The organism is Saccharothrix sp. NPDC042600 (assembly GCF_040647305.1).
Taxonomy (GTDB): Bacteria; Actinomycetota; Actinomycetes; order Mycobacteriales; family Pseudonocardiaceae; genus Actinosynnema; species Actinosynnema mutabilis.
In genome coordinates this window covers 1-56064 of sequence record NZ_JBEZBW010000028.1, presented here as the reverse complement: position 1 = coordinate 56064, position 56064 = coordinate 1, and the positions used below count along the sequence as shown (strand labels likewise).

The 56064-nt window shown below is 72.5% G+C and carries 58 protein-coding genes (1 of these 58 only partly in view); 27 read left to right on the top strand and 31 right to left on the bottom strand.

The features are described 5' to 3' along the window. The 11 genes from AB0A74_RS19295 to AB0A74_RS19245 all read right to left on the bottom strand — a co-directional run. Positions 1–2094 carry the 5' portion of a S8 family serine peptidase gene (locus AB0A74_RS19295; RefSeq protein ID WP_358251152.1) on the bottom strand. Its footprint begins 1098 nt before the window's first position, so only the first 2094 of its 3192 coding nucleotides appear in the window; its start codon is at positions 2092–2094; its stop codon lies beyond the left edge, outside the window. A 253-nt stretch (positions 2095–2347) separates the two neighbouring features. Then, entirely contained in the window at positions 2348–2827 is a 480-nt protein-coding gene (locus AB0A74_RS19290; protein ID WP_358251151.1) for a hypothetical protein, read from the bottom strand. A gap of 26 nt (positions 2828–2853) precedes the next feature. Continuing rightward, complete coding sequence (locus tag AB0A74_RS19285; RefSeq protein WP_358251150.1) at positions 2854–3198, bottom strand: hypothetical protein; 345 nt, start codon at positions 3196–3198, stop codon at positions 2854–2856. Then, positions 3195–3989, bottom strand: a complete 795-nt coding sequence (locus AB0A74_RS19280; protein WP_358251194.1) for a DUF692 domain-containing protein — start codon at positions 3987–3989, stop codon at positions 3195–3197. Before AB0A74_RS19280 ends, AB0A74_RS19285 begins: the two co-directional genes overlap by 4 nt. After that, a complete protein-coding gene (locus tag AB0A74_RS19275) occupies positions 3941–4669 on the bottom strand; it encodes a hypothetical protein (RefSeq protein WP_358251149.1) in 729 nt (242 codons plus the stop codon). Before AB0A74_RS19275 ends, AB0A74_RS19280 begins: the two co-directional genes overlap by 49 nt. Beyond that, positions 4638–5465 (bottom strand): TIGR04222 domain-containing membrane protein, encoded by an 828-nt coding sequence (locus AB0A74_RS19270; protein WP_358251148.1) that lies wholly within the window; start codon positions 5463–5465, stop codon positions 4638–4640. Before AB0A74_RS19270 ends, AB0A74_RS19275 begins: the two co-directional genes overlap by 32 nt. Continuing rightward, positions 5419–6324, bottom strand: a complete 906-nt coding sequence (locus AB0A74_RS19265) for a TIGR04222 domain-containing membrane protein (protein ID WP_358251147.1) — start codon at positions 6322–6324, stop codon at positions 5419–5421. Before AB0A74_RS19265 ends, AB0A74_RS19270 begins: the two co-directional genes overlap by 47 nt. Before the next feature lie 9 nt (positions 6325–6333). Then, positions 6334–7296 carry a TIGR04222 domain-containing membrane protein gene (locus tag AB0A74_RS19260; RefSeq protein ID WP_358251145.1) on the bottom strand — a complete coding sequence of 321 codons (963 nt, stop codon included), beginning with the start codon at positions 7294–7296 and terminating at the stop codon, positions 6334–6336. Positions 7297–7529: 233 nt separating this feature from the next. After that, the gene (gene msrB, locus AB0A74_RS19255) at positions 7530–7967 is read right to left on the bottom strand and encodes a peptide-methionine (R)-S-oxide reductase MsrB (RefSeq protein ID WP_358251143.1); all 438 of its coding nucleotides are present in this window, start codon (positions 7965–7967) and stop codon (positions 7530–7532) included. A 9-nt stretch (positions 7968–7976) separates the two neighbouring features. Beyond that, complete coding sequence (locus AB0A74_RS19250; protein ID WP_358251141.1) at positions 7977–8309, bottom strand: hypothetical protein; 333 nt, start codon at positions 8307–8309, stop codon at positions 7977–7979. A 95-nt stretch (positions 8310–8404) separates the two neighbouring features. Continuing rightward, positions 8405–9346 (bottom strand): asparaginase, encoded by a 942-nt coding sequence (locus AB0A74_RS19245; protein ID WP_358251193.1) that lies wholly within the window; start codon positions 9344–9346, stop codon positions 8405–8407. A gap of 91 nt (positions 9347–9437) precedes the next feature. Between AB0A74_RS19245 and AB0A74_RS19240 the strand changes: the two genes are divergently transcribed. After that, complete coding sequence (locus AB0A74_RS19240; RefSeq protein WP_358251139.1) at positions 9438–10079, top strand: GntR family transcriptional regulator; 642 nt, start codon at positions 9438–9440, stop codon at positions 10077–10079. Positions 10080–10252: 173 nt separating this feature from the next. Further along, positions 10253–10669 carry a hypothetical protein gene (locus tag AB0A74_RS19235; protein WP_358251137.1) on the top strand — a complete coding sequence of 139 codons (417 nt, stop codon included), beginning with the start codon at positions 10253–10255 and terminating at the stop codon, positions 10667–10669. A gap of 126 nt (positions 10670–10795) precedes the next feature. Here AB0A74_RS19235 and AB0A74_RS19230 read toward each other — a convergent pair whose 3' ends face one another. Both AB0A74_RS19230 and AB0A74_RS19225 read right to left on the bottom strand, forming a co-directional pair. Then, positions 10796–11965: an acyl-CoA dehydrogenase family protein gene (locus tag AB0A74_RS19230; RefSeq protein ID WP_358251135.1), complete on the bottom strand. Its 1170-nt coding sequence runs from the start codon at positions 11963–11965 to the stop codon at positions 10796–10798. Between the two features lie 19 nt (positions 11966–11984). Then, on the bottom strand, positions 11985–13151 hold the full coding sequence (locus AB0A74_RS19225) for an acyl-CoA dehydrogenase family protein (protein WP_358251133.1): 1167 nt from the start codon (positions 13149–13151) through the stop codon (positions 11985–11987). 76 nt (positions 13152–13227) lie between these two features. On the opposite strand from AB0A74_RS19225, the gene AB0A74_RS19220 reads away from it, so the two are divergent. The 7 genes from AB0A74_RS19220 (at position 13228) to AB0A74_RS19190 (ending at position 21253) form a co-directional block, all read left to right on the top strand. Further along, positions 13228–13851 carry a TetR/AcrR family transcriptional regulator C-terminal domain-containing protein gene (locus tag AB0A74_RS19220; protein WP_358251131.1) on the top strand — a complete coding sequence of 208 codons (624 nt, stop codon included), beginning with the start codon at positions 13228–13230 and terminating at the stop codon, positions 13849–13851. Positions 13852–13882: 31 nt separating this feature from the next. Continuing rightward, entirely contained in the window at positions 13883–14884 is a 1002-nt protein-coding gene (ligD, locus tag AB0A74_RS19215; RefSeq protein ID WP_358251129.1) for a non-homologous end-joining DNA ligase, read from the top strand. 195 nt (positions 14885–15079) lie between these two features. Continuing rightward, positions 15080–15979: a phosphotransferase gene (locus AB0A74_RS19210; RefSeq protein WP_358251128.1), complete on the top strand. Its 900-nt coding sequence runs from the start codon at positions 15080–15082 to the stop codon at positions 15977–15979. Positions 15980–16057: 78 nt separating this feature from the next. After that, complete coding sequence (locus AB0A74_RS19205) at positions 16058–16258, top strand: hypothetical protein (protein ID WP_343939655.1); 201 nt, start codon at positions 16058–16060, stop codon at positions 16256–16258. Positions 16259–16347: 89 nt separating this feature from the next. After that, positions 16348–19098 carry a glycosyl hydrolase gene (locus tag AB0A74_RS19200; RefSeq protein ID WP_358251126.1) on the top strand — a complete coding sequence of 917 codons (2751 nt, stop codon included), beginning with the start codon at positions 16348–16350 and terminating at the stop codon, positions 19096–19098. 42 nt (positions 19099–19140) lie between these two features. Beyond that, positions 19141–20073 carry a DUF1996 domain-containing protein gene (locus AB0A74_RS19195; RefSeq protein ID WP_358251124.1) on the top strand — a complete coding sequence of 311 codons (933 nt, stop codon included), beginning with the start codon at positions 19141–19143 and terminating at the stop codon, positions 20071–20073. A 478-nt stretch (positions 20074–20551) separates the two neighbouring features. Next, on the top strand, positions 20552–21253 hold the full coding sequence (locus tag AB0A74_RS19190) for a DUF6319 family protein (protein WP_358251122.1): 702 nt from the start codon (positions 20552–20554) through the stop codon (positions 21251–21253). A 346-nt stretch (positions 21254–21599) separates the two neighbouring features. Here the strand turns inward: AB0A74_RS19190 and AB0A74_RS19185 are convergent, their stop codons facing one another. Then, positions 21600–23138: an alpha/beta hydrolase gene (locus AB0A74_RS19185; protein ID WP_358251120.1), complete on the bottom strand. Its 1539-nt coding sequence runs from the start codon at positions 23136–23138 to the stop codon at positions 21600–21602. 132 nt (positions 23139–23270) lie between these two features. Between AB0A74_RS19185 and AB0A74_RS19180 the strand changes: the two genes are divergently transcribed. Beyond that, positions 23271–24158 (top strand): EamA family transporter, encoded by an 888-nt coding sequence (locus tag AB0A74_RS19180; RefSeq protein WP_358251191.1) that lies wholly within the window; start codon positions 23271–23273, stop codon positions 24156–24158. A gap of 15 nt (positions 24159–24173) precedes the next feature. After that, on the top strand, positions 24174–24611 hold the full coding sequence (locus AB0A74_RS19175; protein ID WP_358251118.1) for a DUF1801 domain-containing protein: 438 nt from the start codon (positions 24174–24176) through the stop codon (positions 24609–24611). 10 nt (positions 24612–24621) lie between these two features. Here the strand turns inward: AB0A74_RS19175 and AB0A74_RS19170 are convergent, their stop codons facing one another. The 10 genes from AB0A74_RS19170 to AB0A74_RS19125 all read right to left on the bottom strand — a co-directional run bounded on the left by AB0A74_RS19170 (position 24622) and on the right by AB0A74_RS19125 (position 29511). Next, a complete protein-coding gene (locus AB0A74_RS19170) occupies positions 24622–25074 on the bottom strand; it encodes a hypothetical protein (RefSeq protein ID WP_358251116.1) in 453 nt (150 codons plus the stop codon). 43 nt (positions 25075–25117) lie between these two features. Beyond that, positions 25118–26200, bottom strand: a complete 1083-nt coding sequence (locus AB0A74_RS19165; RefSeq protein ID WP_358251114.1) for an ATP-dependent DNA ligase — start codon at positions 26198–26200, stop codon at positions 25118–25120. A 34-nt stretch (positions 26201–26234) separates the two neighbouring features. Continuing rightward, positions 26235–26762: an alkaline shock response membrane anchor protein AmaP gene (locus tag AB0A74_RS19160; RefSeq protein WP_358251112.1), complete on the bottom strand. Its 528-nt coding sequence runs from the start codon at positions 26760–26762 to the stop codon at positions 26235–26237. Beyond that, positions 26759–27319: a DUF6286 domain-containing protein gene (locus AB0A74_RS19155; RefSeq protein WP_358251111.1), complete on the bottom strand. Its 561-nt coding sequence runs from the start codon at positions 27317–27319 to the stop codon at positions 26759–26761. Before AB0A74_RS19155 ends, AB0A74_RS19160 begins: the two co-directional genes overlap by 4 nt. Before the next feature lie 3 nt (positions 27320–27322). Further along, the gene (locus AB0A74_RS19150; protein WP_358251109.1) at positions 27323–27604 is read right to left on the bottom strand and encodes an Asp23/Gls24 family envelope stress response protein; all 282 of its coding nucleotides are present in this window, start codon (positions 27602–27604) and stop codon (positions 27323–27325) included. Next, positions 27601–27777, bottom strand: a complete 177-nt coding sequence (locus AB0A74_RS19145; protein ID WP_358251107.1) for a hypothetical protein — start codon at positions 27775–27777, stop codon at positions 27601–27603. The genes AB0A74_RS19150 and AB0A74_RS19145 overlap by 4 nt, the downstream gene beginning before the upstream one ends. Before the next feature lie 11 nt (positions 27778–27788). Then, positions 27789–27998, bottom strand: coding sequence for a hypothetical protein (locus AB0A74_RS19140; protein WP_358251105.1), 210 nt, complete (start codon positions 27996–27998; stop codon positions 27789–27791). Then, positions 27995–28249, bottom strand: coding sequence for a hypothetical protein (locus AB0A74_RS19135; protein WP_358251103.1), 255 nt, complete (start codon positions 28247–28249; stop codon positions 27995–27997). Before AB0A74_RS19135 ends, AB0A74_RS19140 begins: the two co-directional genes overlap by 4 nt. Continuing rightward, positions 28249–28695, bottom strand: a complete 447-nt coding sequence (locus tag AB0A74_RS19130) for an Asp23/Gls24 family envelope stress response protein (protein ID WP_358251101.1) — start codon at positions 28693–28695, stop codon at positions 28249–28251. The genes AB0A74_RS19135 and AB0A74_RS19130 overlap by 1 nt, the downstream gene beginning before the upstream one ends. 78 nt (positions 28696–28773) lie before the next feature. Next, positions 28774–29511 carry a pyrimidine reductase family protein gene (locus AB0A74_RS19125; RefSeq protein WP_358251189.1) on the bottom strand — a complete coding sequence of 246 codons (738 nt, stop codon included), beginning with the start codon at positions 29509–29511 and terminating at the stop codon, positions 28774–28776. Positions 29512–29550: 39 nt separating this feature from the next. On the opposite strand from AB0A74_RS19125, the gene zapE reads away from it, so the two are divergent. Genes zapE through AB0A74_RS19110 form a run of 3 tightly spaced genes read left to right on the top strand, consistent with a single transcriptional unit; the run spans position 29551 to position 32503 of the window. After that, positions 29551–30558, top strand: a complete 1008-nt coding sequence (gene zapE / locus AB0A74_RS19120) for a cell division protein ZapE (RefSeq protein ID WP_358251099.1) — start codon at positions 29551–29553, stop codon at positions 30556–30558. Between the two features lie 36 nt (positions 30559–30594). Further along, positions 30595–30837: a DUF3040 domain-containing protein gene (locus tag AB0A74_RS19115; RefSeq protein ID WP_358251098.1), complete on the top strand. Its 243-nt coding sequence runs from the start codon at positions 30595–30597 to the stop codon at positions 30835–30837. A 37-nt stretch (positions 30838–30874) separates the two neighbouring features. Further along, positions 30875–32503 (top strand): ATP-binding cassette domain-containing protein, encoded by a 1629-nt coding sequence (locus AB0A74_RS19110; protein WP_358251096.1) that lies wholly within the window; start codon positions 30875–30877, stop codon positions 32501–32503. A 17-nt stretch (positions 32504–32520) separates the two neighbouring features. Here the strand turns inward: AB0A74_RS19110 and AB0A74_RS19105 are convergent, their stop codons facing one another. The 3 genes from AB0A74_RS19105 to rocD form a co-directional block, all read right to left on the bottom strand. Continuing rightward, positions 32521–33429: an alpha/beta hydrolase gene (locus tag AB0A74_RS19105; protein WP_358251094.1), complete on the bottom strand. Its 909-nt coding sequence runs from the start codon at positions 33427–33429 to the stop codon at positions 32521–32523. A gap of 10 nt (positions 33430–33439) precedes the next feature. Next, positions 33440–34813: a DUF2252 domain-containing protein gene (locus AB0A74_RS19100; protein WP_358251092.1), complete on the bottom strand. Its 1374-nt coding sequence runs from the start codon at positions 34811–34813 to the stop codon at positions 33440–33442. Between the two features lie 117 nt (positions 34814–34930). After that, positions 34931–36178 carry an ornithine--oxo-acid transaminase gene (rocD, locus tag AB0A74_RS19095; RefSeq protein WP_358251090.1) on the bottom strand — a complete coding sequence of 416 codons (1248 nt, stop codon included), beginning with the start codon at positions 36176–36178 and terminating at the stop codon, positions 34931–34933. 141 nt (positions 36179–36319) lie between these two features. Between rocD and AB0A74_RS19090 the strand changes: the two genes are divergently transcribed. From AB0A74_RS19090 to AB0A74_RS19060, 7 genes are all read left to right on the top strand, one after another. Beyond that, positions 36320–37189, top strand: coding sequence for a PPK2 family polyphosphate kinase (locus AB0A74_RS19090; protein WP_358251088.1), 870 nt, complete (start codon positions 36320–36322; stop codon positions 37187–37189). 88 nt (positions 37190–37277) lie between these two features. After that, on the top strand, positions 37278–38384 hold the full coding sequence (locus AB0A74_RS19085; RefSeq protein ID WP_358251086.1) for a lactonase family protein: 1107 nt from the start codon (positions 37278–37280) through the stop codon (positions 38382–38384). 55 nt (positions 38385–38439) lie between these two features. After that, positions 38440–39162, top strand: a complete 723-nt coding sequence (locus tag AB0A74_RS19080; protein WP_358251084.1) for an SGNH/GDSL hydrolase family protein — start codon at positions 38440–38442, stop codon at positions 39160–39162. Between the two features lie 66 nt (positions 39163–39228). Continuing rightward, the gene (locus AB0A74_RS19075) at positions 39229–39816 is read left to right on the top strand and encodes a hypothetical protein (protein ID WP_358251082.1); all 588 of its coding nucleotides are present in this window, start codon (positions 39229–39231) and stop codon (positions 39814–39816) included. Positions 39817–39858: 42 nt separating this feature from the next. Beyond that, the gene (locus tag AB0A74_RS19070; RefSeq protein WP_358251080.1) at positions 39859–40644 is read left to right on the top strand and encodes a HipA family kinase; all 786 of its coding nucleotides are present in this window, start codon (positions 39859–39861) and stop codon (positions 40642–40644) included. Beyond that, positions 40628–41017: a DUF3037 domain-containing protein gene (locus AB0A74_RS19065; RefSeq protein ID WP_358251078.1), complete on the top strand. Its 390-nt coding sequence runs from the start codon at positions 40628–40630 to the stop codon at positions 41015–41017. Before AB0A74_RS19070 ends, AB0A74_RS19065 begins: the two co-directional genes overlap by 17 nt. A 97-nt stretch (positions 41018–41114) precedes the next feature. Then, entirely contained in the window at positions 41115–42131 is a 1017-nt protein-coding gene (locus AB0A74_RS19060) for an LCP family protein (protein WP_358251076.1), read from the top strand. A gap of 136 nt (positions 42132–42267) precedes the next feature. Here the strand turns inward: AB0A74_RS19060 and AB0A74_RS19055 are convergent, their stop codons facing one another. Next, positions 42268–42393: a hypothetical protein gene (locus AB0A74_RS19055; RefSeq protein ID WP_358251074.1), complete on the bottom strand. Its 126-nt coding sequence runs from the start codon at positions 42391–42393 to the stop codon at positions 42268–42270. A 195-nt stretch (positions 42394–42588) separates the two neighbouring features. Between AB0A74_RS19055 and AB0A74_RS19050 the strand changes: the two genes are divergently transcribed. The 3 genes from AB0A74_RS19050 to AB0A74_RS19040 all read left to right on the top strand — a co-directional run bounded on the left by AB0A74_RS19050 (position 42589) and on the right by AB0A74_RS19040 (position 46622). Next, a complete protein-coding gene (locus AB0A74_RS19050) occupies positions 42589–43371 on the top strand; it encodes a 3-hydroxybutyrate dehydrogenase (RefSeq protein WP_358251072.1) in 783 nt (260 codons plus the stop codon). A 63-nt stretch (positions 43372–43434) separates the two neighbouring features. Continuing rightward, positions 43435–44775 carry an MFS transporter gene (locus AB0A74_RS19045; RefSeq protein ID WP_358251070.1) on the top strand — a complete coding sequence of 447 codons (1341 nt, stop codon included), beginning with the start codon at positions 43435–43437 and terminating at the stop codon, positions 44773–44775. Beyond that, a complete protein-coding gene (locus tag AB0A74_RS19040; RefSeq protein ID WP_358251068.1) occupies positions 44772–46622 on the top strand; it encodes a GAF domain-containing protein in 1851 nt (616 codons plus the stop codon). The genes AB0A74_RS19045 and AB0A74_RS19040 overlap by 4 nt, the downstream gene beginning before the upstream one ends. Positions 46623–46708: 86 nt before the next feature. Here the strand turns inward: AB0A74_RS19040 and AB0A74_RS19035 are convergent, their stop codons facing one another. Next, on the bottom strand, positions 46709–48001 hold the full coding sequence (locus tag AB0A74_RS19035) for a tannase/feruloyl esterase family alpha/beta hydrolase (protein ID WP_358251187.1): 1293 nt from the start codon (positions 47999–48001) through the stop codon (positions 46709–46711). A 378-nt stretch (positions 48002–48379) separates the two neighbouring features. Here AB0A74_RS19035 and AB0A74_RS19030 point away from each other — a divergent pair, with 378 nt between their 5' ends. After that, on the top strand, positions 48380–48649 hold the full coding sequence (locus tag AB0A74_RS19030; protein WP_358251066.1) for a hypothetical protein: 270 nt from the start codon (positions 48380–48382) through the stop codon (positions 48647–48649). A 294-nt stretch (positions 48650–48943) separates the two neighbouring features. Here AB0A74_RS19030 and secA2 read toward each other — a convergent pair whose 3' ends face one another. Together secA2 and AB0A74_RS19020 are read right to left on the bottom strand one after the other, a co-directional pair. After that, positions 48944–51262: an accessory Sec system translocase SecA2 gene (gene secA2 / locus AB0A74_RS19025; protein WP_358251064.1), complete on the bottom strand. Its 2319-nt coding sequence runs from the start codon at positions 51260–51262 to the stop codon at positions 48944–48946. Between the two features lie 85 nt (positions 51263–51347). Beyond that, the gene (locus tag AB0A74_RS19020; RefSeq protein WP_358251062.1) at positions 51348–54320 is read right to left on the bottom strand and encodes a carboxyl transferase domain-containing protein; all 2973 of its coding nucleotides are present in this window, start codon (positions 54318–54320) and stop codon (positions 51348–51350) included. 185 nt (positions 54321–54505) lie between these two features. On the opposite strand from AB0A74_RS19020, the gene AB0A74_RS19015 reads away from it, so the two are divergent. Next, the gene (locus AB0A74_RS19015; protein WP_358251185.1) at positions 54506–55474 is read left to right on the top strand and encodes a sporulation protein; all 969 of its coding nucleotides are present in this window, start codon (positions 54506–54508) and stop codon (positions 55472–55474) included. Positions 55475–55489: 15 nt separating this feature from the next. Further along, on the top strand, positions 55490–55762 hold the full coding sequence (locus AB0A74_RS19010; RefSeq protein WP_343939582.1) for a GlsB/YeaQ/YmgE family stress response membrane protein: 273 nt from the start codon (positions 55490–55492) through the stop codon (positions 55760–55762). Positions 55763–56064: the final 302 nt, after the last annotated feature.

Genomic DNA, 56064 nt, shown 5'->3' with positions numbered 1-56064 from the left:
GTCGCCGAAGCCGCCGAGGAACGCGAAGCCGAAGCCGATCCGGCTGCCCTCGTAGGTCCGGGTGATGCCGATGTCACCGATCAGCTCCTCGGCCGCCGGGTCCGGCGTGGTGATCTTCACCGGCTTGGCCGTGCGGGCGTCCACCGCGATCTGCGCCGGTCCGGACACGGTCAGCTTGGACTGCGGCAGGACCGCGGTCTTCGTCTTGTCGGTCAGCACGTCGTTGAACGCGAAGTACTCGCCCTTGGGCAGCCGCACCTTGGCCACGCCGTCCACGATCCGCGGGAACGCGAACGCGTTGTTGCTCAGGCCCACCACGAGCGAGCTTGCCTCGATGGTCGGGTTGCCGTTGGCGTCGGTGTAGGTGAACGTCAGGTCGTAGCTCTCGACCTCGCGGTTCACGCCCAGCGGGGTGCGCTGGCCGTTGGACGCGACGACCGCGCCCGAGTAGGACCCGTCGACGCCGCCGACGCGGGTGTCGGACGTGACCGACACCGTGGCGGTGCCGCCCGCCGGGACGGTGACCTTGGTGGCGCTCAACGTGAACAGGCCGGCCGGGGCGGGCTTGCCGTCGGGGCCGCGGGTGTCCAGCGCCAGGTCCAGGGTGACCGGCTCGGCGCCGTTGTTGCGGTAGGTCAGCTCCCTGGTGACCGGCTTGTCGTCGTCGTGCGGCCACAGCTGGAGGCCGAAGCCGAGGCTCACCGGGTCCGTGGTGACGGTGTTGGTGATCGCCTTGGCCAGGTCCACCCGACCCGCACCCTGGTCGAACGCGGTCAGGTCCGGGTTGTGCTTGGCCGACGCGGTGAGCGCGGCCTTGATCTGCGCGCCGGTCCAGTCCGGGTGCTGCTGGGCGAGCAGCGCCGCCGCGCCCGCGACGTGCGGGGTGGCCATGGACGTGCCGGACAGCGACACGTGGGTCGGGTCCACCGGGGTGCCGATGACACCGGCGGAGGACTTGGCGGCCACGATGTCCACGCCGGGCGCGGTGACGTCGGGCTTGACCGCGCCGTCGCCGACGCGGGGGCCGCGGCTGGAGAACGGGGCGATCTTGTCGGCCCGGTCGACCGCGCCGACGGTGAGCGCGGCGTCCGCGCTGCCCGGCGAGCCGACGGTCTCGGGACCGCCGGAGTTGCCCGCGGCGATCACGAACAGCGTGCCCTTCTCGGCGGAGAGCCGGTTGACGGCCTCCTCCAAGGGGTCGATCTCCGGCGTGTCACCGCCGCCCAGGCTCAGGTTGACCACGTCCGCGCCCTGGTCGGCGGCCCACTGCATGCCGTCCAGGATCCAGGACTCGGCGCACCCGTTGAGCATGCACACCTTGCCGTCGAGCAGTTGCGCGTCCGGCGCGACGCCGCGGTACTTGGCGTCCTTGCTCGCGATGGTGGCGGCGACGTGCGTGCCGTGGCCGACGCCGTCGGTGGCGTCGGGTTCCTCGGTGAAGTTGCGCTCGGCGACCTCCTGGCCGGCGAGGTCGGCGTGCTTCTCGTCCACACCGGTGTCCAGCACGGCCACCTTGACGCCCTTGCCGGTGAACCCGGCCTGCCACGCGGCGGGCGCGCCGATCTGGGCGGTGCTGCGGTCCAGCACCGGCTGCCGCATGCCGTCCAGCCAGATCTTGCCGACGTTAGGGTCCGCGACCAGCGACTGGAACGCGGTCGCGGCCTCGGCCTTGGCGGCACGGGCGGCGACGGCGCCCACGGCGGGCAGGTCCCGCGTCACCCGCACGCCCGACGCGGCGCGCACGGTGCCCGGGTCGCCCGTGACGATCAGCGGCACGTGGTCGCGGCGGGCGTCGTCGTAGCCGGCCTCGACCAGCCCGGTGACGTCGAACAGCCGCAGGTCCAGCCGGCCCTCGGCGAGCGGGCGCAGCGCGTCGCGCGGCACCACGTGCAGCCGGCCCTCGTGCTCGAAGGTCTGGAAGACCATCTTCTCCCGGCCCGGACCGCCGGCCAGCGCGCCGACGCGGTCGCCGTTGAGCACGACGCGGTCGCCGGTGACCAGGGTGACGGACTTCGGTTCCCCTTCAACGGTGTCGCGGCCCGCCACGGCGGGCGCGGCCCCGGCAACTCCCGTGCCGCCCGCCAGCAGTCCCATCGACAGCGCGGCGGCTCCCCACGAAACGCCACGCTTTCCGGATCTCAACACAGATACCTCCCAGAATCTGGTTGCGGCGCGCCTGTGGACGCGCGTCGGGAGGCACACCTGTCCAGCGGTGGCGGCGGTGACCGAATGGTGATGAAACCCCCCAACGCCATCGACGCTATCCACCCTTGCGGGTGAGATCAGCGTCTCATTGAGGGACATGCGGCCACCCGATCAGGTCACTGACTGGTCACGGATCGTGGCGCTATCGCTCGCGCACCGCACCGTCGGGAGCGACCACGACACCCGCTTGGGGGCCGCCCGTTCCGCAGCCCGGACCATTGGGCTCGACCATCTTCGGCGTAACGGTGAGCCGTTCATCCACCACGGTCGCACCCGCTTCGTCCACCAGCTTGAGCGCGACCGTCACGGGCTTCGCCGGGAGGTCGGGCACGGGTACGTAGGCGTGCTTGCCACCGGTCGGCACGGCGCTCGCGCCGCACATGCTGTCCGGCGCGTCGCCCGTGCAGGTCTCGCCGACGGTCTTGGACGACGGCGACAGGTGCAGCTCGGGCGTGACGCACTTGTCGTCCCAGCAGACCTCGATCCCGCCGGTCGCCACGGTGGTCAGCTCGACGTCCACACCGAGCCCGACCAGTGCGCCGATCGCGGTGCACTGGCGGCCCGCGCCGACGTCCCCGCAGGCGACGGTGAGCAGCAAGGCGCCGAGCACGAGTGTCCGCATGGTCCTGGGACGGAACGAGGGCGTGATCAGGTTGCCCGCCGCCACCAGCGCCGTGTGCGCGGCGGGGCCAGTTCCCCTCGCGCCACCGCCCATTCGGCGAACGCGGCGGCGTCCTCGCGCGCACGGCTGCCCGCTCGGCGGGGGTGCGCGCGGGCGTAGGCGTCGAACAGCGGCCGGAACCTCTCGCCCAACGCGTCGGCTACGTCCGGGCGCAGCACCGCCACGATCCCGCGCCGCTTGTTCAGCAGCGCCCGCGCCTCCACGCGCAGCCGGTCGGCGTCGAACCCGGGCGGCGGCGCGCCGTCGCCCAGCAGCGCGCGCAACAGCTCGGCTTGTCGCGCGGCAAGCCTTTCCCGCTGCGGCTGGGTCACGCCAGCACCGCCCGGATCGCCGCCAACTCACCCGCCAGCTCGGCGTCGGACGGGTAGTCGTCGTCCCGTTCCAGCAGCACGCCCGGCGGGTGCACGCGTTCCTTGAGCCGCCGCAGCACGTCCAGCACCTCCGGCAGCACGGCGTGCGCGTGGGTGTCGTGGTAGACGCCCTGGTGCTCCTGCCCGCCCGCGACGTGCACGTAAGCCAAGCGCTCCAACGGGATCTCGTCCAGGAACCGGTCGACGTCGGTGCCGAGGTTGCGGGCGTTGGCGTAGAGGTTGGCCACGTCCACCAGCAGCAGGCAGTCGGTGCGCTCGACCAGTTCGGCCAGGAACCGGCCCTCGGACAGCTCGGCGTCGGGCCACTCCAGCAGGGCGGCGACGTTCTCCAGCGCCAGCGGCACCGGCAGGTCGGCCTGCGCGGCCTTCACGTTGGCCACCAACACGTCCAGCGCCTCCCGCGTGCGCGGCACCGGCATGAGGTGCCCGGAGTCCAAGCCGCCCGCGCGCACGAAGCACACGTGGTCGCTGACGAACGGGGCGTCCAACGCCTCCGCCAGCGCGCCCAGGTGCGCCACGCGGTGCGCGTCCACGGGGTCCGCGCCGCCCAGGCTCAACGAGACCGCGTGCGGCAGCACCGGCACGCCGCGCTCGCGCAGCACCCGCACCGACTCGGGGAGCCGGTCCGCGTGCAGGTTCTCCGCGACCACCTCGACGAAGTCGACGTCGAGCCGTTCGACGGTCAGGTCGATCTCGGGCCGCCACCCGATGCCGACACCCAGCGCTTCCACCACCCACCCACTCTCCCCCGCTCGGGCGGGGCCAGCGAGGCGAGGGCGGCCTCCGGCACGCCCACCGCCGTTCCGACCGGCTTGCGGTCCTTCGTCAGCGCCGCGCCGCCCTGGAGACCGGCCCAGGCGACGCGGGTCAGCGGCGGCACGGACTCCAGCGCGGTGTGCCGCATCGTGCCGGGCAGACCGCGCGCCCGGCCGGCGAACGGGCCTCTCAGGTACGCCGTGATGCCCGCGACCAGCAACGACGCGACCAGGGCGGGCAGCACTACCCCGGACAGCGCGCCGAACGCCGCCGACACCACCACCCCGATCGCGGCGAGGTTGCCGACCCAGTACAGCGGGGTCAACAACCTCCACCGCTGCGGCGGCACCAGCACACCCCGTTCCACGAACGGCTCCACGCGCACCCGTGCCGCCACGGCCTCCACCAGCGCCCCCAGCGGACCGGGCCGCTGGGCGTGCGCCAGCACGTCGGCCTGGGCGGACGTCTCCGCGCCACTCGTGCGGACGGCGTGCACCAGCCCGTCCGGCGTGAACCGCAGGGCACCCGCCTCGACCAGAGCGGCCACCGCCACCTCCGCGACCCGGCGCGGCCCGGCGACGGCCATCCCCTCGTCCTCCGGCGTCAGCACCGGCGTCCCCCGATCAGTCCCCGCCGCCACCACCACCGCAGCCACCGCCACCACCGCAGGACGACCCGCTGTCCGAAGACGACGACCCGCTGTCGGAGGACGACGAACTGCCGCAGCTACTGCTCGAACAGCTCCCGCACCCGCTGCCGCACGAAGCGCTGCCGCTGGACCCGTCCGCCTTGCGCCGCCGCCGCAGCGTGCTCGACGCGACCGGGTCGATGCCCAGGACCTGCCACACGAACTGCTTGCCGACCTTGCCCAACAGCCCGTAGTACGCCACCAGCGGCACCGCCTGCGACGTCACCACCGCCGCACCCAGCGCCCGCACCGCCGACCGGCCGCGCCGGGTCAGCGGGCGCACGAACGGCGAGGTCAGCATCGTTGACACGACCAGGGCGACGAAGGCGATCGCGACCGCGCCGAACGTCAGGTCCCCGAGGATCGACCCGAGCACCACGCCGAGCCAGCCCAGGAAGAGCAGCCGCCGCACCCAGCGCACCGCCCGCACCGACCCGGCCGTGCGCACATACCCGCCGTCGATCAGGTTCTGCCGCAACGCCTGCGCCTCGGGGCTGCGCGCGGCGGTCGTGACCAGGTCGCCCAGCGGGCGCGGCACCGACCGCAGGACGAACGCCTGCAACGGCGTCCACGACCGCGGCGGCAGCCCCTGCACGGCGCTCACCAGCCCGTTGCGCGCGATGCGCACGGCGCCGGCCTCGACCAGCGACACCACCGCCACCTCGGCGGCGCGCCCCGGCCCACCGGCCAGGAAGCCCTGCTGCTCGGGCCACAGCTCAGCCGAAACTCCCGAAGTCGACGTCCAGGAAGTCGCCACCGTCATCCTCCAACCACTGCGAGGCCAACCAGCCACCCGCCAGCCAGCCGCCCGCGACCAACCAGCCGTTGCGCTGTCGCCAGCGCCGCGGCTCGACGACCACGACCCGCTGCCCCCGTCGGGGGATCGGTGCATCCGACGTCTCGGCCGACCCGATCGGTTCCGCCTGCTCACCGTCGAAAACCGCTGTCTGCGCCCGTGCCGACCCCTTGCGCGGCACGGGCGCGACAGCCGTGCGGACCAGGCCGTAGCGGGCGGTCACCTCGGCCGGGTCGACCGGCGCGAGACCCGCGGTGGCCTCCTCGAACGCCCGCGCGCCGCACCTGGTCAGGACCGGCGGCGGACCCAACAGCAACACCGCGGCGGCCACGGCGGTGACCGACAGCGCGGTCGCGGTCACCCAGCCACCCGGCGCCGTCAGGACGCCGACGACACCCACCACCAGCAACGGCAGCACCGCGAGCACGGCCCGCCACAGCCGCCGCCGGGGCGCCACCAGCAGACCGGCGGCGACCAGGCCGTGGCCCAGCTTGCGCGCCGGAGTGCTGGTGGCCGCCGCGACGACCAGTTCGTCCAGGTCCCGCGGCTGCGCGAGCCGCGCCAGCAGGACCTTCTGCAACTCCGAGACCGGACCGGGTTCCTGCCCCGGCACCGCGGCCACGGCGTACCCGGACGCCTTCGCCCGGTTGTCCGCGACCAGCCCCGCCACGGCCACCTCCGCCGCCCGCACCGGGCCGCCGCCGAGGTAGCCGACCTCCTCGAAGGTCAGCGGCCGGGTCGGCGGCGACCCGGTGACCCGCTTGAGCAGGAGGCCGAACAGGAACGCCGCCACGAGCGCCGGGCCGTACCACCACAGGAACCCCATGCCGCCAGCCTAGGAGCCGCCACCGCCGCAGCCGCCGCCTCCGCCGCAACTGCTCGCGCTCGACCCGCCGTCGTACCCGCCGCTCGCGCCGTCGTAGACGCCCGCCGCGCCACCCTGGTAGCTCGCGGCCCGGCCCATGCCGAGCAGCGTGCGACCGCCCGTGCCGTGCAGTCGGCGACTCGACCTGCGCGGCGGCTTGCCGGTGGTCAGCGCGGCGTAGCGCTGCCCGGCCGCCGCCAGGGGCGAGTCCGGGTGGTGGGCGAACCCGTCGAGGGCGACCAGCCCGGCGGCGCCCGCCGAGCTGATCACCCCCGAACCCCCGGTGCCCTCGCCTGCGCGAGCCTGTGCCACCGCGCGGGAACCCCGGGCGGTGCGCTTGAAGCCGTCGACCCGCAGCAGCAGGCCGACCAGGATGCCGGTGAGCACGAGTTGCAGCGTCAGCCAGCCCACCGGCGCGCCGATCAGCAGGCCGTTCACCCAACGGACCGCACCCACGGCCATGAGCAGCGACAACGGCACCACGGCGAGCCGGTAGCGGCGCTTGAGCACCTCCGGCGGGACCAGGTAGCCCCGGTCGGCCAGCACGCGCCCGAACCCCCTCGGGGCGTCGTGCTCCGACACGGCCGTGAACAGCAGCGACAGCGTGCGGTTGCGGTAACGCGCGGCGTCGGTCAGCACCGCCTGGTCGACGGTGTCGTCCGCGACCGGGTTGCCGACCACCCGCACCGCGCCGTCCCGGGACGGGCGCAGCGCGCCCGACCCGATCAGGACGGCGACCGACGTCTCGACCACGCGCCGCGGTCCGCCGGTCAGGTAGGCGATGTCGTAGAGGCCGAGCGGGCCTGCGGGGGCGCCGTCGCGCTTCCCCCGCAGGCGCACTCGGACGACGATCGCGAAGGCCAGCGACGCGGCCAGCGCGATCCAGTACAGCTCAAGGAATTCCGGGCCTGACAGTCCCCACGGTCGCTCCACGGTCCACCCCCTGTGGGCCTCGGCGGACCGGTGGTCCGCCGACACTGGAGACGCAATCGTGTGCTTCAGGCCACACCCCGGCAAGGGTGCTTGAGCAAGCCTTAGGGTTGCTCTTCCCGCACGTCAGGACGACGAAGCGCCGTCCACGCCGCCCGAGCCCTCGCCGTCGGTGCCCTTGAGAACGCGCATCATTCCTCCCAGGTTGGAAATCGACTTCCTTCGGAGTAACGCCCTCAGTCTGTCCGACCGCCCGGCGCTTCGACCAGACGCAAGCTGATCGAGTTGATGCAGTAGCGCTGGTCGGTGGGCGTCGCGTAGCCCTCACCCTCGAAAACGTGCCCGAGGTGGCTGTGGCATGTGGCGCAGAGCACTTCCGTGCGCACCATCCCGTGGGTCCGGTCCTCGCGCAGGATGACCGAGTCCGCGGCGAGCGGCGAGAAGAACGAGGGCCAGCCGCAGTGCGAGTCGAACTTCGTGTCGCTGCGGAACAACTCGGCGCCGCACGCGCGGCAGGAGTAGACGCCCTCGGTCCTGGTGTCGGTGTACTCGCCCGTCCAGGCGGGTTCGGTGCCCGCCTCGCGCAGCACCGCGTACTCCTTGGGGGTCAGGATCTCCCGCCACTCCAGTTCGGAGTGGACCACCTTCGGGGTGGCGCCGACGACAGGTTCCATACCTCCACGTTAATCGAAGAACGTGGCCAGGATCTCGCCCAAGCCGAACCACACGCTCACGGCCACGCCGAGCAGGATCAGCAGCACGATGACGACCGCCGACAACCTGCGCAGACCCCCGGCGCGGTTGGCCGAGTCGGCGAAGTCCTCGACCCCGGCGAGGTACCCCTCGACGGTGAAGGCGGGCTTCTCGCGCCGCATGCGCTCCAGGTGCTCGGCGAACGCCTTGGTCTCGGGGTCGTCGGGGTCGAGGCCGATCAGCTCGTCGTCGAGGGGACGCTGCTCGTCACCGAGCCGGTTCGGCCGTTCGTCCGGGAAGTCGGCGGCGCGGGAACTGCCCATGGGGGCCAGGGTAGTGGCCGCAACAACCACCACCCAGCGCCCGCGAGACCGCACGCGCCCCCCGCCAGACCGACCCGCCGCTCGGCCCCCGCCGCTCAGACCAGCGCGGGGGAGGGGCGCACCGCGCCCACCGGCCGGCCGTGGCCCAGGATCGGGAACGTCGCCAGGTCGGCCGGGGCCTCGACGCCCAGCTTGCGCAGGGCCGCCACCAGCACCACCGCCCGCGCCCGGCTCGACCCGTCCGCGATCTTGCACGCCACCGCCTCGCCCGTCGGCAGCCCGATCGCGTACACGCCCTCCGCCCCGTCCTTCGCCACCGCGCCCGGCAGCGCCCGCATCAGCCGCGTCACGTCCCGGTCCGTCCCGCCGACCCACTCCGGGTGGCCGCTCATCGCCGCCGCGATGCGCCGCTCGAACGCCTCCTCCGAGGTCGTCAGCCGCGCGAACGCCCGCGCCAGCCCCACCAGGCTGATCCCGAACAGCGGCGCGCCGCAGCCGTCCACGCCCTCCGCGCCGATCCGCTCGCCCGCCAGCTCCTCCAGCGTCTCGCGGATGGCGACCTGCAGCGGGTGCGCCGGGTCGAGGTAGGTGGCGGTCGGCCAGTCGTTGTGGACGCAGGTGGCGAGCATGGCCGCGTGCTTGCCCGAGCAGTTCATGTACTTGGGCTCCTTGCCGCGCCCGGCCCGCAGGTGCTCGCGCAGCGCCGCCTCGCCGATGGGCAGGTCGGGGGTGCACTGGAGGTCCGCCTCGGTCAGCCCGGCGCCGGCCAGGATGCGGTGCACGCCCTCGACGTGGAAGTCCTCGCCGGAGTGGCTCGCGCACGCCAGCGCGAGCAGCTCGCCGTCCAGGTCCAGGCCGTGGCGCAGCATCGCCAGCGCCTGGACGGGCTTGTTGGACGAGCGCGGGTAGGTGACCTCGTCCGGCCGTCCGACGCTCAGCGCCGCGTCGCCCGAACGGTCCAACGCGACGACCGAACCGTGGTGCACGGACTCCAGGAAGTCGCCCCGCCACACCTCGGCCACCAGCTCGTGCGCCATCGAACGCCTCCCGATCAGACCCACCGGAACTGCCAACTGCAAACTGTAGACAGTTAACACATGCACCCTGATCTGTGCTAGGGAGACGTTCGTGACACTTCCCGTGCACCACAGCCTCGCCGGACAGGCCGTGGACGCGCTGCGCGAACTCGTGCTGACCGGCGAGATCCCGCCGGGCGCGCGGGTCAACGAGGTCGAGATCGCCGCCCGCCTGGGCATCAGCCGGGGACCGCTGCGCGAGGCCATCCGCCAACTCGCCTCGGAGAACCTGCTGGTCCTGGTGGCCCACCGGGGCGCGCACGTCCCGACCGCGACCCCCGCCGACATCCGGGCGCTGTTCGAACTGCGCACCGCCCTGGAGTGCGCCGCCGCCGAACTGGCCGCCTCCCGCCGCACCGACGCCGACGTGGCCCGCCTGCGCGCGGTGTGCGCCGAGTCCCGCCGCACCTACCAGGCGGGCGAGCGCTTCCCCTACCGCCTGGACCTGGCCTTCCACCAGGCCCTGCTGGACGCGGCCCGCTCGCCCCACATCGCCGAGCAGGTCCGGCTCGTCCAGCAACGGGTGGTCCTGCTGCGCAGCGGCCTGAACGACGACCCGCCGCACCAGCACGCGTCCCTGGACGACCACGACGCCCTGGTCGACGCCATCGCGGCCGGTGACCCGTACCGGGCGAGCTTAACCATGCGCAAGCACCTCGCCCGCGTCTGCGCGCAAATGCTCGCCGAGAACTGAACTGGTTTCGCGGCCGTGGCCGCCAATTTGCGGCTTACTATTCGTGTCCCGTTCTTTCAGCGGGGGACCGTGGATCGGGTGAATTCCCGGCGCACGCCTTTCCCGGGACGGTCCGGACGACTCCACTGGTCCACGGAGAACTCCGACCGGAGCCGATCACGAAAGGACCGCAGATGTCGATCGTCCGCAGGATCGCCACCGGCGCGGCGGCCGTCGCCGCCGCGCTGCTCGTACTGTCCGGCACCAGCGCCGCCGCTCCCACCAGCGCGAACGACGACCGGGCCGTCACGTGCGACGCGACGAACCACCCCACGAAGAAGATCTACAAGAACGTCTGGAAGCCCAACGCGCCCACGAAACGCCTCCCGCAGAACACCAAGGCCGGCACGATGAACCAAGGGAGCAACTATTTCTACTGTCAACGGAATTGGGGCGACAAGTGCCGGGAGACAGTGGGTCAGTGGACCAACACGTGGTGCGCCCTGACCGATGACGACCGTGGCAACCGGAATGTGTGGCTCAGCGTCGTCTACATCTCCGGCGGCGAGAACAACCAGCCGGAACCCGGGCTGCCGCAGCACGGGAGGTGACGCCGCGTGACCACGGACGGGTCTCCCGCACGGCACCACCGCCGCGCGGAAGACCCGTCCGCCGCCACCTGCCGCGCCGGAGACCCGTCCGCCCCTACCGGCCGCGCGGAAGACCCGTCCGGTCGCCTAGCCGAGCGTCCCGGTGACCTTCGCGTGGCCCTTGAGCAGGTTGCGGGCGATGGTCCGGCGCTGGATCTCGTCCGTGCCCTCGTAGATGCGCAGCAGCCGCAGCTCCCGGTACCACCGCTCGATCGGCAGCTCGCGCGTGTAGCCCATGCCGCCGTGGATCTGCAGGACCCGGTCCACGATCTCGTTGGCCTTGATGCCGCCGTACAGCTTGGCGATCGACTGCGCCTGCCGCGAGTCCGCGCCCTGGTCCACCAGCCACGCCGCGTGCAGCACCAGCCAGCGCAGCGCCTCGATCTCCACCGCCGAGTCGGCGAGCATCCACTGGATCGCCTGGTACTCGGCGATCGGCTGCCCGAACGCAACCCGGTTCTTGGCCTGCTCGACCGCCATCTCCACCAGGCGCTCGCACGCCCCCAGCGCCCGCGCCGGCAGGAGGTAGCGGCCCTGGCCGATCCACTGCATGGCCAGCCGGAACCCGCCGCCGACCTCGCCGAGCACGTTCTCCTCGGGCACCCGGACGTTGTCGAACACCAGCGCCGCGGGCCCCCACTGGCCCATGGTCGGGATGGGCTCGGACTTCCACCCCATGTCGCGGTCGACCAGGAAGCACGTGACGCCGCCGTCCGCGCCCTTGTCCTTGTCGGTCACCGCGAACACCATCACGAAGTCGGCCTCGTTGCCCTGCGTGATGAACGTCTTCTCGCCGTTGATCACCCACTCCGAGCCCTCCTTGCGGGCCGAGGTGCGGATGGCCTTCGCGTCCGAGCCCGCGCCCGGCTCGGTGATCGCGAAGCACGAGACGCGCTCGCCGGAGATCGTCGGCAGCAGGTAGCGCTGCTTCTGCTCGTCGTTGCCGTGGAACAGGATGTTGTCGGCGTACCCGCCGAAGCGGAACGGCACGAAGCTGCGCCCCAGCTCCTGCTCGACCAGCGCGGTCATCAGCGCGCCCAGGCCCATGCCGCCGTACTCCTGCGGCGTGAGGACGCCGAAGAACCCGGCCGCCTTCGCCTTGTCCTGCAACTCCTTGAGCTCGTCGCGCCGCAGGCCCGGCTCGCCCGCCCGCTCCCGCCGCAGCACCTCCGGTTCGAGGGGCACGACCTCCTTGCGCACGAACGTCCGCACCCAGTCGCGGATCTCCTTCTGCTCGTCGTCGAGCGTGAAGTCCATGCCCTTGCCCCTCTCGAAGTCAGACGAACGCGTTGATGCCGGTCAGCGCCCGGCCGATGAGCAACTTCTGGATCTGGCTGGTGCCCTCGTAGAGGGTGGTGACGCGGGTGTCGCGCAGGTACTTGCCGACCGGGTACTCGTCGACGTAGCCGTACCCGCCGAAGACCTGGATGGCGTTGTTGGCCACCCGCACGGCCGCCTCGCTGGCGTAGAGCTTCGCCATCGACGCCTCGGTGGAGAACGGCGCGCCCCGGTCGGCGAGGTCCGCGCAGCGCCACGTGAGCAGCCGCGCCGCGTCGGTCTCCACGGCCATGTCCGCGAGCAGTTCCTGCACGAGCTGGAACCCGGCGATGGGCTTGCCGAACTGCTCGCGCTGCTTGGCGTACTCCAGCGCCGCCTCCAGCGCGCCCCGCGCCGCGCCGACGCACCCGGCCGCGACGGACATGCGGCCCCGGTCGAGGGTGGCCATCGCGATGCGGAACCCGGCGCCCTCCTCGCCGAGGCGGTGCTCGTCGGGGACGCGGACGCCGTCCAGGGTGAGTTCGGCCGTCGCCTGGCCGCGCATCCCGAGCTTGCCCTTGATCTCGCGGGCGGTGAAGCCGGGGGAGTCCGTGGGCACGAGGAAGGCGGTGATGCCCTTCGGGCCGGGTCCGCCGGTGCGGGCGAACACCAGGGCGACGTCCGCCCACGTCCCGTTGGTGATGAAGACCTTGGTGCCGGTGATGACCCAGTCGTCGCCGTCGCGGACCGCTCTCGTGGCCAGCGAGGCGGCGTCGGAACCGGTTCCGGGCTCGGTCAGGCCGAAGCAGCCGACCAGCTCGCCCGCGCACAGGCCCGGCAGCCAGCGGCGCTTCTGGTTTTCCGTGCCGTGCTTGAAGATGGTTTTCCCGACCAGGCCCAGGGAGACCGAGATGACGCCGCGCACCGCGGAGTCGCCGCGCGCGACCTCCTCCAGGACCAGGCAGTACGCCAGGTGGTCGCCGCCGGAGCCGCCGTACTCCTCGTCGATGCCCAGGCCCAGGAACCCGACCCCGCCCAGCGCGGGCACCAGGTCGCGGTCGATGGCCTCCTCGCGGTCCCAGCGGGCCGCGTGGGGGACGATGCGCTCCTCGGTGAACCGGTGGGCCAGCTCGCGCAGTTGCCGGTGCTCGTCGGTGATGCCCAGATCGGAAATGGCCGGACGCACCCGGTGACCTCCTGACCGAACAGTGTTAGGTTTTCTAACGTAGGCGCGGACCCGAACGGAAGGCAAGAGGAGAACGATGCCGAGGAACCCGATCCTGAGTGCCTCGCGCATCCGGGCCGCCGCCCTCCACATCATCGACCGGGACGGGCTGGACGGCCTGTCGATGCGCAAGCTGGCCGCGGAGCTGGGCGTGCAGGCCGCGTCGCTGTACGGGCACGTGAGCACCAAGGACGACCTGCTGCACGAGGTGGCCAGCGAGATCCTGGAGAAGGTGGACGTCTCGGGGTTCTCCGGCGGCGACTGGCGGCACGGTCTGACCATGTGCGCGCGCTCCTACCGCGAGGCGCTGGCCCGGCACCCGAACATCGTCCCGTTCCTCGCCTACGGGCCGGCGCACCGCGAGGCGTCCCTGCGGCGGCTGGACGTCGTGCACGGCGCGCTGGTCGCGGCCGGGTGGACGCGGCGGGAGGCGACCATGATCGCGGCGTCGCTGATGTACCTGGTGTTCGGTGCCGCGCTCAGTTCGTTCTCCAGCGGTTTCTCCGAGGACCAGAGCCTCTACCAGGACCGGTACCCGAACCTGGACAAGGCGCACCTGCTGCCGGCGGTCGCGGCGGAACTCGACCGGGACAGCTTCGAACTGGCCCTGAACGCGTTCGTGACCGGCCTCGCGGCGCAAAGGCTCGCCGCGTCGGACTGACACGACGACCGGCTCCGCTTAGGGTCGGGGCGTGGCCAAGTCCAAGCCCCTCGAACTGACCGTCGGCGAGCGCGTGGTGCGGGTGTCGAACCCGGACAAGGTGTACTTCCCGGCGCGGGGGATCACCAAGCGGCAGGTGGTGGAGTACTACCTGGCCGTCGCGGAGCCGCTGCTGCGCGTGCTGCGCGACCGGCCGACGACGCTGAAGCGCTACGTCGACGGGGTCGAGGGCGAGGCGTTCTACCAGAAGCGGCTGCCCAAGGGCGCTCCCGAGTGGGTGGAGACGGCGCGGATCAAGTTCCCGTCGGGTCGGCCGGCGGACGAGGTGTGCCCGACGGAGCCGGCGGTGCTGGCGTGGGCGGCGAACCTGGGCACGTTCGACTTCCACCCGTGGCCGGTGCGCCGCTCCGACACCGACCGCCCCGACGAACTGCGCGTGGACCTCGACCCGCAACCCGGCACGGACTTCGCCGACGCGGTGCGCGTGGCGGGGGTGCTGCGGGAGGTGCTGGACGAGCTGGGGATGACCGGGTACCCGAAGACGTCCGGTGGGCGCGGCATCCACGTTGCGGTGCGGATCAGGCCGGAGTGGGACTTCGTGGACGTGCGGCACGCGGTGATCGCCTTGGCGCGCGAGGTGGAGCGCCGGGCGCCGGAGCTGGCGACCACGTCGTGGTGGAAGGAGGAACGCGGGGAACGCGTCTTCCTGGACTTCAACCAGGCCGCCCGGGACCGCACGATCGCGTCGGCCTGGTCGGTCCGCGGGACGCCGCGGGCGACGGTCTCGACGCCGGTGAGCTGGGCTGACCTGTCCACTGTGGACCCGGACGACTTCGACGTGTTCACGGTGCCGAAGTACCTGGCGGACAAGGGCGACCCGCACGCGGGGTTGGACGACGAGGCGTTCGGCCTGGAGCCGCTGCTGGAGTGGTACGCGGCCGACCCACGCGAACTGCCGTACCCACCGGACTACCCGAAGATGCCCGGCGAACCTCCCCGCGTACAGCCATCGAAGGCCCGCAAGCCGGAGTGAGCCGCGCCGCCCAGGGTGAGGGTCGCCTCGCCGGCGCGTGCGGCTTCGATCTCGTCGTAGACGGTGACCTGGGTGTCTTCGGTGCCTCGGCGCGCTTCGCCGCCTCGGCCGGCGGGCGCTCCCAGGCCTCTGTCGCCGTCGAAGGCTCGCGAAAACGATTAGGTCCGCCCGGCACCGCCGGCTAGCCTGCCGCCCGTGACCTTCCCCCTCGCGGACACCGAAGAGCGGTACGGCGACGTTGTCGAGGACGAGCAGGCGCTTCGGCCCGGTGTCGAAGCGCTGTGTCGGCACCTCAACCTCAGCGGTGACGTTGAGCGGTTCGTGGAGGGGTCGTTGCCTGTGTACGCCGTGGGGGAGCGGGACGTGCTCAAGCTCTTCCCCGCCGTTCACCTGGACGAAGTCGCCACCGAACGGGACGTGCTGGAAGCGGTCCACGGCAAGCTCCCCGTGCCCACCCCCGAACTCTTCGCCGCCGGCGAGTTCGGCGGCTGGGGGTTCGTGCACATGGAACGGTTGCACGGGGACGTCGTCAAGGACGTGTGGCCGGTGCTGGACGGGCCCGGCAGGAACGGCATCGCCCGGCAGGTCGGGGAAGCGCTCGCCGCCCTGCACGCCGTCGAGTCGCCGCTCGGCGAACCGGCCGACTGGAAGGCCTTCGTCCAGGACCAGGCCGACGCCTGCGTCGCCAGGCAGGTCAGCCGCGGGCTCGCGCCGGCCTGGGCCGAGCAGATCCCCGACTTCCTCGACAGCGTGGACCTGGGCGACGCCGAGCCCGTCCTCGTCCACACCGAGGTCATGAGCGCCCACCTGCTCACCCGCGACGGCCGGCTCACCGGGCTGTTCGACTTCGAACCCGCCATGCGCGCCGCCCGCGAGTACGAGTTCGTGGCCACCGGCGTCTTCCTCACCCGCGGCGAGACCGGGCCCAAGCGCGCCCTCCTCGACGGTTACGGCCGCCCCGTCGACCCCCGCAGGGTCATGGCCTACACCCTCCTGCACGTGTACTCCAACCTCGCCTGGTACCTGCGCGAGGTGCCCTCGGCGGCGACCACCCTCGACGGCCTCGCGGAGCACTGGTTTGGTCCGACCGGCTAATTGTCGCCGCAGTTCAGCCGTGCCGGCACTGCACCTCTCGTACGATGGTCGAGGACGCCGAAGAGAGGGAGGCCGGGCATGGCGAACACGTACGTGGTGCGGTTCGTGGGCGGCCCCCTCGACGGGCGCGTCGACTCGGTGAGCATGCCCGCGGACGCGCCCAAGCCGACCGTCACCCACGTCCACCTGCACGGCGGGCCCAAGATCGTCCACCACTACGACCTGCGCTACGCGGTCGAGTACGGGTGCGAGTACCACCTCCGGGTCGAAGAGGCTTAACCAGAAACTCGACCGTAGACAGCCGGCAACACGGGGTTTACCGTACGCAACACGTGAGAGCGCTCTCACCGATGCTCGGGAGGTCCCCTGTGCGTTCCCCACGCCTCGCCGTGCCCGCCCTGCTCGTCGCGGCCCTGGCCCCGTTCGTCCTGCCCGGACCGGCCAGTGCCGTACCCGTGGGCGCGGGCAGTTACGCCGCGTCCAGGCCGGCCGGCACCCAAGGCCCCGTCGACTCGTCCGGTCAGGCGGTGACCCCGAAGGTCACCGCGCGGATGGCCGGGAAACCCGTGCCCACCAACGACTGGTGGTCGTCGCTGGTGTTCCAGCGCTACCCGGGCAACCCGTACTCCGAGAACATGTACGCCCACCCGCTGACCTTCCACGCGGCGGCCCAGGGCCTCGGCGTCGGCTACCCGACCAGCCCGAACACCACGCCGGACGGCCGGTTCTACGAGTTCATGCACCGCGACGACCTGTTCGTCGGCGTGGCCGGCCTGAACGCGCCGCGCACGCAGGTCGACGGCTGGTCCGACTGGACGGTCAGTCCACTGTGGACCGACGGCGCGCGCACCCTGCGCACCACCATCGGCCACGGCTCCCCGTACGTCTACGCGGAGGCCACCGGCGGCCTCGCTCGCGTCGGCTTCAACGGCGCGACCACGGTCTGGAGCAACACCGGCACCACCCTCGGCGTCACGGTCAACGGCCACGACTACGCCCTGTTCAGCCCCAGCGCCTGGACCCTGACCGGGACCGCCGAGGCCACCGCGAACGCCGCGTTCTTCTCCGTCGCCGTCCTGCCCTCGCGCGACGCCCTGCCGCTGTTCCAGCGCTACGCCTTCTCGTTCGTCACCGACACCAAGGTCTCCTGGACCTACGACACCGCCTCCGCCCAGCTCACCGCCACCTACGCCGCCACCACGACCGCCCGCCAGGGCACCCAGACCGGCACCCTGCAGGCGCTCTACCGGCACCAGTGGCTGCACTCCACCGACGCCGTCACCCCGTACCGCTACACCTCGCCACGCGGCGAGATGCGGCTGCGCGAGGGCGCGTCCTTCACCACCCGCACGGCGTTCAACGGCGTCCTGCCCGCCCTGCCGCTGTCCACGCAGGCCGACCAGAACCGGCTGCGCGCGGAGATCGACCAGGAGCTCAACGCCGCCGACCCGTGGAAGGGCGCGGTGGACACGTACTGGACCGGCAAGGCCCTGTGGCGGCTGGCCGCGCTGGCCCGGGTGGCCAACCAGATCGGCTACACCGCCGGCCGCGACCGCCTGCTGACCCTGGTCCGCGACCGCCTCACCGACTGGCTCACGGCGGGTTCCGGCGAGACCGAGCGCCACTTCGCCTACGACCCGACGTGGGGCACGCTCATCGGCTACCGCGCGTCCTACGGCTCCGACCAGGAGCTCAACGACCACCACTTCCACTACGGCTACTACGTCCTGGCGGCGGCCGTCGTCGCGCAGCACGACCCGGCGTGGGCGTCGGACTCCCGCTACGGCGGCATGGTCAAGCTGCTGGTCAAGGACGCCAACAACTACGACCGCGGTGAGACCAGGTTCCCGTTCCTGCGCCACTTCGACGCCTACGCGGGCCACGGCTGGGCGTCCGGGCACGCGGGTTTCGCGCACGGCAACAACGAGGAGTCCTCGTCCGAGGCGATGATGTTCGCCACCGCCGCCGTGCTGTTCGGCCAGGCCACCGGTGACACCGCGCTGCGCGACGCGGGCATCTACCTGCACACCACGCAGGAGACCGCGATCGGCCAGTACTGGTTCGACAAGGACAACGCCGTCTTCCCGTCCTCCTACGGCCACGACACGCTCGGCATCGTGTGGGGCGCGGGCGGCACCTACGGCACGTGGTGGACCGCGAACCCCGAGGAGATCCACGGCATCAACATGCTGCCGATCACCGGCGGGTCGCTCTACCACGCGGCGTGGAAGTCCGACATCACGCAGAACGTCACCGAGCTGCGCGCCAACAACGGCGGCCCCGAGGTCGAGTGGAAGGACGTCATCCTCCAGTTCCTCGCGCTCGCCGACCCGGCGCAGGCCCTGGCGGCGTACGGCTCGGGCCTGGAACCCGAACCCGGCGACTCCCGCGCCCACGCCTACCACTGGCTGACCGCGTTAAACACCTACGGAACGCCGGACACGTCCGTCACCGCGAACAACCCCACGCACGCGGTGCTGTCCAAGAACGGCGCGCGGACGTACGTCGCCTACAACCCGACGGCGAGCGCGGTCACGGTGACGTTCTCCGACGGGCAAACGCTTGCCGTCCCCGCCGGCGCCACCGCCTGGCGCGGCCCGCTGGGTTCGGGCACCGACTCCGGCTCCGGCACCACCCCCACCACGACCACCACGACGACGACAACCACCACGACCACGACCACCACCACCACCGCGCCGCCCGTCTCCCGTGACGCGTTCTCGACCATCCAGGCCGAGTCGTACGACCAGCAGAACGGCCTGGCGACCGAGACCACCGCCGACACCGGCGGCGGCTCGAACCTCAGCCACATCGCCAACGGCGACTGGGCCCTGTACCGGGGCGTGGACTTCGGCACCCGCACCGCCCGCCAGTTCTCCGCCCGGGTCGCCAGCGGCGCGGCGGGTGGCGTCAGCGGTCTGGTGGAGGTCCGGTTGGGCAGCCCCACCGGGACCGTGCTGGGCAGCTTCGCCGTCGGCGACACCGGCGGGTGGCAGAGCTGGCGGACGGTCCCGGCGAACATCACCGGCGTCACCGGCCGCCACGACGTGTACCTGACCTTCACCAGCGGCCAGCCCGCCGACTTCGTCAACGTCAACTGGCTCACCTTCGCCCAGTAGCACCCCGCCGCCGCATCCCCTGAAGTCGGAAGGGAGAGGCACATGCACGTCCGAACACGCGGCTCGATCGGGGCGGCGGCGGTAGCCGTCGCGGTCGTCCTGATCGGGGCCGTGGTCGGCCTCCGGCCGGCCGGCGCGAACCACGTCGACCACAGCGGCCACCCCGGCGCGCCCGACGCGGCCCAGTCCGCGGCGATCCAGGCGCAGCCGGGGGCCCTGGCGGCCTCGGAGTTCCGCGCCAACTGCCGCGCGAGCCACCGGGCCGGGCACGACCCGATCATCTACCCGGGTCAGCCCGGTGTCTCGCACATCCACGAGTTCTTCGGCAACCGGTCCACCAACGCCGGTTCCACCTACACCTCGCTGCGCGCGGCGGGCACCACGTGCGACCCGGTGGTGGACCTGTCGGCGTACTGGGTGCCCACGCTCTACAAGAACGGGGTGCCGGTCGCGCCGGAGAGCGTGACGGTGTACTACCAGGGCATCCACGACATGCAGCGGGCCGTGGTGCCGCCCGCGAACCTGCGGTACGTCGTGGGCAACGCGCGGGCGACCAGCCCGGACCAGAACCCGTCCGCGCGGTGGTCGTGCACCACGCAATCGCCGTCCAGCCGGGACTTCATGAACTGCCCGCCGGGCACGAAGCTGGAGACGTACCTGGACTTCCCGACCTGCTGGAACGGCCGGGACCTGGACAGCGCGAACCACAAGGACCACATCGTGTTCTGGAACGGGTCCTGCCCGTCGACGCACAACGTGGTCCTGCCCAGGCTGGAGTTCCTGATCACCTACCCGGTCAACGGGGGCGGCCTGTCCCTGGGCGGGACGGTGAACGGCGTCAACGTGACGACCGCGCCGGGCTACACCTTCCACGGGGACTTCATCAACGCGTGGGACCAGGGTGAACTGGAGCGGAGGGTGCGCAACTGCATCAACGCGGGCCGCATCTGCGGCACCAACGGGAACCCGATCTAGCCCGACCCACGGCCGACTGCCCGCCAAAGGTGGGCAGTCGGCCCCCGCCGCAGGCGGGGCAGTCGCTCTTCCGCCGAAGGCGGTCCGCCGCAGGCGGGGGCAGTTGGGGCTTGTGCGGGGTGGCCTGGGTGGGGGCGGGCGGGCGGAACGCCCGAAGCGACAAAGCCATCCGCCCTACCGACCACCCCCACCCCCACGCCGCCGACACGACCCAACCCCCGCCGCCGCCGCGCCGCCGCCGCCGCGCCGCCACCGCCGCCACCGCCGCGCCACCACCGCGACCCCACCACCACCGCGACCCCTGCGCCGGCCGCCCCACCACGCCGCCCGCCACCCACCTCCAGTCCACTGTGGACCGACGCCGCCCCTTGCGCTCGCCACCCCCCGGCCGCACAGTTGGGGCACGAGCCCGCGGAATTGTCGGTGCCGTAGGGCAAGCTGCACGCTGACCGATCTTGTCCGCAGCGGAGGTGCCCCCATGGTGAAGGCGAAGCAGAAGTCACTCTCCCCGGAGGACCTCGACCACCTGCGCTCCGAACTCGCCGAGGGGCGTCCCCCGATGGTCTGGTTCACCGCCGCCGCCGTCGGGGTGGAGGCGGGCCGGTCGGCCAAGGTGCTCGCGTTCACCGAGCCGGAGGAGGGCGACTTCATCCAGGTCCGCCCCACCGGGGCCAAGGACGAGTTGTCGTTCTCGCCCGGAGAGCTGACCCTGGAGAAGCCCGCCCCGCGCAAGAAGGCCGCCCCGGCCAAGCCCGCCGAGACCCCGACACCCGAGCCCGCCCCGATCGAGTACCCCTACGAACCGGAGCCGAGACCAGTGCCCGCCAAGACGACCCCGAAGCCCGCGACCCCCCACCCCGCCGAGACCAAGCCGGAGACCAGGCCCGCCCGCCCGGCGGCCCGCAAGCAGGCGAAGCCCGCCGAGGTCACGGTCACCCTCACCTCCACGGCCGAGGGGGAGTGGACGGTCGACGTGCAGACCGGCGCCAAGCGGGTCCTCAAGGGCGCGCCGGTCGCGGCTTCGGCGGTGGCGCAGGCGGCGAAGTTGTTGCCGCCCGAGGTGGACGAAGCGGTCGAAGGGGTTTTGAGTGCCGCTCGGGAACGGCACATGGCCCGGGTCGAACAACTGCGTGCCGAGTTGGAAGCCGCCCAACGGGCATTGGACGAGCTGACCGGCTGAAATTCCGGCACGCAGTGCGACATTCTGATGATAAATGGTGAGCGATCGGGTGACAGCACTTCCCCTGCCCGGCGGTAGGGCGCACCGTGGTGCCCGTCATACCTTGCCAGTGCTGGATGTCCGCGCGATCACGGGGAGGCCATGATGGCGGTAGAGATCACGACGGCCGAGCAGGCCCAGATGAGCGGTTGCGGCTGCTGCGGCGGCTGCACCGGTCCCGGCTGCGGGTGCTGCTCAAGCTGTTGACCCGACCGGCAGGAGCACGAAAAGGGGTCCCGCGCCAACCGGCGCGGGACCCCTTTCTCGCATATCACCGCGAAATTCGTATTGATACCCGAGTAATCGATCAGGGCGGGCAGACGGTGCCGCCGGCGGGCACTTTCGCATTCGCCAGGAAATCGTGCGCGGCGGCCGTCGCGCAGGCCGACTGCCCGAGCGCGCCGTGCCCGCTGCCCTGCCAGCCGACCAGCACCCCGGCGGGCAACGCCTGCGCCGCCCGCTCGGTGCCACCCTGCGGCGTCACCGGGTCGTTGGCGGTGCTGACCACCAGGATCGGCGGCGCGCTGCTCAGCTTGGGCACCTTCACCGCCTGCGGCACCGGGAACGGCCCGCACTGCAGCATCCGGCGCGCGAACCACGACCCGAACAGCGGGTGCTTGGACCGCCAGTCCTCGGTCATCACCTTCACCCGTTCCGGCGGGATCCGGGTCGTCGTGTCGTTGCACGCCGTCACCAGCGCCGCGTCCAGCGACGGCGGGTTGTCGTCGCGGTCCACCACGTGCCGGCGCACGAAGTCGGTCAGCGGCGCGGCGTTGCCGCCCTCGGCCGCCACGATCGCGTCCGCCAGCGCCGGCCAGCGCGGCCGGTCGGCCAACCCCGCGAGCACCGCCGACACCGCCGTGCCCGCCGTGAGGTCGAGGTCGTTGCCGCGCAACGGCTTGTCCCGCAACCTGGTCAGCAACGCCGTGTACCGCTTCGTCGCGTCCGCGCCCAACGGGCACCCGCGCACCACGCAGTCCTTCTCGAACGCGGTGAACGCCGCCTCCGCCGCGACCGCCCGCGCCTCGGCCACGCCCGGCACGTCCAGCGTCGGGTCCGGCGCCCCGTCGAACACCATCCGGCCGATCCGCTCGGGGTAGCGGCTCGCGTACATCGTCAGCACCCGCGACCCGTCGCCCACGCCGATCGCGTTGAGCACGCCGACGCCCAGCGCCTCGCGCAGCTGCTCCAGGTCCGCCGACGCCCGCCACGAGTCCACGGCGGTCAGCTTGTTCTCCAGGTCCAGCACGCACTCGTGGCTGGCCCGGCCGACCCACTCCAGCAGGTCGTCCTGGTCGGCGGAGTCCGGGTCGGACTCGACGATCCCGACCCGCGCCACCTCCGGCACGCACTGCACCGGGTCGGACTTGCCGGTGCCCCGCCGGTCCACCCCGATCAGGGTGAACGTGCTCAGCGTCTCCGGCGGCAGCGACGCGGCCAGCCGCGCCGCCTTCAGCGTGCCCGGCTCGCCGTCCGCGTCGCCGACCACGACCAGCGGGCTGCCGCCGGTGCCCACGCGCAGCAGCGCCATGCCCAGGCTGCCCCGACCCGGCCGCCCGGTCGTGTCCAGCTTGACCGTCAGCCGCGCGCACTCGTAGGTCTGGTCACCGGCCGGCGCGGTGGCGCCCATGCGCAGCTTCGTGGTCTCCGTGCACTGCGACCAGGACAGCTGCGTGTCGTAGTTCTCCAGCGGCGGTACGTCGCGCGGCCCGCTCGGCTGCGCCGACTCGGTGGGCTGGGTGTCCCCGCGCACCGCTATGACCGGGCGCGTGGAGGGCCCCGCGCTGCACGCGGTCAGCGCGCTCAGGGCCACCAGCAACATGGCGGCGTGACGCCGACGCGGCACTTGTCGTCCCTGCCTTCCACACGATCTCGCGGTCTCCGGGTGTCCGGTGCAGAGCCTCACACAAAACCCGTGAGACTTCGGTGAGCGGGCCGGGTGAGAATGGCCGACGTGGTCATGGCGCACATCGAAGGCATGCCCGAGCGGCGGCTCCCCTCGTCCGGGCCGTTCGCGGCCGTAGCACGCGCGTACGGCGCCATCCCGCCACCGGCGCTGGTGCTGCTGGGCGTGATCAGCGTCCAGGTCGGCGCGGCGGTGGCCAAGCAGCTGTTCACGCTGGCCGGCGCGGCGGGCACGGTGACGCTGCGGCTCGCGCTCGCCGCGGTGATCCTGCTGCTGGTGTGGCGGCCGTCGCTGCGGCTGGACCGGCACACGCTCCTGGTCGTCGCCGGGCTGGGCTCGGTGCTGGGCGTGATGAACCTGACCTTCTACCAGGCCATCGAGCGCATCCCGCTGGGCGCGGCGGTGACCATCGAGTTCCTCGGGCCGCTCGCGGTGGCCGTCATCGGGTCGCGGCGCTGGCTGGACGGGCTGTGGGCGCTGCTCGCCGCGGTCGGCGTCGTGCTGCTGACCAGGGCGGACGGCGGCCTGGAGCTGGGCGGTGTGCTGTTCGCGCTGGCCGCGGGCGTGTGCTGGGCGGGCTACATCCTGCTCACCGCCGCGCTGGGCAGCCGCACGTCCGACGGCAAGGGCCTGGCCCTGGCGATGGTGTTCGGCGCGCTGGTGGCGCTGCCGTTCGGCGTGGCCGAGGCGGGCGCGGCGCTGCTCGACCCGGTCGTGCTGATCGCCGGCGCGGCCGTCGCGCTGATGTCGTCGGTCGTCCCGTACTCGCTGGAGCTGGAGGCGCTGCGGCGCATCCCGCCGCGCGTGTTCGGCATCCTGATGAGCCTGGAGCCCGCGGTGGCGGCCGTCGCCGGTTTGCTCCTGCTGCACGAAGCGCTGCGTCCCGCACAATGGGTGGCGGTGTGTTGCGTGGTGCTCGCCTCGGTCGGCGCGACGCGGAGTGCGCGGCCGGACGCTTAGCGGAGGTCAGTGGTGGTGCGGAGCCAGGCGTCGACGGTCGAGGCCTACCTGGACGAGCTGCCCGCCGACCGGCGGGAGGCCGTCGCCGCCGTGCGGGCCGTCGTCCTCGCGAACCTCCCCGAGGGGTACGAGGAGGCGATGGCCTGGGGCATGATCACCTACTCCGTGCCGCTGAGCCGCTCCGGCAAGACCTACAACGGCCAACCGCTGGGGTACGTGGCGTTGGCGGCGCAGAAGAACCACCTCTCGCTGTACCTGATGGGCGTGTACGGCGACCGCGAGCAGGAGTTCCGAGCCGAGTTCGAGGCGACCGGCCGCAAGCTGGACATGGGCCGCAGCTGCGTGCGGTTCCGGACGGCGGACGACCTGCCGCTGGACGTCATCGGGCGCGAGGTGGCCCGCCACTCCGTGGACGACTTCCTCGCCAAGGTGCGGGCCGCGCGCGGCGGGTGAGCCCTCGGGCCTACTGCCGGCCGGTCTCCTCCTTGGTGATCTCCTCCTTGCCCAGGTGGCCGTCCACCAGCTCGCGGCCCCGCGCCTCGAACACCTCCGCGTAGAGCGCCGAGTACTTCTCGTAGACGGCCTTCGCGTCCTGGCTGTCGGTCACCTCGGCGCGGAACTGGTCGCGCAGGCGGCGCATGTTGTTGACGTCCGCCCGGCGCTTCTGGCTGTGCAGGTAGGGCTTGAAGGTGACGTTCAAACCGCCCACCACCGCCGCGACCAGCAGCAACGTCTTGCCCAGGACGGTCTCCGAGGACGTGAACCCCACCGCCAGCACGGCCGGCACGAGCACCAGCACGATCGTGTAGAACACGCCCACCGTCCGGTGCACGTGACGCCACCTGGTGAGGGTGCGGCAGTCCTTCGCCATCCGGTCGTCGAGTTCCTGGACCAGCGCTTCGACAGTCGTCGCCACGGCGGACAACGGTAGCCCGACGATCTTGCCGGCGGGGTGGTTTTCAGGCGGGACGGACCTCGCCGCGCAGCACCGACTCGACGTCGTAGCGGGCGGGCTGGTCGAGCTGGTCGTAGCGGCACGACGCCGGCTCGCGGTCCGGGCGCCAGCGGCGGAACTGGCCGTTGTGGCGCAGCCGGACCGGTTGCGCGCCCTCGGTCTGGGAGTAGGCGATCTCCAGCACGCGCTCGGGGCGCAGCGGGACCCAGTCGGCCTGCTTGCTGCGCCAGCGGTTGATCTCGCCGGGCAGGCGGCGGCCGTCCGGCTCGACCAGCCACGGGTGGTCGTCGGTGGTGATCAGCGGCTTGAGCTCCTCGGCGAGGGCTCGGCGCTCGGCCGCCTTGAAGGAGCCGACGACGCCCACGTGGTTGAGGATGCCGTTGTCGTCGTACAGGCCCAGCAGCAGGGAGCCGACGGCGGTGCCGGGCTCGGTGTCCTTGTGCCAGCGCAGGCCGCCCACCACGCACTCGGCGGTGCGGGCGTGCTTGACCTTGACCAGCGTGCGCTTGCCCGGCGTGTACGGGCTGCCGGCGGGCTTGCCGATGACGCCGTCCAGGCCCGCGCCCTCGAACAGGTCGAACCACTGCCGGGCCAGCTCGGCGTCGGTGGTGGCGGGCGTGAGGTAGAGCGAGTCGCCCGGGGTGATCAGCTCCTCCAGCCGCGCGCGGCGCTTGGTGGTGGGCTCGTCCAGGTGGACGGTGTCGCCGGTGGCCAGCAGGTCGAACGCCACGAACGCGGCCGGGGTCTGGGCCGAGAGCAGCTTGACGCGGCTCTCGGCCGGGTGGATGCGCTCGGACAGGGCGTCGAAGTCGAGTTTGTCGTCCTTGGCGACCACCAGTTCGCCGTCCACCACGACCCGGTCGGGCAGGGTGCGCAGGAGCGCGGCGACGGCCTCCGGGAAGTACCGGTTGAGCGGCTTGCCGCTGCGCGACTGGAGCACGACCTCGTCGCCGTCGCGGAACACCAGGCAGCGGTAGCCGTCCCACTTGGGTTCGAACACCCAGCCGTCGCCGGCGGGGACCTCGTCCACCGAGTTGGCGAGCATGGGCTGGACGGGCGGGTTCAGCGGAAGCACCACGCGCGCCATCCTGCCTGGTGACGCCGGTCGGCGCACGCCGTTCTCAGCGGACGCGCCGCTTGGCGCGGGCGGCCAGGTCGAGCCGGACGGCGGCGGGCAGCGCGGGGACGTCGAGCGCGTCGCGGGCGCGGGTGAGCACGCCTTCCAGGTCCTGCCAGACGCGGCGGACGTCCGCGCCCTGCCGCAGGGTCAGCGTCACGCGCAGCGCGGGCGCGCCGATCACCTTCACCCGCGCGGCGGTGACCCCGCCGACCCGCGCGGCGTCGGTCTGCACGGCCTGGGCCAGCGCGTCCGCGGTGACCGTCAGGCCGTCCTCCAACTCCAGGTCGGGGTGCCGTTCGGGGGTCAGCGCCCGCCACGCCCACCGCAGGCCGACCACGACCGCCGCGACCCCGAGGACCAGCGCGCCGATCCGCAGCCACAGCAGGTGGGGGCGCAGCGGGCCCAGGTCCGTGACCGGGCGGTCGATCCCCAGCAGGTTCAGCGCGAGCGCGCCCGCGCCGGCCAGCAGGACCAGGGCGCCGAGCAGGGTCGCGCAGACGCGTTCCGTGCGGTACGAGCGGGCGATCACGGGCGGTCCTCCGCGGCGCGTTCCTTGAGTGGGCGGTCCTGGAAGGGGCGGTCCTTGGGGGAGTGGACGACGACCGACACCTTCGGGTGGTGCGGCATGGGCAGGTTCGCCACCGCCTCGCGCGCGACCTCCAGCAGCCGGGGCCGCAGGGTGGCTTCGTCGTGCAGGCCGCTGGTCGCGCGGACGTGCACGCGCCGCTTGGACGCGGTCACCGTCGCGCCGGTCACGCCGTCCTCCGCGCGCACCCGGTGGCCGACGACCCGCGCCAGCGCGGTGGGCGTCGTGGCGACGACGACGCCCTCGGCGGGGGAGTGCAGGCGAACGAAGGTCCGCCGGGAGAGCGCCGCGAGCACGAGCAGCAGCACGCCCGCGGCGATGGTCAGCAGCGCGACCGCCCGCACCCGGTCGTCGGTCCACCGCGGGTCGGCCAGCCGGTGCCACGGCACCAGGTGCCCGCGCCCGGACCAGTGCCAGGCGACCTCCGCGACCAGCAGCAGCCCGGCGGCGGCCACCGCCAGGCCCAGCACCGGGGACAGCACCCGCAGCAGCACGCGCACGGCTCACTCCACTCGCGATCGGGGCTCGGACACCAGCGCGGACACCGTCACATCGACCCCGCGCACCCGGTACCCGGTGATCCGCTGGACCTCCTCGGTGACCACGCGGCGCACCTCGGAGGCCGCCGCGCGCACCCGCACCGGGTACGGCAGGGCCAGCCGCACGGCCACGTCCACGTAGTCGTCCTCGCCGGTCACCTTCACCGAGGCCCCGGGACCGGCGGCCCGCGCCGCCACCTTGCGCACCACGGACGGGTGAACTTCGAGGGTGCCGCGGTCGTTCACCGGTCGCGGCCCCGGCCGAACAGGTCGTTCAGGTCGAGCTGCCCGTCCAGCACGCGGCCGACGACCAGCCCGATCACGCCCACCGCGAGCGTCACCAGGAACGCGGTGAACCCGGTCGTGGCGGCGAGGCCGAGGACCAGGCCCGCGAGCAGTCCGGTCTGGGTTGCGTTCATGCCTTGTGCTCCTAGTCCAGGACGCGCCGGGGGCGGCGCGTGAACAGCCGGGTCCACCAGGTCCGCCGCACCACGACGACCGGCGCGTCGAACCGGCTGCCGGTGCCGTCGCGGCGGGCCGCGCGCAGGTCGGCGAGGCCCCGGGCGAAGAACTCGGGGTCACCGCCGACGTCGGGGTGGTGCCGCCGGATGAAGGCGCGGATGTCGGCCCGGGTCGTCACGGGTCCTCCAGGTCGGCCACGGTGACGTCCACCGGCGCGTCCCCGGCGACCTCCCGGACGGCCGCGCGCAGCTCGGCGACCACCTCCGGGATCGGCCGGCCGGGCCGCAGCACGACGGACACGGACGTCCGCTCGGCCAGGCGCACCCCGTCCACGCGGCGGCCGGGCAGGTAGGAGGCGACACCGCCGTGCAGCCGCGCCACCGACGGGTGGGCGAGCAGCGCGGCCTCGACGCGTTCGGCGGGGTCCATCACTCGACCCGCGACTGCGCCTGCTCGCCGCCGTTCTCCTCGGGCAGGTGGATGTCGTTGACGGCGATGTTGACCTCGATGACCTCCAGCCCGGTGATCCGCTCGACGCTGGTGATCACGTTGCGCCGCACGGCCCGCGCGAGGTCCACGATCCCGGCCCCGTACTCGACCACGATGTCCAGGTCGATCGCGGCCTGCTTCTCCCCGACCTCCACGCTGACGCCGGTCGTGGTGGCCGTGCCCGCGCCGGGGATGCGTTCGATCAGCGCGCCGAACGCCCGCTGCACCCCGCCGCCCAGCGCGTACACGCCGGAGATCTCCCGCGCCGCGATGCCCGCGACCTTCTGCACCACCGAGGAGGCGATGATCGTCTTGCCCTGCGCCGTGTCGTCGGCCAGGCGGGCGGGCACGACGTCCGGTTTCGCGGCCGTGTTCCGGTCAGCCATGGGTGGTCCTCTCCGAATCCGTTGTGCACCGGTTCGGATGCGGACAGTGCTCAAGTCCTCACGGTGATGTGACGCGCATCACGTCCGGCGGTAGCGGAGGAGCAGGGCGCTCTCGTGGCGCAGGACCGACGCCAGCTCCATGTCGCGCGGCGCGTCGGGCAGGGGGCCGGTGGCGATGCGGCCCGCGTCGCCGGCGGCCAGCAGCGGCGCGAACGTGATGCACAGCGCGTCCACCAGGTCCGCCGCGATGAGCGCGCCGAACAGCACCGGACCGCCCTCGCAGTCCACCCGCCGCAGGCCGCGGTCGTCCAGCGCCTTGAGCGCCCGCCGCAGGTCCACCTCCTCCTCGCCCGCGACCACGACGTCCGCGCCCGCCTCGGCGAGGGCCTCGCGCCGCTCGACCGGGGCCGCCGACGTGGTGAGCACGATCGGCGGCACGGAGGTGGTGGCGACCAGCGGCGAGTCCGGCGTGATCGAGCACCGCGCGGTCACCACGGCGATCGGCGGCACCTCCGCGAGCCCCAGCCGGGCCCGGCGCTCGCGGCGCACCTCGCCCGCCCTGACCCCCTGGTAGCCCTCGACCAGGGCGGTGCCCGCGCCGACCAGGACCACGTCGGCCAGGTCGCGGCCCAGCGCGAAGACCTTCTTGTCCGCCGGGTTGCCCAGGCCGCCGGACTTGCCGGCCACCGACACCGCGCCGTCGAGGCTGGAGATGAAGTTGACCTGCACCCACGGCCGGTCCAGGTCCGGCGGGTAGTCGTAGAGGCGTTCCAGCTCTGTGTCGGTGATCTCAGCGGCGGGTGGCGGCCACAACATCTGCACGTCCCCATCCCAGCACGCCGTTACGCTGCGGGCATGTCTGCCCCGCGCCTGTCCGACCGCGATCCCCGCGTCGACGCGGACGAACTGGTCGGGGCGATGGTCCCGCCGCCCCGCTTCGACGGGGTCCGCTTCGCCACCTACCTGCCCAACCCCGACGAGCCCAGCCAGGCCGCCGCGGTCGAGGCGTGCCGGGCGTTCGCCGAGCGGGTCTCCGCCGCGGGCGCGGGCAAGGGGTTCTTCGGGTCGCTGTTCCGCCGGTCCGCCGAGGAGGGCAAACCCGGCCTGTACCTCGACGGCGGGTTCGGCGTCGGCAAGACCCACCTGCTGGCCTCGCTGTGGCACGCCGTGCCCGGCCCCAAGGCCTACGGGACGTTCGTCGAGGTCACCAACCTGGTCGGCGCGCTGGGGTTCACCGAGACGGTCCAGCGGCTGTCCGGGCACAAGCTGCTCGCCATCGACGAGTTCGAGCTGGACGACCCCGGCGACACCATGCTGGTCACCCGCCTGATCAAGGAGCTGACGGCGGCCGGCGTGGCGGTCGCGGCGACCTCCAACACGCTGCCGGACAAGCTCGGCGAGGGCCGGTTCGCGGCGGCGGACTTCCTGCGCGAGATCCAGTCCATGTCGGCCAGGTTCACCGTCGTGCGCGTGGACGGCCCGGACTACCGGCACCGCGGGCTGCCCGACGCGCCCGACCCGATGTCCGACGAGGACCTGGTGGCCAAGGCCGCCAGCACCCCGGGCGCGACCCTGGACGACTTCGGCGCGCTGTGCGCCCGGCTCGCCCAAATCCACCCCTCCCGGTACGGGCGGCTGCTCGACGGCGTGTCGGCGGTGTTCCTGCGCGGGGTGCGGCCCGCGCCCGACCAGGCCGTGGCGCTGCGGCTGGTCGCGTTCGGGGACCGGCTCTACGACCGGGACATCCCCGTGGCGGTGTCCGGCGAGGCGCTGTCGGAGCTGTTCACGGAGGAGATGCTGCGCGGCGGTTACCGCAAGAAGTACCTCCGCGCGGTGTCCCGGCTGGTAGCCCTTTCGCGCTAGTTTTGCCCGGTAGGCGCCGGGTATCCCACGCCCGTGATGAGCGATGCGGAACGCCGGACTCTGCGCGAGATCGAGCACAGACTGTCCGCGGACGCCCCCGACCTGGCCGGTGTGCTGGCCTCCGGTCGTCCGCGCCGCATGACCTGTGCCCACGTCCTGGCCGCGGTCTTCGCGGCCCTGGGAGTGTTGCTGATGGTGCTGTCGGCGCTGGGGCCCGCGCTGGCGTCGTTCGGCTGCGCGGCGCTCGCGCTGCTGATGCGCGGCTACACCTGGCGGTAGAAAACCCGTTCGCTTCGCGGCGTGGTTCCGGGCGACCATGCCCGGCGTGGGATTCCTGGACGCGAACGGGCTCGCCTACCGCCTGCCGGACGGCCGCGAGCTGTTCCGCGACGTGTCGTTCAAGGTCGGCGCGACGGCGGTGGTGGCGCTGGTCGGCGCGAACGGCGTCGGCAAGACGACGCTGCTGCGCATCCTGTCCGGTGAGCTGACGCCGGCCGAGGGTTCCGTCCGGGTGCAGGGCGGCTTGGGCGTGATGCCGCAGTTCGTCGGCTCGGTGCGGGACTCCTCCACGGTCCGCGACCTGCTGCTGGCCGCCTCACCCCGGGTGCTGCGCGACGCGGCCCTGGAGCTGGACGCCGTCGAGCTGGCGTTGATGGAGACCGACGACGAGCCCACCCAGCTGCGCTACGCGGCGGCGCTGGCCAACTGGGGCGAGGCCGGCGGCTACGACGCCGAGGTGCTGTGGGACACCGTGACGGTGGCGGCCCTGGGCGTCCCGTTCGACCGGGCGCGGTTCCGCGAGGTGCGGACGCTGTCCGGCGGCGAGCAGAAGCGCCTGGTCCTGGAGGCGTTGCTGCGCGGTCCCGAGCAGGTGCTGCTGCTCGACGAGCCGGACAACTACCTGGACGTGCCCGGCAAGCGGTGGCTGGAGGAGCGGCTGGTCGAGACCGGCAAGGCCGTGCTGCTGGTCAGCCACGACCGGGAGCTGCTCGACGTCGCCGCCACGCACGTGGTGACCGTGGAGGCGCACTCGGCGTGGACGCACGTCGGTTCGTTCGGCACCTGGCACGCGGCGCGCGAGGCCCGCGTGGAGCGCTTGGCCGAACTGCACCGCCGGTGGGACGAGGAGCACGCGCGGCTCAGGGAGCTGGTGCGGACGTTGCAGGTCCAGGCCAAGATCAGCGAGGCGATGGCCCAGAAGTACCGGGCGATGAAGACCAGGCTGGCGAAGTTCGAGGAGGCCGGGCCGCCGCCGGAGCTGCCGTCGAGCGAGAAGGTGGCGCCGCGGTTGCGGGGCGGGCGGACCGGGGTGCGGGCCGTCACGTGCGCCGGGTTGGAGTTGAGCGGCTTGATGAAGCCGTTCGACGCCGAGGTGTTCTTCGGCGACCGCGTGGCGGTGCTGGGCTCGAACGGGTCGGGCAAGAGCCACTTCCTGCGCTTGCTTGGTGGTGCGGAGGTGGCGCACACGGGCGCGTGGAAGCTGGGCGCGCGGGTCGTGCCGGGGCTGTTCGCGCAGACGCACCAGCACCCGGAGTGGATCGGCCGGACCCTGGTGGACATCCTGTGGCACGGCGCGGAGGGCCGTCCGGGCCGCGACCGCGGGGCGGCGATGGCGGTGCTGGACCGGTACGGGCTGGCGCGGTCGGGGGACCAGCGGTTCGAGACGCTGTCGGGTGGGCAGCAGGCGCGGTTCCAGGTGCTGTTGCTGGAGCTGTCGGGCGCGACGTTGCTGTTGCTGGACGAGCCGACGGACAACCTGGACCTGAACTCGGCGGAGGCGCTGCAGGCGGCGCTGGCGGAGTTCACGGGCACGGTGGTGGCGGTCACCCACGACCGCTGGTTCGCCCGCTCCTTCGACCGGTTCCTGTTGTTCCGGTCGGACGGCGAGGTGGTGGAGGTGCCGGAACCGGTGTGGGACGAGGAACGCGTGCGCCGGGTGCGGTGACTCGTGGACGACGTCGGTCAGCGCGCGGTGGTGATCCAGCGGGTCAGCGTGTCGAGGTAGCCCGGCGCGGGGTGTCCGTCGACCAGCAGGCGGTGGTTGGCGTGGGGCAGCACCTCGACGGTGAGCGTGGCCCGCGGGTCGCGGCCGGGGTGGCAGGCGGCCGCGGCGAAGACGTGGACGCTCTCGGCGATCGGCACCAGCTCGTCGGACCCGCCGAACAGCGCCAGCAGCGGGCAGCGCAGCGCCAGGAGGTCCGGCACGGGGTCGTGGTCCTGCTTGCGCTTGGTGAAGCTCCACAGGCGCTCGTCCACCTCACCCCAGAGCCGCTCGAACAGGTCGCGGAAGACCGGCGGCGAGGTCGCGATGAGGCGTTGGGCTCCGGCGTGGTCGGCGTCCCGCCTGCCGGCCTCGACCAGCCGGTCGTAGAGGGCGAGACCGGCGGCGACGTCGGGCGGCGCGGCGTCGGGCGTCCGCCGCAGCAGGCGCTCCAGCGCGTACCGGTCCTGCTCGGCGGGCGTCATGCCGGGACAGCCGCTGGTGACCACCCACGGCACGGCCATGCTCCCCGCCGCGCGCAGCACCACCCAACCGCCCTCGCTGTGCCCGAACAACCCGACCGGCCCCACCCCGGGCTGCGCGCGCAGGAACTCCAGCGCCGCCGACGCGTCCGCGGCGAGGTCGTCCAACGTCCCGTCCCGCCAGTCGCCCGACGACCCGCCCACACCGCGCTTGTCGTAGGACAGCACGGCGATCCCGGCCGCTGCCAGGCGCCGCTTGACGGGCGGGAAGTGGGTGTCGTTGTCCCGGTCCGACGGGCCGGACCCGCCGACCATGACGACCCCCGGCCCACCCCCGTCGGGCACGACCAGGGTCCCCGCCAACTCCACATCGCCACTGCGGAACGCGACCTCGCGCACAGACCCCATGACACCAGTTCTACTCGACCAGCGCGGGCAGGCGGCCGGTGCGCACCGCCTTCACCAGGTCCTCGTGGTCGGCGGTCGTCTGGTCGGCGTAGTCGAACGCATAACGCGCGAGAGCGTCGTCCAACCCGTCACCGTTCGCGCAGTAGCCCGCCAGCAGGCGCGGGTCCACCGAACGGGAGTGCGCGCGGGCCAGCAGGGCGCCGGCGAAGCGGCCGTAGTCGTCCAGGTCGTCGCGCTTGAGGGTCGTCGCGTCGATCTCGCCCTTGCGGTTGCGGAACTGGCGGACGATGAACGGGCGGCCGTCGATGGTGGTCCAGCCGAGCAGGATGTCGGTCTCCGCCTGCACCAGCCGCGCCCCGTGCACGATCCGCTTGCCCTCGTGCCTGGCCTCCGGAACGGTCAGGAACGGGGCCAACGCCGACCGCCGGGCCTCCTTCGCCTGCAACACCAGGGCCTCGTTGCCGTTGCCGTGCAACAGGATCAGGTAGTTGCGCAACCCCACGCTGCCGGTGCCGACCACGCGGAACGCCACGTCCGACACGCCGTAGCGCATGATCAGGTTGTACCGCGACTCGCGCAGGGTGTCCACATAGGACGGAAGTGCGGCGACGACGGACGAAGCCTCGGCCTCGGGGATCCGGCTCAGCACGGGCGGGTCCGCGATGAACCGCCAGTGCTCGCCCTCCCGCCGCGTCCACTTCGCCGCCACCTTCGCGCTGGTGTTCTTGCGCGCCTTGGACGCGGCCCTGGTGAACTCGTCCAGCAGGTCGTCGGCCTTCGTCTTGGTCAGCACGGACTCGTCGCCCAACGCCGACCACGACTCCAGGAACGGGATCTCCGCCAGGTGCCGCACCGCGCCCCGGTACGCGCGCACCGCGTCCGTGGCGGCGTCCCGGCACCCCTTCTCCGACACCCCGCCCTCGCGCCCGGCCAGCACCAGCGACGTCACCAGCCGCTTGAGGTCCCACTCCCACGGGCCGGGCAGCGTCTCGTCGAAGTCGTTGATGTCCATGACGATCCGGCCCTCGGGCGTGCCGTACAGGCCGAAGTTCGCGGCGTGCGCGTCGCCGCACAGCTGGGCGTCCAGCCCGCTGCGCGCGCCCACGGCGAGGTCGCCCGCCATGAGGCCCGCGCTGCCCCGGAAGAACGCGAACGGCGACGCCAGCATCCGCCCGACGCGCAACGGCACCAGCCCCGGCAGCCGCCCCTCGTTGGACGCCTCGATGAACTCGACCACCGACGGACGCCCCGGGGCGAGCTTCATCGACCGGTGCGCCTCGTGCGGCACGACCGACCGCAGCGCACGGCCCTCGGCCAGGACCTCTTCCGGCTCGGTCCAGCGCCCCAACGCGACGGCCGCCGCGGCCCGCCTCTGCTCACCCATAACCGCAATATCGCACGGGAATCCCGCAGTGATACGCGAGGCCGCGTCGGCTTGTCACGCCACGTTTCCCGTCGATCACGCCTTTCGATCGGCGGGAAACGTGGCGTGATGAGCCGACTACAGGGCGGCCGAGCCGCGCGCCGGAGGCGCGCCATCCAACACCGAGGCGATCGCGTCTACGCCCCGGTCCAGCTCCTCGCGCGTGATGACCAGCGGGGGAGCGACGCGCAGCGTGGTGTCCTGGGTCTCCTTGCACAGCACGCCCAGCCCGGCCAGCGCCTCGGAGGCCTCGCGCCCGCGCGGACCGCCCGGCGCGATCTCCACGCCCGCCCACAGCCCGCGCCCGCGCACCTCGGCCACCCCGCGCCCGACCAGCTCGCCCAGCCGCGCGTGCAGGTGCCCGCCCAGCTCGCGGGACCGCTCCTGGAACTCCCCGGTGGCCAGCAGTCGCACCACGGCCCGCCCGACCGCGCACGCCAGCGGGTTGCCGCCGAACGTGGACCCGTGCTCGCCCGGCCGCAGCACGCCCAGCACCGCCCGGCTGCCCACGACCGCGGACACCGGCATGATGCCGCCGCCCAGCGCCTTGCCCAGCGTGTAGAGGTCGGCCCGGACGCCTTCGTGGTCCAGCGCGAACAGCTCGCCGGTGCGGCCTAGGCCGGACTGGATCTCGTCGGCGATCAGCAGCACGTCGTGCTCGTCGCACAGCGCCCGGATGCCCGGCAGGTACCCGGCGGGCGGCACGACCACGCCCGCCTCGCCCTGGATGGGCTCGATCAGCACGGCGGCGGTCCGGTCGGTGATCGCGTCCCGCACGGCGTCCAGGTCGCCGTACTTCACGACCCTGAACCCCGGCGTGAACGGGCCGAAGTCGGCGCGCGCGGTCTCGTCGGTGGAGAAGGACACGATGGTGGTGGTGCGGCCGTGGAAGTTCGACCCGGCCACGACGATCTCGGCGGTGCCCTCGGGCACGCCCTTCACCCGGTAGGCCCACTTGCGGGCGACCTTGATCGCGGACTCGACGGCCTCGGCGCCGGAGTTCATCGCGAGCACCATCTCGGTGCCGGTCAGCTCGGCCAGCTCGCGGCAGAACGGGCCGAACTGGTCGTGGTGGAACGCGCGGCTGGTCAGCGTGACGCGGCCGAGCTGCTCGACCGCCGCCGCCACCAGGTCGGGGTGGCGGTGGCCGAAGTTGAGCGAGGAGTACCCGGACAGGAAGTCCAGGTAGCGGCGCCCCTCCACGTCGGTCACCCACGCGCCCTCGCCGTGGGAGATCACGACCGGCAGCGGGTGGTAGTTGTGCGTGCTCCACTGCTCGTCGAGTGCGATGAACTGCCCTGTGGTGGGAGCGGCGATGGCGGTCATGTCACCAGGCTAAGGGGCCTGCGCCAGCGATTTCATCCGGGGAGTGTTGCGTCTTTGCTAACTTCGTTGCGCAATTCGGCTTGATTGCGGTGATTCGTTGCGCAGCGGGCGGCGGCAAGATCGCCCCGCTAGAGTCCGACGATGGCCAAGAAGTCGACGCAGGTCCAGTCGATTAAAGACGCCTTCCGCGTGGTCCCCGGCGAGTTCGACCTGGCCGAGATCGACCCGGGCGGCTCGCCGGTCGGCCCGCGGACCAAGACGGCCGCCGCGGCGGACATGGCCGAGGTCGGCAAGCAGCTCGACGGGCTCCAGGAAGCCCTGTACGCCGAAGGGTCGGGCGGCGGGCGGCGACGCGTGCTGCTGGTGCTCCAGGGCCTGGACACCTCGGGCAAGGGCGGCACGATCCGGCACGTCGCGGGCCTGGTGAACCCGCAGGGCCTGCACATCGCGTCGTTCAAGAAACCGACGCCGGCCGAGCTGAAGCACGACTTCCTGTGGCGCATCCGCAAGCAGGTGCCCGCGCCGGGCCGCATCGGCGTGTTCGACCGCTCCCACTACGAGGACGTGCTGGTCGCGCGGGTGGACCAGTTGGTGCCCGCCGCCCAGTGGCGCGAGCGCTACGACCTGATCAACGAGTTCGAGGCGGAGCTGGCCGAGGCGGGCGTGACGGTCGTCAAGTGCTTCCTGCACATCTCGCCCGAGCGGCAGAAGGAGCGGCTGATCGCGCGGCTGGAGGACCCGGCCAAGCGGTGGAAGTACAACCCCGGCGACATCACGGTGCGGGCGAAGTTCTCGCAGTACCTGCTCGCCTACCAGGACGCGCTGACCCGCTGCTCGACGCCCGCCGGGCCGTGGTTCGCCATCCCGTCGGACCGCAAGTGGTACCGGAACTGGGCGGTGGCCCGGATCCTGCTGGAAACGCTCCAGGAGGTGGCTCCGGTGTACCCCGAGCCCTCGTACGATCCACTGGTCGAGTTGGCTCGGCTGCGGGACGCCGATCCGTTGCGCTAGACGCAATCTTCGTTGCGCCTATTGCCCTGCGCGAGTGGTCTAGTCCACTGTGGGACCTGCCGCGGGCACGGGCGAGCGGAGGTCGGGCGTGGCAGTGGACAGGCGGCGGTTCCTGGGGGCCGTGGGCGTGGGAGCGGGGTTGCTGATGACCGAGGGTGTCGCCGAGGCGCGCGGGGAGGTCCGGGTCTACCTGGGCACCTACACCACCTGGACCGGCGGCGGCGCCGGGCTGGGGATCGCCGCGTACGACCCGCGCACCGGGCGGCTGCGGTCGGTCGGCGTGGTCGAGGGCGTGCCGAACCCGTCCTTCGCCATCACCGCGGGCCGGCGGGTGTACGCGGTCAACGAGCAGTCCGCCGGCGCGGTGACCGCGCTGGAGGTCCGCGACGGCGTGCCGCGGGTGCTGAACACGCAGAGCACCGGGGGAGCGGACCCGTGCCACCTGGTCCTGCACCGCGGGCACGTGCTGTCGGCCAACTACTCGTCGGGCAGCGTGGCGGTGCACCCGGTGCGGCGCGACGGCAGCCTCGGGGCACGTACCGACCTGGTGGAGCACAAGGGTTCCGGCCCCGACCCGGAGCGACAGGAGGGGCCGCACGCGCACCAGGTGCTGCCCGACCCGACCGGCGAGTTCGTGTTCGCCGTGGACCTCGGGGCGGACGCGGTGTTCGGCTACCGGCTCTCGCCCGAGGGTCGCCTGACCCGGGTCTCCACGGCCCGCCTGCACCCCGGCGCCGGCCCGCGCCACCTCGTGTTTCACCCGAACGGGCGGTTCGCGTACGTGGCGAACGAGCTGGATTCCACGATCGTGGTGGCCTCCTACGCGCGCGGCGAGCTGGCTCCCGGGCAGAAGCTGAGCACGGTGCCGGCGGGTGCGCCCACGACGCCGCGCAACTACCCGGCGGAGGTGCTGGTGTCGGCGGACGGGCGGTTCGTCTACCTGTCCAACCGGGGCCACGACAGCGTCGCGGTGTTCGCGGTCGGGCGCGACGGGGCCGAGTTGCGGCTGGTCGAGGCCGTGCCGGTGGGTGGGCGGTTCCCGCGGCACCTGGCGCTGGACCCGGCCGGGCGGTTCCTGCTCGCGGCCAACCAGAACTCGGGCTCGGTGACGACGTTCGCCGTGGACCGGGAGTCCGGGCGGCTGCGGCAGACGAGCACGTTCGCGGCACCCGTTCCGGTGTGTGTCGCCTTCTAGGGTCTACTTCGACCCGTTCTACCGTCCACAGTGGTAGGCCGGGTGCATGAACCTCATGGCAGCAGTGCTGTTGGCGGCTGTGGTCCCCGCGCCCGCCGCGCCGGAGTACGTCGCCCTGGGCGACTCCTACGCGGCGGGCGTCGGCACGGACAGAGCGTCGTGCGGCCGGACGTCGAAGGCCTACCCCGAGCTGTTCGCGAAGGACAGGTACGACCTGAACTTCAAGGCGTGCTCCGGCGCGACGACGGATAACGTGGTTGAACAGGCGGAGGTCCTGTCCCCGTCGACCGCGTTGGTGACCGTCACGGTGGGCGGCAACGACGCGCGCTTCGCCGAGGTCATGACCACCTGCGTGTTCTCGGACGACCGCGGGTGCGAAGAGCGGGCGGAGGAGGCGGAGCGGTTCGTCCGCGAGGAGCTGCCGGACCGGCTGGAGAAGCTGTTCGGGTCGATGCGCTCGCGAACCGGCGCCCAGGTGGTGGTGTTGGGGTACCCGCGGCTGTTCGAGAAGTCCGACCCTTGCTCGTTGAACGGCCCGAAGCGCGCCGCGATCAACCGCGCCTCCGACGCGTTGGCCGAGGTCCTGGGCGCGCAGGCGACGGCGTTCAGCTTCACGTTCGTGGACGTGCGGGACCGGTTCGAGGGGCATGGGGCATGCGGCGCGGACCCGTGGGTGAACGACCTGACGCTGCTGCCGGTGACGTCGTCCTACCACGTCAACACCGCCGGCCACCGCGACGGCTACCTCCCGGCCCTGCGCGAGGTGGCCAGTAGGTGATCGGCGGTCGTCCGTGAAGCCGCCGAAGTGCGCTGTGCCGGTGTGCCGGGCGTGCAAGCGTGTGCCGTGCGCAACGACGAACCCGCCACGCTCGCCCGGCTCGGCCACTGGACCGAGGACGTCTACCGCGACCTGATGGCCGTCGAGGGTGGGCGGCTCAGTCGGGACGGGTTTCGCGACCGGCACTGCCACCGGGTCGCCGTCCTGGTGCTCGACATCGCCGGGTTCACCGAGCGCGGGATGGCGGTGGGCGAGGTGGACGCGTTCCTGCGGGTCCTGCACGCCCAGCGGATCTGCTTGCCCGTGTTGGAGCGGCGCGGGGCCACGCTCGTGCGGGCGTTCGCCGACGACCTCGTCGCCCTGTTCGGCGACCCGCTGCAAGCGCTGGAAGCGGCCCTGGAGCTGCACGCGGCGGCGGAGCCCGAGGACATCGGGTTGTGCGTCGGCATCGGGTACGGCGACGTGTTCGCCATCGGCCCCAACCGCGCGATGGGCACCGAGATGAACCAGGCCTCCAAGCTCGGCGAGGACACCGCCCGGCGGGGCGAGACCCTGCTCACCGAGAGCGCCTTCCGCGCCGTCGAGCACCGGACCGACCGGGCCTTCGTCCGGCACGACGACGTCCTGCCCTTCCCGTTCCACGCCGTCGCGTAACCGGTTGGCGGGCCGCCCGCCCGGAAGACCATGATTTCCGGCGTGAACCCCACCAACGGGCTGCGGAGAGTCGCGGCCACGCGCTATGTCACGCCCTTCCGGGAAGGCGGGTCGCTGCCCGGCCTGGTCGAGGCCGACGACCTCGGCATGTACGTCCTCAAGTTCCGCGGCGCGGGACAGGGCGTCAAGGCCCTCATCGCCGAGATCGTCGTCGGTGAACTGGCCCGCCGGCTGGGGTTCCGGGTGCCCGAGATCGTGCTGGTCGAGCTGGACCCCGAACTGGGCCGCGCCGAGCCGGACCAGGAGGTCCAGGAGCTGCTCAAGGCCAGCGGCGGGCTCAACCTCGGCCTGGACTACCTGCCGGGGTCGTTCGACTACAACCCGGTCGTGCGCGAGCCGTCCACCGACACCGCCACCCGGCTGCTGTGGCTGGACGCCCTGACCCTCAACGTCGACCGGAGCTGGCGCAACCCGAACACCCTGCTCTGGCACCGCGAGCTGTGGCTGATCGACCACGGCGCCTCGCTGTACTTCCACCACTCGTGGCGCCCGGACCGCTTCCCGGCCGCCTCCTACCGCTTCGACGCCGCGGACCACCTCATGCTGCCGTTCGCGGGCCCCCTGGCGGACGTGGACGCCGAGCTGTCCGAGAGGATCACCCCGGACCTGCTCGCGGAGGTCCTGGCCCTGGTCCCGGACGAGTGGCTGGCCCAGGACGAGGTCTTCGGCCCGGCCGGCCGGGACGCCTACGCCAGGTTCTTCACCGCCCGCCTGACCCGGCGCGACTGGGTCGCCGACCTGGAGGCCGCCCGTGCCGCACGTGTTTGAGTACGCGCTGTTGCGCGCCGTGCCCAGGCAGGAGCGCGGGGAGTTCGTCAACGTGGGCGTCCTGGTCTACTGCGCCCCGCTGGACTTCCTGGGCGCCCGCGTCCACGTGGACGAGCAGCGGCTGCGGGTGCTGGACCCGTTCCTGGACGTCGAACTGCTCAAGGCCAACCTCGACCACCTCGGCGTCTCGTGCGACGGCGACCCGTCGGCCGGTCCCGTGGCGAAGACCACTCCCGGCCAGCGCTTCCGGTGGCTCGTCGCACCCCGGAGCACCATCATCCAGACGTCACCGGCGCACACCGGCCTGACCGAGGACCCGGAGGCGGAACTGGACCACCTACTAAGAGCGCTCGTGCTGCCGCCGACCCGCTAGCGCGAGGAGTCCGACGGTCTAGGGTGGCAACCTCTCGTCGCACACCGCGTCTTTAGCTGCAAGCAGTAGCCAACACACGGGATCGGGGTCGCTGAACATGAGCGCCGGCTACCAGCACGGATACCAGCAACAGGCCGCTTACCGGCGGCCGGTGCCCAAGCGGCGCAAGCCGCGGGTCGGCCGCATCGTCGCGGTGGTCCTCGTCGTGCTCCTGGCCTTCGGCATCGGGTTGTGGGTCTACGTCGACTCCTCGCTGCGGCGCATCGACGCGCTGCCCGACTACGAGGGCCGGCCCGGGGACACCCCGGGCACCAACTGGCTGCTCGTGGGCTCCGACGCGCGCGACGGGCTGTCCGAGGAGCAGAAGGCCGATCTGTCCACTGGGGACGCCGGTGGCCGCCGCACCGACACCATCATGTTGCTGCACATCCCCGACGGCTCGGGGAAGGCGACGTTGGTGAGCATCCCCCGGGACTCCTATGTGGACATCCCGGGCAACGGCAAGAACAAGGTGAACGCGGCCTTCGCGTTCGGCGGCGCGCCGCTGCTGGTGCAGACCGTCGAGGGCGCGACCGGCGTGCGCGTCGACCACTACATGGAGATCGGCTTCGGCGGGTTCGCGGGCATCGTGGACGCCGTGGGCGGGGTCGAGATGTGCATCAAGGAACCGATGCGGGACCCGCTGGCGGGTCTCGACCTCCAGCCCGGCTGCCAGGAGCTGGACGGGGCGCAGGCGCTGGGCTTCGTGCGGACCCGGGCGTTCGCCACGGCCGACCTCCAGCGCGTGCAGAACCAGCGCGAGTTCCTGTCGGCGCTGTCGGAGAAGGCGACCAGCTTCGGGACGCTGGCCAACCCGTTCAAGGCGTTCCCGCTGCTGTTCGCGACGACCGACTCGATCTCCGTGGACGACGACGACCACCTGCACAACCTGGCCGGGATGGTGTTCGGCATGGGCGGCGGCGTGGACAACGTCACGGTGCCGATCGGCGGCACGCCCACGCTGCCGGGCGTCGGTTCCGTGGTGCAGTGGGACCGGGAGAAGGCGCTGCGCCTGTTCGGGGCGCTGGAGCAGGACCAGCCGGTGCCGTCCGACCTGCTGGAGCAGCCGAAGTAGCCACTAGCGGCGAGAAGGGGCGTCCACCGGCTTCGGGCCGGGGGCGCCCCTTCGCCGTTCGGAAGACCCGGTCGCGTGGGGTGTGGAGGCCGGCGCCGGGGGCCGGGCTCGGTGGGCGCGACAGCGGGAAGGAAGCTCAGTTGGCGGCCTGTTCGGCCTGCTCCGGCTCGGCGGCCTCGGCGGCGGTGTCACCGGAGAGGATGCTCTCGATGATGCCCTCGAACTCGCGCAGCAGGTCGTCGTATATCGGCGTGAGTGACACTTGGTAACCCCCAAAGTCTGGTTCATCCCCCGATAGGACCAACGCAGCGTACTCACGGGGCGGTACCCATTCCACGCGGTATCGACGAACTGCGTGGCCGTGTCGCTAACTGTTGGCTAAACACACCCCAAACCCGCAGGTTGTGTGCGGGTGCGACATGGGCGGAGTGGTGCAGGACACCTAGCGTTTCCGGGCATGAACAGTGTCCCCGGTCACAACCCCGGCAGCCGGGAAAGCGCCGACCTGGCCGGCCGCACCGCCCTGGTCACGGGCGCGGGCAGCGGCATCGGGCGGGCGTGCGCCGCCGTGCTGGCGGCGGCCGGCGCGAAGGTGCACCTGGTCGACCGCGCCGAGTCGGTGCGCGGGGTCGCCGAGGAGCTGGGTGGCACCGCGCACGTCGTGGACCTCGCGCGGGACGACCCCGCCCGGGAGCTGCCCACCGAGGTCGACGTCCTGGTCAACAACGCCGGGCTGCAGCACGTCGCCCCGGTGCACGAGTTCCCGCCGGACCGGTTCGAGCTGCTCCAGCGCATCATGGTGACCGCGCCCTTCCTGCTCGCCCGCCACGTCCTGCCGCACATGTACGCGCGGGGCTGGGGCCGGGTCGTCAACGTCTCCAGCGTGCACGGCCGGCGCGCCAGCGCGTTCAAGTCCGCGTACGTGGCCGCCAAGCACGGGCTGGAAGGCCTGAGCAAGGTCATCGCGCTGGAGGGCGCGCCGCACGGCGTGACCAGCAACTGCGTCAGCCCCGGCTACGTGCGCACACCGCTGGTGGAGAACCAGATCGTCGACCAGGCCAAGGCGCACGGCATCGACCGCGAGCGCGTCGTCGCCGACGTCCTGCTCACCCGGCACGCCATCAAGGAGCTGGTCGAACCGGACGAGGTCGCGCACCTCGTGCTCTGGCTGTGCGGTGACCACGCCGTGCACGTCACCGGCTCGACCTTCACCCTCGACGGCGGCTGGACCGCCCAGTAAGCCCCCCGGAAGCCCCGAACAAAACCGGAAAAACACACTCCCCCAACGAAGTGGTGACCCGCCATGACCAACGCCGCCCCACCCAAGCCAGGTTTCGCCAAGGTCGTCATAGGAAGCCTGATCGGCACCACGATCGAGTGGTACGACTTCTTCCTCTACGGCTCGGCCGCCGCGATCGTGTTCAACAAGCTGTTCTTCCCCAACGCCGACCCGCTGACCGGCACGCTGCTCGCGTTCACCACCTACGCCATCGGCTTCCTCGCCCGGCCGCTGGGCGGCCTGGTGTTCGGCCACTTCGGTGACAAGGTCGGGCGCAAGAAGCTGCTGGTGCTGAGCCTGATGCTGATGGGCGGCGCGACCTTCGCGATGGGCCTGCTGCCCACGTACGCGGCGATCGGCGTCGGGGCGCCGCTGCTGCTGACGTTCCTGCGCCTGGTGCAGGGCTTCGCGCTGGGCGGCGAGTGGGGCGGCGCGGTGCTGATCGTGTCCGAGCACGGCAGCGCCGAGCGGCGCGGGTTCTGGGCGTCCTGGCCGCAGGCGGGCGTCCCGATGGGCAACCTGCTCGCCACGGCCGTGCTCGCGGTGCTGGCGGCGGTGCAGACCGACGAGGCGTTCCTGTCGTGGGGCTGGCGGGTGCCGTTCCTGCTGTCCGGCGTTCTGGTGCTGGTGGGCCTGTGGATCCGGCTGAGCGTGTCGGAGTCGCCGATCTTCCTGGAGGCGCAGGCCAAGGCGGAGAAGGACAAGGTGGCGGAGAAGCCGCCGATCGTGGGCGTGGTGCGCGACCACTGGCGCGAGGTGCTGGTCGCGATGGGCGCCCGCATGGCGGAGAACGTGTCCTACTACGTGATCACCGCGTTCATCCTGGTCTACATCACCACCTCGCTCGGCCTGCCGCGCTCCACCGGCCTCAACGCGGTGCTCATCGCGTCGGTGGCGCACCTGGTCACCATCCCGCTGTGGGGCGCGCTGTCGGACAAGATCGGCCGCCGCACCACCTACCTGCTCGGCGCGGTCGGCATCGGCGCGTGGATGTTCCCGTTCTTCTTGCTGCTGGACACCAAGTCGTTCGGCCCGATCGTGCTCGCGGTGACCGTCGGCCTGGTGCTGCACGGCGCGATGTACGGCCCGCAGGCGGCGTACTTCTCGGAGCTGTTCGGCACGAAGGTGCGCTACTCGGGCGCGTCCATCGGCTACCAGCTCGCCTCGATCGCGGCCGGCGCGCTGGCCCCGATCATCGCCACGGCCCTGCTGCGGGACTTCAAGAGCTGGGTCCCGATCGTGTTCTACGTGCTGGCGATGTGCGTCATCACGGTGATCGCCGTCGTGGTCTCGCGGGAGACCCGCGGCACCTCGTTGGACCGGACCGACACCCGAGCGCACGACGGTGTCAGCATGAGGGCATGACCGACCGGGCGGACGCGGTGGAGCACCTGCTGGAGCTGTTGGACCTGCTCGCGGCCGACGCGAGCAGCGAGCGGCTCGCGCGGGTGCTCCCCGCCGCCCGGGCGGCGGGCGTGGCCGACGCCGACCTGGACCGGATCGGGCGGGCCACGCAGTGGGCGTTGCGGATCCGCCGCACGCTCACCGCGCACCGCCGCCGCGAGGCCGAGCTGGAAGCCCTGTTCGACACCGCGAGCGACCTCGCCGGAGTGCGCGACCCGGACGCCGTGCTGCGCTCTATCGTGCGCCGGGCGCGGCAGTTGCTGGGCGCGGACATCGCGTACCTGAGCATGAACGCGCCCGGTGAGAACAGCACGTACATGCGGGTCACCGACGGCTCGATCTCCCCGCTGTTCCAACAGCTCAAGCTGGGCATGGGGGAGGGCCTGGGCGGGCTGGTCGCGCAGACCGCCCAGCCGTACGTGACCGCCGACTACTCCACCGACGACCGGTTCAACCACACCACCACGATCGACACCGCGGTCCGCGACGAGGGCCTGGTGGCGATCCTGGGCGTGCCGCTCAAGCTGGGCACCCGGGTCATCGGCGTGCTCTACGCGGCCAACCGGTCGCCCCGCCAGTTCCCGCCCGAAGAGGTGGCGCTGCTGTCGTCGCTGGCCGACCACGCCGCCATCGCCCTGGACACCGCGCACCTGCTGGAGGAGACGCGGACCGCGGGCGAGACGATCCGCGCCCACAACGAGGCCATGCGCCGCGCCGAGGACGCCCACGACCGGCTCACCGACCTGGTGCTGCGCGGCGCGGACGTGCCGGAGGTGGCGGCGGCGGTGGCCAAGGTCCTCGACGGCGGGATCGTCGTGCACGACCACGAGGGCGTCGAACTGGCCCGCATCGGCACCGCGCAAACGCTCGCGCCCCGCGCCGCGGCCAACGCCTCCCGCGCGTCCGGCCGGGCCATCCCGCAGGACGGCACGTGGGTGTGCGCCGTCCTGGCGGGCCGGGAGCTGCTGGGCAGCATCGCGTTGACCGACCGCCCCGACCTGGGCGACGCCGACCGCCGGCTGTTCGAACGCGCGTCCGTGGTGACCGCGCTGCTCCTGCTGCTGCGCCGCACCGTCGCCGAGGCGGAGAACAAGGTCCGCGGCGAGCTGATCACCGACCTGCTCGGGTCCGGGATCGACCCGGTGGCGTTGCGGGCGCGGGCCCGGCGGGTCGGCGTGGACCTGGACGCGGAGCACGTGGTGCTGGTCGCCGACGGCCCGCGCGAGCGCATCCTGCCCGCCGCCGCGCACCTGGCGTCCGGGTGCCGTGGCCTCGCGGGCGTGCACGGCGAGCACGTCGTGCTGGTGCTGCCCGGCGCGGACCTGGCCGGCGCCGCCCGGGACGTCGCGCGCGTGCTGGGCAAGGCCGCCGGCCTGCCGGTGACGGTGGGCTCGGGCGGTCCGGCGCTGGGCCCGGCGGCGGTGGCCGCCGCGCACGCGGAGGCCGTGCGGTGCCTGCGGGCGCTGCTCGTGCTGGACCGGCGGGGCAGCGGCGGGACGCTGGCCGACCTGGGCTTCGTGGGCGTGCTGCTGGGCGAGCGGGCCGACGTGTCCGGGTACGTGCGCGCGACCCTCGGGCCGCTGCTGGACTACGACGCGAGCCGGGGCACCGAGCTGGTCCGGACGGTCACCGCGTACTTCGCGTGCGGGCAGAACCTGAGCCGGGCCAAGGACGAGCTGCACGTCCACGTGAACACGGTGGTGCAGCGGCTGGACCGCGTGGCGAGCCTGCTGGGCGAGGACTGGCAGTCGCCGGAACGGGTGCTGGAAGTCCAGCTGGCCCTGCGGCTGTTGAAGATCACGGGCTAGGAACCCCTGCTCGGCCGCCCCCAGTGCGGCCGAGCAGAGGCCCCGGGCCGACCGGCGCGTGGTCGGACCGGGGCCGATCGGGGTGCTCAGGCGAGCGCGCAGTCCGTCGCCGAGACCACCGGCGGACGGGCGACGGTGGCCGAGGCGGGCGGCGGAGTGCCGCGCAGCCAGCCCTCCAGGGCCGCGAACGCCGTGCGGTGGCACGGGGTCAGCGGGCGCAGGCGGTCGGGGTAGGCGTCGTAGAGGGCGTCCACGTGCGTGCCGCCCTCGATCCGGTAGTACCGGAACAGGTGGCCGCGACCCGCGTCCCGGACCATCTGGGCGTAGACGTCCGAGTCCTTCGAGATCGGCAGCAGCGTGTCCAGGGTGCCGTGCAGGGTGAGCAGCGGCTTGCCGATGCGGCCGGTCAGGGCGAAGCGCGCGACGGCCCGTTGGGCCTGCGGCCGGGACGCGTAGTCGTAGTCCGCGTCGCACGCCGGGGTGCCGGGCGCGCAGAACGGCGTGCCGGCCTCGGTGTCACCGTCCCACGTCGGGTCGAGTTCCTCGCGGTAGATCCGCTGGGTGAGGTCCCAGTAGACGCGGTGGTGGAAGTCCCACAGGAACTCCGACTCCGCCGGGAAGCCGGCGGCGATCACCGACGCCTTGTCGCCCCGGGGGTAGGCGGCGAGGGCGGGCGGCAGGAAGGTGAGCAGGTTGGGGCCCTGCTTGGTCCACAGCGTGCCTTCCCAGTCCACGCCGCCGTCGTAGAGCCAGGGGAAGTTCTCCAACTGCCAGCGGACCAGGTAGCCGCCGTTGGACAGGCCGGTGGCCAGGGTGCGGCTGGGCGGGCGGCAGTACCGTTGGGCGACAACGGCTTTGGCCGCGATGGTGAGCTGGGTGACGCGGCGGTTCCACTCCGCGATCGCGTCGCCCGGCCGGTCGCCGTCGCGGTGGAAGGCCACGCCGGTGTTGCCCTTGTCGGTGGCCGCGAACGCGTAGCCGCGGGCCAGGACGAAGTCGCTGATGGCCCGGTCGTTGGCGTACTGCTCGCGGACGCCGGGGGAGCCGGCGACGACCAGGCCGCCGTTCCAGTCCTTCGGCAGGCGGATGACGAACTGGGAGTCGTGCGCCCAGCCGTGGTTGGTGTTGGAGGTGGAGTCGTCGGGGAAGTAGCCGTCGACCTGCGTGCCCGCGACGGGCGTGGGGGCGGGGAGGCCGGCGGGCGTGAGCCCCGCCCAGTCGGCGGGGTCCGTGCGGCCACCCGCGGTGGACAGGTCGTCGAGGTGGGTCAGTTCCTGGTGGGCGGCACCGGGAACGCGCAGGGGCCCGCAGCCCTCGGCGAGGGCGGACGGGGCCTGCGCCAACGTGGCGACAAGCGCTGCGACCAGCGGAACGGCGATGTTCACCCGTCGCACCGTAAGGCGGAGATCGTTGTGCGGTAATGGTTCCGCGCACCATGCCGCTGCGGGTTCATGTGTCGGCGGTACCCACTCCGGGTGACCCCTGGCAGGAGGACCCGGGCGCGGGCGGTGACCGGTGGGCGGCGGGGGTGGCGTCACCGGTACGGGTCACGGCCAACCGGACGACTTTCGGGTTCCCGGAGCGCCATCCCCTGGGGCTGCGGAACGTTCCCGGCCCCGGTTCGCCCGGCGGTGGCGGCTTGAGTCGCACGATCGGGCTGTTTTCTTGCCAGAGCGGAGGGGTAGCTGAGATGACCCAGCCAAATTCGCACTAGCAGGTGATTTACGTTCACCCGGCGTGAGGTGAACGCTTCCGGGGTGACTGAGCAACGGAGCTCTTTGCCCCTCGACCGGGAATCGGACCTGATCCGGCGCATCCAGAACCTCGCGCGTCGAGCCGAACGCACGGCGTTCAACCACTCGAACCTGGTCGGTCCGCCACCGTCCCAGGAACACCTGGACATCCTGGCGGAGATCCGCGCGCTGACCGAACAGGCGGTGGCCGCGAGACTCGGCAGACGAACCACGTTGCCGCGCCAGGCGGACCCGGTCGAGGACACGACGACCCTCTCCGCCGGCGCGAGGTAGTCGCGGCGGGACCGCTCGGCGGCTCGCGCGGGACCAGCGGGCGGCCTCCGCCCACAACCCGCAACGGCCTCGCGGAAGCGCCCGAGCGGCGGCCCCGCTCAAGGTGAGCCGCCCGCCCGCCGAGCCGGCCCGCCCCGCCGCCCGGTCGTGGCGAGCCGCCCGCCGCCCGGCTTGCCCTGGCGAGCCGCCCCCGCGCCGCGCCGCCGCCCGTCAACAGCGCCGGGCGGCAACCGGCCGGAACGTCGAGCGGCCCCCGCCGGAACCCGGCGGGGGCCGCTTGCGAAGCAGCACCGCTCAGCGCCGCCGGACCAGCTTCACCAGGCCCTTGAAGGTCTCCTCCAGCCCCGACGAGAACGGGTTGTCGTTCACCAGGTACGTCCACGTCGTGTTCGGCCGCTGCACCCCCGCCTCCGCCAGGTGCGCGCCCTCCTCGTCGATCTGGACCTTCGCGAACGTCTCCTCCGCCTCGTCCCACGCGTCCGGCACGATCCGGTGGTAGGCCGGGATCGCCTCGCGGTGGAACTCGTCCAGCGGGTTCTGGCGGGCCAGCGCCCGCAGGTGGATGCCCTCGCGCAGGTCGGTCAGGAACACCAGGTGGTCGCTCCACCGCTGGTCGAGGTGGTGCAGCACGATCAGGCGCGCCGCCTTCACCAGGACCTCGCGGTCGAGGTTCTCCAGTTCCTCCGCCCGCTCCGGCTTGCGCTTGGACAGCTCCTCCCACGCCAGCTCCGTGGTGAGCACCTTGTCCCGGAACTCCAGCACCAACGTCCGCTGGTGCTCGATCAGCTTGTTGTACCGCCACGTGTTGCGGTGGATCTCCAGCTGCACGCCCTCGGCCACGCGCTGCGCGTGCTCCACCGTGTGCAGCGTGCCGGCGTCCACCACGCGCCCGTCCTCCTCGACCTCGGCGGGCTCGTCGTGGTCGGGCACGTACTGCGTCACCAGGTCGTCCTGCAGCGACGAGAAGAACACCGACCCGCCCGGGTCGCCCTGCCGACCGGCCCGGCCGCGCAGCTGGTCGTCCAGCCGCGACGACGAGTGCCGCCCGGTGCCGATCACGTACAGGCCGCCCAGCTCGGCGATCCGCTCCCGGTCGGTCGACTCGTGCCCGCCCAGCCGGATGTCGGTGCCGCGACCGGCCATCTGCGTGGACACCGTGATCCGCTCGAACGACCCCGCGTCGGCGATGATCGCGGCCTCCTCGGCGTCGTTCTTGGCGTTGAGCACGACGCACTCCAGGCCGGCCGCCTCCAGCTTGCGCGACAGCCGCTCGGACTCCGCCACGTCCAGCGTGCCCACCAGGATCGGCCGGCCCGTCGCGTGGACGGTCTTGATCTCCTCGACGATCGCGGCTTCCTTCAGCTCCAGCGTCGTGTAGAGCCGGGGCGCCTCGTCCTCGCGGACGCACTCCACGTTCGACGGGATGACCAGCACTTCCAGCTTGTAGAAGTCCCGCAGCTGCTCGGCCACGGCCACCGCCGTGCCGGTCATGCCGCACACGGTCGGGTAGCGCGACAGCAGCGCCTGCACGGTGACCGAGTCGAGCACCTCGCCGGCGTCCGTGGTCGCCACGGCCTCCTTGGCCTCCACGGCGGCCTGTAGACCGTCCGGCCACCGCTGGAGCTTCGCGATCCGGCCGCGGGTGTCGTTGATCAGGTGGACCTTGCCGTCGCGCACGATGTAGTCGACGTCCCGGTGCAGCAGCACCTGCGCGTGCAGGGCGACGTTCACCTTGGACAGCGTGGTCGAGACGTGCTCGTCGGAGTACAGGTCGATGCCGCCCAGCGCCCGTTCCACCAGCTCCGAGCCGGCGCCGGTCAGGTAGACGTTGCGCTCCTCGTCGTCCACCTCGAAGTGCAGGTCGCGGCGCAGCCGCTTGACCAGGTCGGCCAGGGCGGGGTCCACCGCGGGCCCGGCGGTCGAGCCGGCCAGCACCAGCGGCACGCGGGCCTCGTCCACCAGCACCGAGTCGGCCTCGTCCACCAGCGCGACGCGCGGCGCGGGCACGATCCGGTCCGCCTCGTCCACCGCGAGCCGGTCGCGCAGCACGTCGAACCCGATCTCGGACACCGACGCGTAGCAGACCTCGGCCTCGTAGGCGGCCCGTCGCTCCTCGGGCTTGCTGGACTGCGAGATCCAGCCCACCGACACGCCGAGCAGCTCGTACAGCGGCCCCATCCACTCGGCGTCGCGTTGCGCCAGGTAGTCGTTCACCGACACGACGTGCACCTGGTCGCCGCGCAGCGCGAACCCGGCCGCCGCGATGGCGCCGGAGAGCGTCTTGCCCTCACCGGTGGCCATCTCGACCACGTGCCCCTCCAGCAGCCCGAGAGCGCCGAGGACCTGCACGTCGAACGGCCGCAGCCCGAGCGCCCGGTCGGCGGCCTCGCGCCCCAGGGCGACCACCTCGACCAGCTCCGCGCGCCCGAAACCCTCCTTCTTCCGCAGCTCGGCGGCCTTGGCGGCCAACTCGGAGTCGCTGAGCGCGCTCATCCGCTCGGCCAGCTCGTTCACCTCGGCGAGCAGCCTGCGGTAAGGCGCGAGGTCGGCGGAGCCGGGCTTCTGCGCGAACCGACGCAGCCGCTGCTTGAACCGTCCCAGGAGAGTGGTCACGGCACGGCAACGTACGGCAAGCGCCGGGCGTTCCGCACGTCACCCGGTTGACTCTTCACTCGAACCCCTCCAGAGCGGCGTGGACTCACCACGTGTCGACGAACGGGCGCTTCTTGCCGGCTCGCTCGGGCGGCGTGTCGGCCAGTAGCTGGGTGGTGACCCAGCGCCGCGTCTCGGCCGGGTCGATGACGTCGTCGATCTCGAACGCCGACGCCACGTTCAGCGCCTTCCCGTGCTCGTAGGCCGCCGCCACCATCGCCTCGAACGCCTCCCGGCGCTGGGCCGGGTCCTCGATGCCGTCCAGCTCGCGCTTGAACCCGAGCTTGACCGCGCCCTCCAGGCCCATCGGCCCGAACTCGCCGCTCGGCCACGACACCGCGAACCGGGGCACCTTCAGGCTCCCCGCCGCCATGGCCTGCGCGCCCAGCCCGTACGCCTTGCGCAGCACGACCAGCCCGAACGGCACGCTCAGGTTCGCCCCGCCGACCAGCATCCGGGTCAGGTGCCGGACGGTGGCCGTCTTCTCCGCCTGCGGGCCGACCATGAACCCCGGCGTGTCGCACAGCGAGAGCACCGGCAGGTCGAAGGCGTCGCACAGCTGCAGGAACCGGGCCGCCTTGTCGGCCGCGTCCGCGTCGATCGCCCCGCCCAGCACCGACGGGTCGTTGGCGATCAGCCCGAGCGGCCTGCCCTCGACCCGCACCAGCGCCGTGACGATCCCGCGCCCGAACTCGCGGCGCAGCTCCAGCACCGACCAGCAGTCGGCGATCGTCTCCACGACCGTCCGGACGTCGTAGGCCCGCACCCGGTTCTCCGGTACGGCGTGCCGAAGAACGCGCTGGTCAGGGGCTTCCCACGAGTCCACCGGGCCCTGGAAGTAGGACAGGTACCTCTTGGCCGCCTCCACGGCCTCGGCCTCGTCGGCCACGGCCACGTCCACGACCCCGTTGGGCACCTGCACGCTCATCGGCCCGACCTCCTCGGGCCGGAACACCCCCAACCCGCCACCCTCGATCATGGCCGGCCCGCCCATGCCGATGGTCGCGTCCCGGGTCGCGATGACGACGTCGCACGTGCCCAGCAGCACGGCGTTGCCCGCGAAGCACCGGCCCGACGCGATCCCGACCAGCGGCACCAGGCCGGACAGCTTCGCGAACAGGTGGAACGCCATGCAGTCCAGCCCGCTGACGCCGCCGTGGTCGGTGTCGCCGGGCCGCCCGCCGCCGCCCTCGGCGAACAGGACCACCGGCAGGCGCTGGTCCTCGGCCAGGGCGAACATCCGGTCCTTCTTGGCGTGGTTGCGCATGCCCTGGGTGCCGGCCATGACCGCGTAGTCGTAGGACAGCGCGACGGTCCGCCGCCCGTTGACCAGCCCGACCCCGGCCACCATGCCGTCGGCCGGGGTCCGCTCCACCAGCTCGTCCAGCGACCGGCGGCGGCGCTGGGCCGCGATCGCCAGGCCGCCGTACTCCACGAAGTCGGTGCACAGGTCCGCGATGTTCTCCCGGGCCGTCCGGTGCCCCAGCGAGTGCCGCTTGGCCTCCGCCGCCGGGCGGGCGAAGTCGTGGCGGGCCATCGTCTCGGCCAGGTCCGGGCGGATCTCGTCCAGGTCGACGTCGACCACCTTCTCCTCGGTCGCGTCGGTGCCGCCGTCGGCCAGCAGCGTCCCCTCGGCCACGGTCTCGCCGACCGAGACCAGCACCCGGCCGTCGCCGACCTGGACGACGTGCTGCATCTTCATCGCCTCGACCACGACCGTGCCGTTCTCGACGGCCACCACGGTCCCCTGCACGGGCGCGCGCGGTCCCCGGTCCTCGCGGGGCAGCTCGTCCACGAAACCGGTGTGCGCGGACAGCACGTCCGGGTGGTCGAGCAGGCCGCGCAGGAAGCCCAGGTTGGTCGCCGCGCCGTCCACGGCGAACTCGGCCAGCGCCCGCCTCACCCGGCGCAGCGCCGTGTCCAGGTCGTCGCCGTGGGCGATCACCTTGGCCAGCAGGGCGTCGAACCCGAGTCCCGCGCGGAAGCCGGGGCCGGCGTGGGTGTCCACCCGGATGCCGGGGCCGGTGGGCGGCGCGAACGTGCCCAATCGACCGGCCGACGCCAGGTTGACCCGCACCTGGACGGCCGCGCCGCGCGGCGTGTGGGCGAGGTCCGGCTCGACCTCCGCCGCCAGCAGCAGCTGCGCGCGCACCAGGTCCAGCCCGGTGACCTCCTCGGTGACGGTGTGCTCGACCTGCAACCGCGGGTTGGCCTCCAGGAACACGTACCGCGAGGGCGTGACCAGGAACTCGACCGTGCCCAGCCCGGTGTAGCGGACGGCCCGCGCGATGGCCGCCGCCGCCTCGTGCAGCTCGGCCCGCAGGCCCGGGTCCAGGCCCGGCGCGGGCGCGATCTCGACCAGCTTCTGGTGGCCGGACTGGAGGCTGCAGTCCCGGTCGCCGAGCACGGTCGTGCCCACCAGCTGCACCTCGATGTGCCGGGCGGGCGTCAGCAGCTCCTCCACGTACACCGTCCCGTCGCCGAACGCGGCCAGCGCCTCGGCCCGGCACCGCTCGACGGCCGGCGTCAGGTCCACCAGCCGCCGCACGACGCGCATGCCCTTGCCGCCCCCGCCGGACGCGGCCTTGACCATCACGGCCCCGTGCGCCTTGAAGAACTCCTCGAAGTTCGACGTCGCGCCGGCCAGCACCGGCACGCCGACCTCGGTGGCCAGCGCGCGGGCGCTGAGCTTGTCGCCGAGCAGCCCCAGCACCTCCGGCGGCGGTCCGACGAAGGTCAGCCCGGCCTCGGCGCACCGCCGCGCGAACTCGGCGTTCTCGGACAGAAACCCGTACCCGGGGTGCACGAACCGGCAGCCCTCGGCGGCGGCCAGCAGCTGGTCGACGTCCAGGTAGGGCGCCGGCCCCTCGCCGCGCAGCCGGACCGCGCGGTCGGCGAGCCCGGCGTGACCGGGGTCGTCGTCGGTGAACACGGCCGTGGTCCGCCAGCCCAGGTCGGCGGCGGCGCGGAGGACGCGGACGGCGACCTCACCCCGGTTGGCGACGAGCAGCGTGGACACGGGACCTCCTGGAGCGGTGCGGACGCGTTCCGTGCTGAGCGACCGCTTAGTATGTGACTGCCGTCGCATACTGGCACCACGACTTAGCGTTCGTCCAGAGCCAACCGATCCACCCGGTAAGGCGTCCTGGGGACAAATCGCTCCCGAGGGACGCGAGCCGCACGGGTTTCAGGAGGACCACCGTGGTGTTCAAGAGGATGTTGCGCGCGTTCGGAGTCGGCGGTCCCTCGGTGGACACGGTGCTGACCAACCCGAACGTCCGGCCCGGCGAGCTGCTCACCGGCGAGGTGCGCATCGCGGGCGGCGACCACCCCGCCGACATCGACCAGGTCAAGCTGTCGCTGGTCACCCGGGTCGAGGTGGAGAGCGGCGACAACGAGCACAACCGCAACGTCGAGTTCGCCCGCGTCGTCGTCGGGCAGCGCATCCAGGTCGGTCCGGGGCAGCACCTGGCGCTGCCGTTCCAGTTCCCGGTGCCGCTGGAGACGCCGCTGACCGTCGTGCACGGCCAGCACCTGCACGGCATGACCATGGGCTTGCGCACGGAGCTGGAGGTGCGCGGCGCGGTGGACCCGGGTGACCTCGACCCGATCGCCGTGCACCCGATCCGCTCGCAGGAGCACGTGCTCAACGCGTTCGGCGCGCTGGGCTTCCGGTTCACCCGCGCGGACTCCGAGCAGGGGCGCATCCACGGCGTGCCGCAGCAGCTGCCGTTCTACCAGGAGATCGAGTTCCTGCCGCCGCAGCAGTTCCTGACCAAGATCAGCCAGGTCGAGCTGACCTTCGTCACCGACCCGCACCACCTGTACGTGGTGCTGGAGGCGGACCGGCGGGGCGGGCTGTTCCGCGCCGGCGGTGACACGTTCGGGCACTTCGCGATGTCCCACGATGAGGTGATCCGCACCGACTGGGCCGCCGTGCTGCACCAGTGGATGGACCAGGTGGCCGGACGGCGCTCCAGCCATGGTCACGGCATGCACGGGGGCCACTACCCGGGTCACCCGGGCGGGCACCACGGCGGTCACCACGGCGGTCACCATGGTGGGGGAATCGGGGCCGGTGGGATCGTCGCCGGGGCTGCGGCCGGCGTGTTCGGTGGGATGATTGTCGGCGAGGCCCTCGACGAGGTCGGGGACTTCTTCGAAGGCGACTAACCCGCAGGAGGCATCGTGGGCATCGGCGGTGTGATCAGCGCTCTGATCGTGGGTCTCATCATCGGGTTCCTCGGCAAGCTCGTCGCTCCCGGCAAGCAGGCCATCCCGATCTGGCTGACGTTGGTGGTCGGCATCGTGGCGGCGTTCCTGGGCACGTTCATCGCCCGCGCGCTGGGTGTTGAGGACACGCCGGGCATCGACTGGATCGAGATCATCGTGCAGGTGGTGATCGCCGCCGTGGGCGTCAGCCTGGTTGCGGGCTTCTACGGGCGGAAACAAGTCCACTGAGGACTGGGCGGAGGGGCCTTCCGGTGTTGCCGGGAGGCCCTTTCGCTTCGCTGGCTCTCCAGCTCGGACGCGCTTCGCGCTTGGGAGCGCTTCGCGCGTTGAGGACGCGCTGGCGCGCTCTCAAGATCAAAAGCTCAAAAGCGGCTGGGGAGGCCTCCAGTGGGGGAAGGGCCTGCGTGTTCCCCACCGCATGACCTGGCGGAGCCGACCACAGATTGCCGGGGTCGGTCGAAAAACTTTTGCTCGTTCCTCGCAAAACTTTTTGGCCCGACCCCGGCAATCTGTGGTAGCCCTTCGGGCAG

What these genes read in the sequence shown, in the direction of transcription:
- AB0A74_RS19290 (WP_358251151.1), bottom strand. Translation starts at nt 2,827, where the DNA reads ATGCGGACACTCGTGCTCGGCGCCTTGCTGCTCACCGTCGCCTGCGGG.
- AB0A74_RS19270 (WP_358251148.1), bottom strand. Translation starts at nt 5,465, where the DNA reads ATGACGGTGGCGACTTCCTGGACGTCGACTTCGGGAGTTTCGGCTGAG.
- AB0A74_RS19265 (WP_358251147.1), bottom strand. Translation starts at nt 6,324, where the DNA reads ATGGGGTTCCTGTGGTGGTACGGCCCGGCGCTCGTGGCGGCGTTCCTG.
- msrB (WP_358251143.1), bottom strand. Translation starts at nt 7,967, where the DNA reads ATGGAACCTGTCGTCGGCGCCACCCCGAAGGTGGTCCACTCCGAACTG.
- AB0A74_RS19250 (WP_358251141.1), bottom strand. Translation starts at nt 8,309, where the DNA reads ATGGGCAGTTCCCGCGCCGCCGACTTCCCGGACGAACGGCCGAACCGG.
- AB0A74_RS19245 (WP_358251193.1), bottom strand. Translation starts at nt 9,346, where the DNA reads ATGGCGCACGAGCTGGTGGCCGAGGTGTGGCGGGGCGACTTCCTGGAG.
- AB0A74_RS19235 (WP_358251137.1), top strand. Translation starts at nt 10,253, where the DNA reads ATGTCGATCGTCCGCAGGATCGCCACCGGCGCGGCGGCCGTCGCCGCC.
- AB0A74_RS19230 (WP_358251135.1), bottom strand. Translation starts at nt 11,965, where the DNA reads ATGGACTTCACGCTCGACGACGAGCAGAAGGAGATCCGCGACTGGGTG.
- AB0A74_RS19220 (WP_358251131.1), top strand. Translation starts at nt 13,228, where the DNA reads ATGCCGAGGAACCCGATCCTGAGTGCCTCGCGCATCCGGGCCGCCGCC.
- AB0A74_RS19205 (WP_343939655.1), top strand. Translation starts at nt 16,058, where the DNA reads ATGGCGAACACGTACGTGGTGCGGTTCGTGGGCGGCCCCCTCGACGGG.
- AB0A74_RS19195 (WP_358251124.1), top strand. Translation starts at nt 19,141, where the DNA reads ATGCACGTCCGAACACGCGGCTCGATCGGGGCGGCGGCGGTAGCCGTC.
- AB0A74_RS19190 (WP_358251122.1), top strand. Translation starts at nt 20,552, where the DNA reads ATGGTGAAGGCGAAGCAGAAGTCACTCTCCCCGGAGGACCTCGACCAC.
- AB0A74_RS19180 (WP_358251191.1), top strand. Translation starts at nt 23,271, where the DNA reads ATGCCCGAGCGGCGGCTCCCCTCGTCCGGGCCGTTCGCGGCCGTAGCA.
- AB0A74_RS19165 (WP_358251114.1), bottom strand. Translation starts at nt 26,200, where the DNA reads ATGGCGCGCGTGGTGCTTCCGCTGAACCCGCCCGTCCAGCCCATGCTC.
- AB0A74_RS19145 (WP_358251107.1), bottom strand. Translation starts at nt 27,777, where the DNA reads ATGAACGCAACCCAGACCGGACTGCTCGCGGGCCTGGTCCTCGGCCTC.
- AB0A74_RS19135 (WP_358251103.1), bottom strand. Translation starts at nt 28,249, where the DNA reads ATGGACCCCGCCGAACGCGTCGAGGCCGCGCTGCTCGCCCACCCGTCG.
- AB0A74_RS19130 (WP_358251101.1), bottom strand. Translation starts at nt 28,695, where the DNA reads ATGGCTGACCGGAACACGGCCGCGAAACCGGACGTCGTGCCCGCCCGC.
- AB0A74_RS19125 (WP_358251189.1), bottom strand. Translation starts at nt 29,511, where the DNA reads ATGTTGTGGCCGCCACCCGCCGCTGAGATCACCGACACAGAGCTGGAA.
- zapE (WP_358251099.1), top strand. Translation starts at nt 29,551, where the DNA reads ATGTCTGCCCCGCGCCTGTCCGACCGCGATCCCCGCGTCGACGCGGAC.
- AB0A74_RS19115 (WP_358251098.1), top strand. Translation starts at nt 30,595, where the DNA reads ATGAGCGATGCGGAACGCCGGACTCTGCGCGAGATCGAGCACAGACTG.
- AB0A74_RS19110 (WP_358251096.1), top strand. Translation starts at nt 30,875, where the DNA reads ATGCCCGGCGTGGGATTCCTGGACGCGAACGGGCTCGCCTACCGCCTG.
- AB0A74_RS19105 (WP_358251094.1), bottom strand. Translation starts at nt 33,429, where the DNA reads ATGGGGTCTGTGCGCGAGGTCGCGTTCCGCAGTGGCGATGTGGAGTTG.
- AB0A74_RS19100 (WP_358251092.1), bottom strand. Translation starts at nt 34,813, where the DNA reads ATGGGTGAGCAGAGGCGGGCCGCGGCGGCCGTCGCGTTGGGGCGCTGG.
- rocD (WP_358251090.1), bottom strand. Translation starts at nt 36,178, where the DNA reads ATGACCGCCATCGCCGCTCCCACCACAGGGCAGTTCATCGCACTCGAC.
- AB0A74_RS19090 (WP_358251088.1), top strand. Translation starts at nt 36,320, where the DNA reads ATGGCCAAGAAGTCGACGCAGGTCCAGTCGATTAAAGACGCCTTCCGC.
- AB0A74_RS19080 (WP_358251084.1), top strand. Translation starts at nt 38,440, where the DNA reads ATGGCAGCAGTGCTGTTGGCGGCTGTGGTCCCCGCGCCCGCCGCGCCG.
- AB0A74_RS19060 (WP_358251076.1), top strand. Translation starts at nt 41,115, where the DNA reads ATGAGCGCCGGCTACCAGCACGGATACCAGCAACAGGCCGCTTACCGG.
- AB0A74_RS19050 (WP_358251072.1), top strand. Translation starts at nt 42,589, where the DNA reads ATGAACAGTGTCCCCGGTCACAACCCCGGCAGCCGGGAAAGCGCCGAC.
- AB0A74_RS19045 (WP_358251070.1), top strand. Translation starts at nt 43,435, where the DNA reads ATGACCAACGCCGCCCCACCCAAGCCAGGTTTCGCCAAGGTCGTCATA.
- AB0A74_RS19040 (WP_358251068.1), top strand. Translation starts at nt 44,772, where the DNA reads ATGACCGACCGGGCGGACGCGGTGGAGCACCTGCTGGAGCTGTTGGAC.